The sequence below is a fragment of the Megasphaera sp. UBA4382 genome (assembly GCF_002391155.1).
GTDB classification, from domain to species: domain Bacteria; phylum Bacillota; class Negativicutes; order Veillonellales; family Megasphaeraceae; genus Megasphaera; species Megasphaera hexanoica.
The window spans coordinates 1-57,671 of the sequence record NZ_DGRS01000045.1; the positions used below are offsets into that span (position 1 = coordinate 1).

The window sequence follows — 57,671 nt, forward strand, 5'->3', positions numbered from 1 at the left end:
CAGATGAATCATGATAATATGAATCAAAGCAATATGAATCATAATCAGATGGATCATAGCCAGATGAACCATGAACAAATGCACGACCAGATGAACAATAACAAATAGAAGTCAATGATGTTTCCTAAAAGCTTCCTCGTACAATCGTTGTGTGGGGAGGCTTTTTTGTATACCGATTGACACGACTTGGTATGGAACAGTTCTCCTGCGTAGAATTTTGATGTACAATACATATTGGATATAGATTTTTTGGAGGTGGTATTGTGCTCCCCTACTCTATTCTCATTGCTGATGATGATGAAAAATTACTTACCGTGCTCCGTTCTTATTTTGAACAGGATCAATGTCTGGTGTATACGGCCCAGACAGGCCGGCAGGCGCTGGATATACTCAAACGATATGAGCCTCAGCTCCTGATTCTCGATGTGATGATGCCGGATATGGACGGTTTTGAAGTCTGCCGGCATGTACGCCAGACTAATGATATTCCCATTATTTTCCTGACAGCCAGAGACGATGAAACAGATCGTCTTGTGGGGCTGAACATTGGAGCCGATGACTACGTGACCAAACCGTTTAACGTTAAAGAACTGATGGCCCGTGCCCATGCCATGCTTCGTAGAGCGCGGGGAGAAGTCATACAGCAGTCGTCACAGCTTATACGGGGGGATTTGGTCATTGATAAAGAAAAATTCACCGTCACCCGCAACGGAGAGGCTGTTTCGCTTACTCCGACAGAATTTAATCTGCTGGAAGTGATGGCCTCTTCTCCCGGTCGTGTTTTTAGCCGCATGCAGCTCATGGAGCGGGCACAGGGCGGATACAGTTTTGAAGGGTATGAACGGACTATTGATACGCACATCCGGAATCTGCGGAAAAAACTGGAGCGTGACGCGGCCCATCCTGAATACATACTTACCGTCTACGGGATTGGCTATAAATTTGGAGGGACTGCTCATGACTAACTATCATAGTCTTGTCTTCCGGCTGACAGGCATTATCTTTTTTCTTTTTATTATGACTATCGGCATCCTTCTGTTTTTAGTCAATTATCAGATGGATGCGCACTTCTCTCATTATCTTTATAATCACTCCATGGAAATGGGCATAACTTCCCATGGGATGGCAGAAGAAATATATGTTTCTTCTGTTCACCGGTCTCTTTTATGGGTTGGTGCCGTCATGACTCTTCTCAGTGTATTCATCAGCTGGATTGTCATCCGCTGGTCTATTCAGCCCCTGCAGGATCTGACAGAAGCCGTCCGTCATGTTGAGGCTGGTTCCTTCGGGGAAACCGTGCTCGTTGACCGGCAGGATGAAGTGGGATTACTGGCCCAGTCTTTTAATGCTATGTCAAAAAAGTTACAATACAATGACACGATGCGTCGCCATCTCTTTGCCAGTATAGCCCATGAACTCCGGACACCTCTTGCCATTATCCAGGGAAATCTGGAGGGCATGATCGATAATGTCATTCCGGCAGACAAGAAAACATTTTTGTCTTTGGAAGACGAAGTTCTCCGCGTAAGCCGGCTCGTTCAGGATCTGCGGGATTTGTCCCTGGCAGAAATCAATGAATTACAACTTCATTGCCATCCTTTGCAGATAAATGACCTTCTTCAACAGGCGGCCAGTATGCTGGAACCGCTTTTTGAGGAAAAACAATTACAGGTCCGCCTTTCTACAGATGATGAGGTACCGCTCCTTTCACTGGATAAAGACCGGATGAATCAGGTTATTTATAATCTTTTAAATAATGCTATCCGCTATGTACCTTGCGGAGGGGCTGTTTTCATTCAATCGCGGCTGCGGCGGCTAAAAAACGGCCAGCGCGTCGAAATCTGTATTGCTGATTCCGGACCGGGTATCAGTCATCAGGACGTACCTCATATTTTTGAGTATTTCTATCGGGCAGAGAAATCACGAAACCGTAAGAGTGGAGGTTCCGGTATTGGCCTGGCTCTGGCGCGGCAATATGTCATCAATCAGGGTGGATATATACGCGTCCACAGTAAAGAGGGAAAAGGCACGATCTTTACAATCTGCTTCCCCATTTTATAATGAAAAGGATGCTGTACCATGTTTCACGTGAAACATAGTACAGCATCCTTTTTTTATGATACAATAGGAATGACAGAAATGAGCGGATTGAAAGAAAGGAGTTCGTATATGCTGAATATTAATCTGACCTTTGTGTACTGGTATTTATTTTTACTGAATATCCTTACCTTTGCCCTGTTTGGATTGGAAAAACGATTTCAGGACGGCGGATCTTCCCGTATACCGGAATGGGTCCTGCTCCTGCTGGCTGTACTGGGAGGATCGATGGGAGCTTTCTTTGCTATTTATATTTTTACTTATAAAAAAGACCGGCCAAAATTTAAATACGGAATCCTTGCCCTGTATGCCATACAATTCGCAATCTGTGTCCGGCTGGGCATATTCTGATTTGCCGGTCCTGCATTAGAGGGTAATACACAACGGACCTGCCGTGAAATACCTGGGGTATTTTTTCGGCAGGTCCGTTTGTCTTTTCTATGGGAATTTCCGTACTAGTTCACCCATACACAACAGAATCCGGTGGTGTCTATCAGGCAGTTACCAGTTTATAACCGGCATCGGCAATGACTTTGGCAAATTCTTCTGTAGAGATGTCACGGGTGGCTTCTACGTCGGCTTTGCCGCCATCGAGATCAACCGATACGGCGGTTACGCCATTCATAGCGGATAATGCTTCCTGGACGTGTTTCTGGCAATGCTGGCACATCATGCCTTCAATTTTTAATGTGGTTTTCATAGTGGAATCCTCTTCTTTCTCTGAAAGTAATGTATATCCTGCAGCCGTAATGACTTTTTTAAAGTCATCGGCCGGGATGGCAGATGAACTGGTGACAGTGGCACCTTTGCTGTCCAGATCGACGTGAACCGTTGCAACGCCGGGCATTGCTTCTAGTTCTTTGGTGACCGTGTGGACGCAGTGCTGGCACATCATTCCGTCGATAGTCAGTTTATATTGATGCGCTGCAACAGGTACTGTCTGATCGGTTTCTTCCATGATTTCAGTGGCCGTTGACGGCTGTATTGTAAGTGCATCGGTTGTGGCTGACGAAGCGGTATGGGTGGATTCTGATTGCCATGTTTCACGTGAAACATGGTGAGTCTGGTGATCTGGTTTAAAGAAGCGCAGGCGCAGGGCATTCATGCAGACACTGAAGCTGGAAAGACTCATGGCCGCTGCACCGATCATCGGATTGAGACGGATGCCAAAGGCCGGATATAGGACCCCTGCTGCCAGGGGAATGCAGATGGCATTGTAGAAGAATGCCCAGAACAGATTTTCTTTGATATTGCGTATGACAGCTTTGCTGAGGCGGACGGCGCTTACGGCGTCGAGGAGATCATTGCGCATGAGTACGGCATCGGCGCTTTCAATCGCTACATCCGTGCCAGCCCCTATGGCAATCCCTAAATCTGCTTTGGCCAGTGCCGGAGCATCGTTGATACCATCGCCAATCATAGCGACCTTATGGCCTTGTGCCTGGAGAGCTGCAATATGGCGTTCTTTATCTTGTGGCAGGACGCCGGCGATTACCTGAGGAATATGGAGCCGCTTGCGGATGGCTTCAGCTGTGCGCTGATTATCCCCGGTCAGCATGACCACGTCGATTCCCATTTTGCCAAAGAGCGAAATCGCCTGGGCGCTGCTTTCTTTTTCCATATCGGCGGCAGCGATGATGCCGATGACTTCTGTACTGTCGGCAAAGATGAGCGGTGTCTTCCCAGCGTCTGCCAGTCCATCCAGCCGTTGTCGGATTTCTTCTGTGGCAATACCCTTTTCTTCCATGAGACGGGTATTGCCAGCATAGTAAGTCTGGCCATTCCATATAGCTTCAATACCGCGCCCGAAAAGGGCTTTAAAGTTTGTTACCGCTTCGGGAACGGCATGATGGTCCTGGGCATAATTCATAATAGCTTCTGCCAGGGGATGTTCACTCCCCTGCTCCAGGCTGACTGCCAGCGTAAGCAGTTGGTCTTCTGTTCCCTTGCGGACCCAGATGTCAGTTACGCGGGGGCGGCCTTCCGTAATGGTACCGGTTTTATCCATGACGACTGTATCGATGGTATGGGCCGTTTCCAATGCTTCTCCTGATTTGATGAGGATACCATTTTCGGCTCCTTTACCAGTACCTACCATGATGGCGACCGGTGTTGCCAGTCCCAGTGCGCAGGGGCAGGAAATGACGAGAACAGAAATGGCCGTAGAAAAGGCAAATTCTGCAGTGGCACCGAGCAGGAAGTACCAGACCAGCCCTGTGATAACGGCGATGGTCATGACGACAGGAACGAAAATCCCGGAAATTTTATCAGCCATTTTGGCAATAGGCGCCTTACTGGCACTGGCTTCGTCAACCAGCTTGATAATCTGGCTGATTGTCGTATCCGCTCCGACACGACTGGCCCTGACGTGAATAAAACCTGTTTTATTGATCGTAGCAGAGGTGACGGAATCGCCTTTTTGTTTTTCTACAGGGATACTTTCGCCGGTGATGGCGGCTTCATCGATACTGGTCGATCCTTCAGAAATGATGCCGTCTGCAGGGATGCTTTCTCCCGGGCGGATGACCATTTCATCACCTACGGCGAGTTGTTCTACGGGAATGACCTCTTCTTTGCCATTGCGGAGCACCGTGGCCTGCTTGGGAGCCAGATCCATCAGTTTTTCAATGGCCGTACTGGTTTTTCCCTTGGCGCGGGCTTCCAGGTACTTGCCGATATCGATGAGGGTAACGATCATACCGGCTGATTCAAAATAGAGATTTGTGCTGTACTGGGAAACGAGAGCCCAGTCGCCGTGGCCCATGCCCCAGCTCATACGGAAAATGGCAAAGACACCATATACGGCGGCTGCCATAGAACCCATGCCCACGAGGGTATCCATATTCGGTGCGCCCTGGAACAGGGTCCGGAAGCCGTTGATATAATACTTTCTGTTGAGATACATGATGGGCAGTATAAGCAGAAATTGGGTAAAAGCAAAGGTGATGGCGTTTTCATCGCCATGGAATATTGCCTGGAACGATTCCGGAACGGGGATGCCGAACCATTCCAGCAGCATATGGTGCATGGCGATATACATGACGGGAATCAGGAACAGGATAGACCCGATCAATCGCTTTTTCATGGCTGCCATATCTTTTTTTGCCAAATCAGAAGGACTGGGCTCTGGAGCCGCAGCTGTTTTTTTATTTCCTCCGGAAAGAGTTGCCCCGTATCCGGCATCTATGACGGCCTGGATGATATCCTGGCTGGATAGCGTCCCTTCATCATATTCGACCTGCATACTATTAGTCAGTAAATTGACACTGGCTTTTTTCATGCCTGCCAGTTTGGAAACGGCTTTTTCGACCCGGCTGGAGCAGGCCGAGCAGCTCATACCGGTAATGGCATATTTCTCATGTTTCATCTCATATCACCTACTTCATTAATTTTTGCAGCATACAGACGAGTTCATCGACGACCTCATCCTTTCCTTCACGGATATCGTGAACGACACAGCTTTTAATATGCTGGGCCAGCAATTCTTTATTAAATGAATTGAGAGCCGATTGGATAGCGCTGACCTGCATCAGGATATCGACGCAGTAACGGTCATTTTCTACCATATTGCGGACACCGCGTACCTGGCCTTCAATCCGGTTGAGGCGTGAAATAAGGCATTTATATTCCTTACTGGTTTTATCACGGTATTTATGCTTGGGACCGGTACAGCAGCACGTTTTGGCCGGATGGTCTGTCAATCCTGTCTCTTGTTTTTTCTCTTCCATCGTATTCTCCTCCTATATACCCCTATTGGGTATCTGTGAGTATAATATACCCACAAGGGGTATATGTCAAGAGAAAACAAGAATTTATTTCAAAAAGATGAAATATGGATTAAAAAAATACAACTAAATGATTTAAATATAGAAAAACGCCGTAAACGTCGCTGTAACGGGCAAAACGTGATTTTATGATATATAATATAAAAAGAAAAATAAAAACGCCTTAAAAGGCGTTTTTATCGACCATCCGTGACAAGCTAAAAAGGACCATACATGACGGTTTCCACCGTCGTGTATGGTCCTTTACCCGTATACTAATTATTTGAGGAGTTTAGCAACTTCCTGGGTTTCGTCAGTCGCTTTGTCAGCACCGGCAATGATGGCGCCCTGGGCTACGATGCAGTCCAGGTTCTTATCCTTGCGGACCTGTTCGACTTTATTGACGACATCTTTTTCAATAGGAACGATGAGGCTGTTTTCCAGCTTGCTCAGGTTCTGGGCGAGCTGACGGCCTAATTCCTGTTTTTCCTGATCTGTTTTCAGAGTCGGAGCTTTTTTGGCAAATTCCTGATTGGCGTTTTTGATAGCAGACTGCATCTGGGCGCTTACTTTCGGGAAATCTTTATGAGCCTGGACGAGGGTATCAAAATTGACATAGCCAACGCCGGCAGCAAAAGCGGAAGAAGCAGCGACGACGCTCATCATCCCTACTACGGCGAGGGAAGCCAGTTGTTTTCTTAATTTCATTATATGATCCTCCTGTATATTAAAATAATAGGGTTACTGTCTGTTTAGATATTATATCAGAATAGAACGGAAAGTACAACGGTTGTGACCATACTGTGATTATAATTGACAAAATGTTTAAAGTTTTGCATCGGATTGAACCGGTTCAGCTGCGGCTGTAGTTTCATCTTCATCTTTAATGTAGATGTATTTATCCTTTTTCAGCTTGTCGATAATTTCCGGAGCCATGGTCAGCAGCTTTTCAAAGGCCGATGCCTGATATCCGCCTTTTTTGATAGAAAACATTTCGACCCGGTCACCTTTGATGACCAGGACAGCTGTCGGTTCCATTTTGGCACCGCCGCCACCGCCGCCGCTCTGACGGCCTGTTTCTTCTTTGCCGTTCACGCCTCCTGTACCAAAACCAAAGGTGATGTCTACAAAAGGAACGAGAATCGTATCGCCGATGTGTACAGCCTGGCCGACGACCGTTTCAACTTTAATCATGTTCTGGAAATTTTCAAAGATTGTTTCTAAATTATTTTTTATATAATTTTTATCCATGAGCGAATTCCTTTCTGTGCTGACGTACGGCCCAAAGCAGCCGGCGGACTGGCGGGGAAACGATGAAGGAAAGGGCATACAGCACAATGACACCGGGATAGATGCGTCCTGCTATTTGTATGTGGCAGTCGTATATTTCATTCAGGAAATCGAATTGCAGATCCTGCGCAGCTTGTGGCAGGAGCATGTAGAGGAAACCGGACAGCATACCCGTCTGATGCGGCTGAGATAGGCCTAACGTCCCTGTCGTCTGCACGGTGCGGATGCGGCTGTGATGCAAAAGGCGCAGGAAGAAAGACAGGCATGATGAAAGAAAGTCTTCAGACCATACATAGTCTTTCCACCAGAATGTATCGGACGCGGCACAGACATCATCTGGTTCCGGGGAGTCTGCACCCTGCAGGGCATCCCGGATTGTGTTTTCAGACAGCGGGTCCTCTTCTTCTTTGTCTGGCTCTTCTGGGTCTTTTTTGTCAGGAACAATACCGGGTGGCTGTCCTCTACCGGATAGGGGTTCCTTATGCCAGCCTATATAGCAGAGTTTCGTTGGTTTTTGACCGAAAACGTAATCCCACTCGTAATACAATCCGTGATTCAGAAAGGAAAGGACCGTCCGGATGTGAAATGGGGATTGAATATCTGCACTCAGACTATACGTAAGCGGCAGGAAGAGAAAGAAGGAACACAGCATAGCGATAAAGGCCAGCAGGCTCAACAGTATCAGCATGATATTCTCTCCTCTCCCGGCAGATGCCGCTATTCCTTGTCATACTTAGAATATTCGCCGCAATACGGATATTTCCTTTTTACGTCAGTCTTCTTCCGCTGTATCATGGAAAATACAATCTACATCAGTATCCCCGAAACAGCGGCTGCAGGAAATACAAGTTGCCGGTTCCGTATCACCGCGGCGCCATCTGTTTGGCAGATCCGGCTGGCGGAGGAGCGGGCGGCACATGGATATAAACGATACAGGCGCGGTATTGAGGAATTCTTCCATCTCAGCGGCACTTCTCCAGCCGCCGACGACACCGATATCGGTCTGGCCCTGCAGTTCTTTGGCTGCTTTTTCTGCATACGGGGCAAAGTACATGGGCTCTTTCGTGCGCCGGATTGCGCGGATCGGGCCTTTGCGGGGCAGGGAGGATGTATTGCCGCCACTGATTTCAATGGCCGAAATGCCGTCGTCAGCCAGCCAGTGCATGACCTGCAGGCTTTCTTCTGCGGTCATACCGCCTTCTTTCATGAAATCGGCGCAGTTCAATTTGACCCATACAGGAAAATCGCTGCCAGCGGTCTGTTTGATGGAAGCAATACACTGACGGAGGAAACGGGCACGGCCCATGAGGTCGCCACCGTATTCATCACTGCGCTGATTATAATAAGGAGTCAGGAATTTGCTGGCCAGATAGCCGTGGGCTCCATGGAACTGGACGCCGTCAAATCCGGCTTTGCGGGCACGCAGCGCCGCCTGTCCTACGTCTTCGACGAGACGCTGGATCTGCTCTTTTGTCAGCGCCTGGGATTCCTGCAGTGTCCGGCCGATTTTATCAGGGACACCGCTTGGACTTACGATAATACGGTCTTCTCCTTCGGGAACCATAATGGCCGAACCCATGATGACAATCTGGGCAATGATTTTTCCGCCTTTGGCGTGGACTGCCTGGGTGATGGCTGCCAGGGGGGCGATACAACTATCGTCATCGAGCAGTATCTGGTGATGCTGGTGCGGTTCCAGTCTGGAAGCAGCAATCATGCCGGTAATGATGATTCCCGTTCCCCCTTCTGCCAGTGTTTCATACATGTGGCAGAGCTTATCTGTCGGATGCCCTTCTGCATCAGCCATACCTTCAAACGTTGCAGAACGGACAATACGGCAGGCTGCATGGATGCCGCCTATGGTACACGCATCAAATAACATGAAAATCTCTCCTTATGTATTCTATAATAATCAATTATATGGAACAATTGTTGCCATATAATTATTCATTATAAACTAAAATAAGAAACGTGGCTAGACATATCCTGACCGGCTCTTTTGAAATATGTACGCTTTTTCGGTTAATATGATAGGAATTTTAATTAAATTCGTGTATAATATACACGTACGTTAGAAAACGGGAACTGGTATACCGTATCCTGTTTTCTTAATCTCTAATTCACGAAGGGATGTTGAAGCAATGGCAACAGCAATGGTATTAGGCACCCAGTGGGGTGATGAAGGTAAAGGTAAGATTGTTGATTATCTGGCACAGAAAGCCGATGTAGTTATCCGCTCCCAGGGCGGGAATAACGCCGGCCATACTGTCGTGGTAGATGACAAGGCCTTTGCGCTGCGCCTCCTGCCATCAGGGATCCTGTTCTCTGATAAGACGTGCATCATCGGCAGTGGCGTCGTAGTAAACCCGGAAGTCCTTCTCCAGGAACTGGATGGCATGAAAGAAAAAGGCGTCACAATCAGCAAACTGGAAATTTCCACGCGGGCTCATGTGATTATGCCATATCATATCCGCATCGATGAAGAAGATGAAAAACTCAAAGGGGATGCCAAGATCGGTACGACGAAAAATGGCATCGGTCCCTGTTATGCCGATAAAATCAATCGTGTCGGTATCCGTATTGGCGATTTGATGGATAAGGATATTTTTGCAAAAAAACTGCGGGTCAATCTGAAATTAAAGAACCGCCTGTTTGAAACCTATTATGGCTGCCAGGGTTTTGACTTCGACACGATATATCAGGAATACCTTGGGTATGCCGACCGCATCCGTCCCTATGTAAAAGATACAAACTATTCTGCCAACGTATATATCAACGAAGGCAGAAAGGTACTGTTTGAAGGTGCCCAGGCGACCATGCTCGACATCGATCATGGTACCTATCCGTTCTGCACCAGTTCCAACCCGACAGCCGGCGGTGCCTGCACCGGTTCCGGTGTCGGCCCGCGCCGCATGGAAAACATCGTAGGCGTCGTCAAAGCTTATACGACCCGTGTCGGTGCCGGTCCGTTCCCGGCGGAACAGAATAATGAAATTGGGGAATATCTGCGCAATACGGGCCATGAATTTGGCACTGTTACGGGCCGTCCGCGCCGTTGCGGCTGGCTGGATACGGCTGTCGTCAAATATGCGGCTATGCTGAACAGCCTGGATTATCTGGCTATTACCCGCCTGGATATCCTCGATGACCTTGATACGATAAAGATTTGCACTGGTTACCGGTACAATGGCCAGCTCCTGCCGGAATACCCGGCCAGTCTGGAAGTACTGGAACAGGTCGAACCGGTATATGAAGAAATGCCGGGCTGGAAGACAGATATTTCTGCCTGCAAGACCTATGATGAACTGCCGGAAGCAGCTCGTAAGTATGTAGAACGCATCAGTGAACTCGTCGGCGTACCCCTGGGTATTGTCTCGGTCGGTCCGAACCGCAGCCAGACGATTATCCTTCAGCCGATTTTCTAATGCTATTTTGGGTTTTCACCATAACGATATACGAAAAGCGGGCCCTGTTCACGGGGCCTGCTTTTCGTATATGAGCAAAAAAAAGAGATTGCCATTGAAGACAATCTCTTTCTGAGCTTTCTGTTATTAGTTTTCAGATGTATGATGTACCTAGAATCATTCATGGCAGTTGTGGGAGCAGCTGGCACAACCGGACGGGCTGCAGCCTCCTTCTCCCCCGACGTGGTTCATGCCGACGATAGCCGTGACGGCTTTACGCGGTACGAGCATATTGGTCGGCGTAACGGAAATGCCGATCTGGGCGGCCTGCAGGGCCTGTACCAGCGTGACTTCCTGTTTCTGAGGCGTGTCGCTGTGGCCCGGCGTGATGCGCCAGAGAATCTTGTAGCCTTCCGGTGCGCCGAGGGTGTCGATATAGCCGCATAACTGTCCTACCATCTGTTCTGTTGCGATAGAAATGGCGGAATCCATGAGGATGCCTTTGGTGAAGTCTTTCTGCATGAATAATTCATCACAGGCATCTTCTACTTCTTTCCCGAGAGTGACGGCCATGATGATGGCGACTTCCGTATTTTCCAGATAATTGCGGACCGTTTCCCCTTCGATGACAAATGGATCATTGCATAAAAAGGTGTGTGTATCTTTATCATAAAAGAACTGATAAAATACACTGACCGGCTGGGCTAGGCGGACGACGGTCTGGCAGACTTCTTCTGCCATTTCCGGCGTTGCATCGTCAACGGCGCGCTGTCCTGCCAGGGTGAGTACATTATTGGTATCGATGTGTTTCAGATTTCCTTTATAAACAGGCATAGGGTATCCTCTTTTCCCGGACTATCGGCGATAATCCTGACTTTTTGTTCCATTATAGCAAGTTTTTCTTATAGTGGCTAGTAAAAGTGTGGAAAGGCCGGAACGACCGTTCTGATGAGCATGAAATATTTGCTAAAATAATCGTAGCAAGGTATACTAATATATAGACTTAAATTTGGAAATGAGGTGACTGCGTTGGCTCATATTATTGCCGTGACGAACCAGAAAGGCGGCGTGGGCAAGACGACGACCAGCATTAATCTGAGCGCCTGTCTGGCAGACTGCGGCAAGCGTACATTATTGGTGGATCTGGACCCCCAGGGCAATGCGACGAGCGGTCTGGGTATCGATAAAGAAAGCCTTTCCGGCAATTTATATGACTGCCTGATTGATGGCGTACCGATGGAACAGGTATTGCAGAAGACGGCAGTGAAAAAGTTGTCTGTCATTCCGGCGACGATGGATGTAGCCGGGGCAGCCGTAGAACTGGTCAATATGGATAAACGGGAACAGGTATTGAAGCAGGCGCTGTCAGATTGTCTGGAAGCGGCGAAAAAGCCCTATGACTTTGTTCTCATCGATTGTCCCCCCTCACTGGGGCTTCTGACCATCAATGCTCTGGTGGCATCGGACCAGGTACTGATTCCCGTGCAATGTGAGTTTTATGCACTGGAAGGTCTGGCCCAGCTGATGCAGACCGTCGAGATGGTACGGGATAATATGAACAGCAGCCTGCGCCTGCTGGGACTGCTGCTCACTATGTTTGACGGCCGCACGAACCTGTCTCTGCAGGTTGCCGAAGAAGTAAAAAAATACTTCAGCGGACAGGTGTTCCGCACGATTATCCCGCGCAATGTACGGTTGGGAGAAGCTCCGAGTCATGGGGAGCCTATCACCGTGTACGACCCTCATTCCCGCGGTGCGGAAGTGTATCGAAAATTAGCCAGAGAGGTGATTCGCCGTGTCGGTTAGGAAAAAGGGACTTGGCAGTAATGCCATCCTGGGAAGCCGGCTTCAGGCACTGGGATTAAAAGAAAAAAAAATAGATGAAATAGATAAGGCTGCTTCTGGTGACGGAACGATGCCGGCGGAACTGGATATTTCGGCCATTGTGCCCAATCCTCATCAGGCGCGGCGTGAGTTTGACAGCGTGGCATTGGAAGAATTGTCCTCCTCTATCCGCCAGTATGGGCTGATCCAGCCGCTGGTCGTACAGAAGAAGCCTGATGGCACGTACGAACTGGTGGCGGGAGAACGGCGCCTGCGGGCTGCGAAACTGGCCGGCCTGAAAACGATTCCTGCTCTGGTACGGGAGTATACACCCGATGCGGCTGCCGAAGTGTCACTCATTGAAAACCTGCAGCGGGAAAATCTGAATGTCATGGAAGAAGCAGCGGCATATGACATGCTGATCCATACGTTCGGACTGACGCAGGAAGAGGCAGCACAGAAAGTGGGCAAGAGCCGTCCCCACGTAGCCAATATGATACGCCTTTTGAAACTGCCTGACGAAATATGCCAGTTCCTCCGCGATGGGACACTGTCTATGGGACAGGCCCGCCCCCTGCTTCAGCTTGCCGATGAAGATCAGCAGCTGGCGGCAGCCGGACAGATTATCCGCCAGGGATTATCGGCACGGCAGTGTGAAGCCCTCGTGGCCCGTATGCTGCAGGGTGGCACGGACAAGGGACCGAAAGAACCCGATGCCTATCTGGAAGCCATGCAGGACCGAATTAAAATGCATCTGGGGACTAATGTTTCTATTCATTTCAACCGGAAGAGGCAAAAGGGGAAAATCGAAATCTCCGTAGCGTCGGAAGCCGAATTTGAACGGCTTCTGGCTCTTTTGACAGAAGAAAAGACGGGAGACGGCACGGAAACGCCATCTTCTTTTACAGTTTAGAAAAAAATCCTGGAAAGCGGTTGTTTTTTAGAGTTCTTTTGTGTAATATAAGATACAGACTTTTTTTGTAATACTGCAGGAGGAAAGACATGTTTTATGGATTAGACTGGCAGCTTATTTATCTGGCTGCCGCCGGCGCTGTGGGAGTGCTGTTGCTGCTGCTGATCATCTACATTGGCATACTGACCCACCGCATGGGCAAACTCAAAGAAAAATATGAGTTTTTTATGCAGGATGAAACGGGCAAAAGTGTAGAAGCCAAGCTGCATGAAGATGTTGCCCGGCTGCACGATTTGCAGGATTCACTGGAACTCATCCACAAGACCCAGAAAGATATCATGGCCGTGCAGAACCACTGTTTCCGCAAAATCGGCTTTGTCAAATACAATGCCTTTGACAATATTGGCAACAATCTGAGTTTTGCCTTTACGGTGCTCGACGGCAAGAACGACGGTTTCTGTCTTTCCAGTGTTTACGGTCGTAACGAATCCCGCATTTTCGCCAAGCCGATCGTCGATGGCAAGTGCCTGTATGGCATGAGTGAAGAAGAAAAAGAAAGTCTGGATAACGCCCTGCAGTATACGGGTACGCTGGATACGGTACAAAAGGATTAAAGAGGGGACTATATTTGAATTTTCAGGATTTTCTTGCGCGTTTGAAACAACGTGCTGCTGGTATGGCCGGCCATGCTTCCTGCCTCAGGCGTACAGAGCCGCTGGTCATCACACCGGGACAGTATAAAAAGATACTGGCAGCGGTCATCGCAGGCGTTGTCGTCATTGCTGCCGGACTGTGCATCGGTATATATGAATTTATTTCGCTGCAGCACATGAAGGAACAGAACGCGCTTCACGAACAACAGCTGGAACTGATGCGGGAAAAAACGGCATCGCTCCAGGAAAAAATGGATAAGATGGATGCCCTCGACCAGGAGCTGCGGCAGATGGTCAAGGGGGCAGGTACGGGTGACAGCCCAAAAGGTGAAGGTGGCGTAGCAGGACAGCAGAAGAAATCACCGGACGTTTCTCATGCTGACTACAACGACCTGCTCCATGCCACCTCCCGGCTGGAAACCAAAACAAATGCCCGCATCATCAGTTTCATTACGCTTAAGACCGTGCTCAGTGATACGGCCGGTCAGCAGGTCCGGGAGATGCAGCAGATTTCCAAGAAATACCAGGCTTCGAATTATCCGTCTATCTGGCCGGTCAACGGTACGATTACGTCGAACTTCGGCTACCGGGGCAATCCCATTGGTGGTGGTACCGGCTATCATGAAGGACTGGATATTGCCGTCGATTACGGGACACCTGTACGGGCTACGGCTTCGGGAAAAGTCACCATGGCCGGATGGGTCGATGGCTATGGCAATCTCGTAGAAATCGACCACGGCGGCGGATTCGTTACCCGCTACGGCCACAATTCGATGCTTCTGGTCGTCGTAGGCCAGGAAGTCAGGACGGGCGATATCGTCGCTCTGGCAGGCAGTACGGGACGCAGTACGGGGCCGCATTGCCACTATGAAGTACGAGTCAACGGCACTCCGACGGATCCGTTGCTGTTTTTACCATAATTCATCATAGGAAGATAAAACAGGGGGGAACGGATGGACGGGACCGCCCTGTTTTTTTATGAAAAGGAGACACATGCTATGAAACGTATCAGCACCCTGCTGGCGGCAGGCCTATGCCTGCTGTCCCTGGCTTTCCTGGCCTCAGGATGCAGCAAACAGGCACCACAGGCCGTTCAGCGCCAAGAAGTGCTGATTGGCACCAATCTCTCCCTCACCGGCCCTGGCGAAGCATACTGCCGTTCAACAGAACAGGGGGTAGAGCTGGCCAGGGATATACTGAATGAGCAGGGCGGACTTCTGGGTAAGGAGGTCAATCTGGTCACGGTCGATAATCATGGCAAGGCTGATGATGCAGCTATGGCGGTGCAGCAGTTATCGACACGCCACGTCAGTGCCATTATCGGTCCCAACATGACAGCCTGTGCGGCGGCAGTCATGCAGCCAGCGGAAGCGCTGCGCATTCCCGTAGTCAGTCCGGCCTGTACTGATCCGGATATTACCGTCGATGCCAAATCGCGGCAGGTATACCAGTATATGTTCCGGGCCACGTTCATCGATCCTTATCAGGCCCGGGCTATGGGCGAATATGCCATGGAAAATCTTCACGTGACCCGGTCGGCTGTCCTATACAACGGAGAGAGCTCTTATTCTAAAGGGCTGGCTGAGTTTTACCGCAGTACCATAGAAGCCCGTGGCGGTACCGTTACGGCATTTGTCGATCTGGCTAATCATGACGGCAATCTGGCGGCGGCACTCGACGCCGTGCGGCAGGATCCGGGCCAGGCCGTGTATGTACCGCTCTATGATAAAAAGGCGCGGGAAGTGATTGTCCTCGCCCGTTCATCCGGTATGACGACTCCCCTTTTGGGGGCTGATGGCTGGAACGGTCCGGCTCTTGCCAAAAACGTGGATCCGGCATACCTGACAAATCTGGTATATACCGACCATTATGCCAATGATGTCCACGAAAAAACGGCAGAAACCTTTGCTGAACGGTATTATGAAAAATACGGAGAATGGCCGGACAGCTATGCGGCGCTGGGCTACGATTCTCTCATGATGATCGCCGAAGCCATCCGCCGCGGTAATTCCGACAAACCGCAGCAGATAGCCCAGGAACTGGCTAAAACGATTGATTTTACGGGAGCGACGGGACACATCATCCTTGACTCCAATCACGATGCCATCAAAGCCGTATTCATCCTCACCTTCTGGGAAGGGGAACCGGCCCTTCTGGAAAAGCAGCCGGCGGTCAATATACAATAGCTGAAAGGCATAGGGCTCATGTAAAATTGCCATACAGATATTCTCAAAAAATATTTACAAATGAGAATTAGGATGATACTATATGCGTAAAGAACAGACTGCACAAGCGGTCGGGCGCAAGCAGCAGGCAGGACCTGCGGGACTACATATAAGTAAGGATATGCGGTTCCGCAGGTCCTGTCTGATTATTTTCATAGACAAAGGAAGTTTTAATTATGACGACAGATGAAATAACACTCAAACGCCGTACGGCTTGTCTTTCCGTACTCAGCAATACTCTTCTGGTAATAGGTAAATTATCCATTGGAATCCTGACTGGCACAGTCAGTCTGATATCCGAAGCCATCCACTCCGGTGTCGATCTCCTCGCGGCTGCCATTGCCTGCCTGGCCGTGCGCAAATCCTGCCTGCCGCCAGATCAGGATCACGACTATGGCCACGGTAAAGTGGAAAATGTCTCAGCCGCCTTTGAATCCCTGCTGATTATCGTGGCGGCTCTGAGTATCCTCTACGAAGCGGTGGGCAAATTTTTCCATCCCCAGGTGCCGGAATCACTGAATCTGGCTATTGTCATCATGCTGGCATCCAGCCTGATCAATGCCATCGTGTCTGCCCGGTTGTATTATGTCGGGGAAAAGACCGGCTCGGAAGCACTGAAGGCCGATGGCATGCATCTGCGGGCTGATGTTTGGACGTCAGCTGCCGTAATGGCCGGTATCTTTCTCATGAAAGTCACGGGCTGGGCTATCCTGGATCCGCTCATCGCCTGCCTCGTCGCTTTGGGGATTCTCCGCGTCGGATACAAGATGTGCCGCCGCAGTTATGACGATTTGACAGACGCGTCGCTCAGTGATGACGAAGAATCGAAAATCGGCCATATCATCATGGAAACTCCGGGAGTCAAAGGATATCATCATCTGCGTACCCGCATTTCCGGATCGGAAACCATTATGGATTTTCATCTGGAACTGGACCGCACACTTCCCCTGTCCCAGGCTCATGCTATTTCCGATAAGGTAGAATCGGCATTGCAAAAAAAATACGGGCCCTGTGATCCTATGATTCACCTGGACCCGAGATAACCGGATATATTCAGATGTTGCAGTACGGAGCGTATCGTACCAGTTCCTGCCGCCAGACTTTCCAGTCGGGCATGAAGCGGTTCATCCAGCCATAAAAACGGGATGAATGATTGCATTCCAGGAAGTGGCATAATTCATGAAGGACGACCTGGTCGATACAGCCATCGGGCATGACCGCCAGATAGGTGTTAAGACTGATCCGCTTTCTGGCCGGCGTACAGGAACCCCAGCGGGAGCGCATCCGCCGAAGGGTGACCGTGGGAAGGGGAACTCCGTATGGCTGGAGCCGGGGATAGATACGGGCTATACTGGCAGCAAATAAAGTACCTGCCTGCTGACGCAGGTATTGGTGATAGAGATGGGCCCGTTGGCTCTCTTCATCGCCATGAGACGTTTCCATGTACAGGATGTCTCCTTTTTCATATACCTTTCCAGCAGGGCCGGGGACGACGCGGAGTGTCAGCGGACGGCCATGAATATACAGGACATCGCCGGTATTCAGTCTGAATACCGGCTTTTTTTCTATCTGGGAAAGCGTTTTTACGATGAACGGTGTTTCTCGGAGCAGAAAGGCATCAATCCGGTCTTTGGAGACAAATGAAGGGGCCGATACATGGATGGATCCATCGCGGCGGATGCGGAGATTGATGTTTTTGACAGCTTTCCGGGTCAGTTCATAAGAAAAAGAAAGAGTGCCGTTTTGGAAATGGCATTGGGCAGAACGTGGCATAATGACTCCTTTTGGCAGGTCCGGTATAGAGATGATGTCCGCCCTGCGCTTTTCATACTTCCTCTACTTTATACTGAAATACTCGGTTTGTCCATAGGAGGATAGGTTGCTTTTAACCGTCAGGTGTGGTATGTTGAACGTGATGCCGCGTTATGCGGCTGCTTCTTCTGTAGAAAGGTATGTACATTATGTTAGACTTTACGGCAATTGATTTTGAAACAGCCAATAAATATGCCAATAGTGCCTGCTCACTGGCGGCGGTTACCATGCATGACGGACAGTGCGTCCGCGAAGGATACACGCTCATTCGTCCGCCCTTTATGGTATTTTCCCCTGATAATGTTCGCATCCACGGCATTACTCCCGACCAGGTGGCACACAAACCTCAGTTTGACCGGCTTTGGCCGTCCGTGCGGCTTCATCTGGAAGGACGCATCCTGGTCGCACACTACGCCGTCTTTGATACGCGGGTCCTGCGCAGTCTTCTCAAAACGTATCACCTGGAAAAGCCACAGGCCTCCTATGCCTGCACCGTCGAAATTTCACGCCGCGTCTGGCCGGATCTGCCCAACCACAAGCTGGATACGGTAGCGAACTTCCTGGGATATACCTTCCACCATCATCAGGCGCTGGATGATGCCCGGGCCTGTGCCCTCATCGTCGTCAAGGCAGCCGAAGCCGTTGGAGCTTCGTCTATGGAAGAACTGCTCGATGCGACGCACCTCAAATTGAAAATACTATAGTGGTGAAACGAAGAGTAATTAATTGGTACGATACCCATCGGTTGTATTAAAAGCTTTAGAATAAATATATTGACTAGTCAATTAAAAAGCGCTATGATATACAATGCTGATTAAATTGACTAGTCAATATAGAGGAGAGGTTGAATTGATGAAAGAAACATTATGGACTCGTGATTTTGTTGCCTTGGTTCTGGCCAACGGCTTTTTATTTGCTGGTTTTCATTTTCTCTTGCCGACGATTACTCTGTATGCAGCCAGTTTAGGGGCGACGGGTGGGGAAATCGGTCTCATTGGTGGCATCTTTGGCTATTCGGCCATCTGCATACGCTTGTTTACCGATGCGGGCGTCCACCATTTAGGAAAAAAGAAATGTCTTTACCTGGGGCTGGCTCTTTCTATTTTAGCGACGGTGTCGTATTATATGTTTAGCAGTATCCACGCCATCGTTGCGGCACGCATCCTTCACGGATTCGGCTTTGGCATGAGCACGACTTTTGCTGCTGCTATCGTCGCCGATATCATCCCGGCCAGCCGCCGCGGCGAAGGAATTGGCTATTTTGGATTGGGAAGTACGGTCATGATGGCACTGGCACCGGCGGTCGGTTTATTTTTACTCAGCGAAATCGGCCCGTCGGCACTGTTTTTTTCGTCTGCTGCCGTTTCTTTTCTGGCTGTTCTGACTGCTGGGTTCTGCCATGCAGGCAGGAAGATACGTCGTGTAGAAGTGATAGAAAAGACATCGTTACGTGATTGCATTTGTGAAACGGGTACGGGCCTTCCTTCTGTTTTGACGATTTTATTTGGAGCCGCCTATGGCAGTGTCAATACGTATATTGCTATGATGGCTGCTGAAGCACATATTGGAAATGCTGGCCTGTTCTTCATTGTGGGGACGCTGTTTGTCTTTATTTCCCGTCCTTTTGGCGGTCGCCTCCTCGACTCCAAGGGAGCCTTCGCCGTCATCGTGCCGGGATCTGTCTCATATTTGATTGGCTTATTGCTCATCATGGCAGCTCACTCGCTGACGGTCTTATTGGCTGCATCTGTCTTTTATGGCTTAGGTGCCGGCCTGCTGCTTCCGGCCCTGCTGACGTGGATTTTGAATATGGTCCGCCCGGAACGGCGCAGTTCCGCCAGTGCGACTTTTTATAATATGCTGGATATTGGTACCAGTACAGGCATCCTCGTCCTGGGTGTCGTTGCCGGGATGGTGGGCTATCGCAACATGTACTGGAGCGTAACGGCTCTCATGATCTGCTTTTCCGTCTTGTTCATGTTCTGCCATTACCGTTATGGTAATGATTGCATAGCCAGTCCCAAAGCGGTGAAAAGACCTGTTGTCGATATCCATAAAGATTGAGAGGTATCATGATGGATGTACGAGACCGGCAAGATGACGAACTGGTACGGCAATTATTCTGCACGACCCGGATTTTTTCCCGGACCTTAAATGGCTGTGTAGCTCCTCTGGGGCTGCATAGTTCGGAATGGATGGTCCTGAACCTTGTCCACTTGAACGGAGGTATTGCCCAAGCCGATTTAATCCGCTATTTTAAGGTGGAAGCGGCAGCGATTACGCGCACGTTGAGCCGCTTGGGAAAGAAAGGACTGATATGCCGGCACCCCCGGGAAAAGGGACGGGGTAAGTATATCGAATTGACAGACGCAGGCAGGGATTTGTTCGTCCAGGCGGAACCCTTTGTGATAGCGCACCGGAGACAGGCGTTGCAAGGACTGTCTCCAGAGGAACGAAAACTATTATTGACTTTGTGTGTAAAAGTACAAGCGGCTTTAGACGAAGTATAGTATATATTTTTAGCATATAGGTAGTACATCTATACTGATTTTCCATAGATAGCTTACAAATTGCCCGACGCATGCTTATAATAAAATCAGATATTGCCTATGATGAAAGGGGATTTTTATGATGAAGATTGTCTTATTGGAATCGTTAGGTATCAGTCAGGAATTACTTGATTCGTATGTAAAACCTCTGAAAGAAAAAGGCTATGAATTCGCCGCGTATGAACGCAATGATGACCCGGCCGTCCAGATCGAAGAAGCAAAGGATGCCGATATCCTCATCATCGCCAATATGCCTTTGAAGGCAGAAGTCATCAACGCCTGTCCGAAATTGAAATATATTGACGTGGCCTTTACGGGTGTCGATCATGTTGCTCTCGATGCTGCCAAAGCCAAGGGCATTAAGGTCAGCAATGCATCCGGCTATTCGACTGTTGCCGTAGCCGAATTGACCATTGCTATGATGCTCGATCTGCTCCGCCGCGTACCTCAGGTCGATGCAGCCTGCCGTGCTGGCGGTACGAAAGCCGGTCTCGTCGGCAATGAATTGGAAGGTAAGACAGTCGCTCTTGTCGGTACTGGTCATATCGGTCATCGCGTCGCCGAACTGGTCCATGCTTTTGGTGCCAAAGTTATCGCCTATAACGGATTTTCCCATAAAGCCGATACGGACCTGATTACCTACCTGCCCATGAAAGAAATGATGGAACAGGCCGATATCGTCAGCCTCCATTGTCCGGTTACAGACCAATCGAAGGGCCTGATCAATAAAGAAACTCTCTCTTACATGAAACCGACGGCATTCCTCATCAATGAAGCCCGTGGCCCTGTCGTCGTATCCCAGGACCTGGCAGATGCACTGAACAGCGGTAAAATCGCCGGCGCCGGCATCGACGTCTTTGAAAAGGAACCACCACTGGATACGAATCACCCGCTGCTCCACTCCAAGAACACTATTGTCACGCCGCACGTCGCCTTTGCAACGGCAGAATCCATGGCCAAACGGGCCGTCATCGTCTTTGATAATATCGATGCGTACTTGGCCGGGAATCAGAAGAATATTATTCTCTAAAGAGATACGTTTAGGCAGACGGATGCAGAAATAGCATCCGTCTGTTTTTTTCTTTCTTTTCTATTGTCACAGCCTTTCTAGTATGGTAGCATTTAACAAAGATAAGAAATAATAAACAGTATATACTGTTTCTGTAGTTTTTGAGGAGGCTATTCATATGAGAATGACATTTCGCTGGTATGGCGAAAAAGATGATAATATTACACTGCAGCAGATTGACCAGATTCCCGGGATGGACGGCATCGTCGGGGCGTTATTTGATATCCCCGTCGGCGACGTATGGCCTGTCGAACCGCTGCTTCATATCAAAGAAGAAGCGGCAAAACACAATCTCGTATTCAAAGACCTGGAAAGCATCAATGTCCATGAAGATATCAAACTGGGCCTGCCCAGCCGTGACAAGTATATTGAAAATTACATCCAGTCGCTGAAAAATGCAGCCAAAGCAGGGATTGAAGTCGTCTGCTACAATTTCATGCCGATTTTTGACTGGACACGGACGGACCTGGCCAAACCTCTCTATGACGGTTCGACCTGCCTGGCTTATGACTATCATCTCGTCGCTGGCAAGACGCCCCAGGATATGGCCCGGGAAATCCTGGATAACAGCAATGGCTTTGTCCTGCCTGGCTGGGAACCGGAACGGCTCCAGGAATTATCGCATCTTTTTGAACAGTATGAAGGCATGGATGAAGATGGCCTGCGCAAGAATCTGGCCTATTTCCTGAAAGCCGTCGTGCCCGTAGCCGAAGAATGTGGCATCAAGATGGGCATTCATCCCGATGATCCGCCTATTTCCGTTTTTGGACTGCCCCGCATCGTCAAAAATGAAGCAGACCTTGACAAAATCGCGGCTATGGTAGATAGTGAAAGCAATGGTTTTACTATCTGCACCGGTTCTCTCGGTTCGAACCGCCAGAATGACATCCCCCATATTATCCGCAAATTCGGCCGTCAGCACCGCGTCCAGTTCGTCCATCTGCGCAACGTCCAGGTGCATGAACCGTGGGTATTCAACGAAGTTGCCCACAAATCGGCCATTGGCTCTCTCGATATGTTTGAAATTGCCAAAGCGCTTTATGATATCCACTTTGATGGGCCTATCCGTCCCGACCATGGCCGTATGATCTGGGGTGAAGAAGGACGGCCTGGTTACGGCCTCTATGACCGCGCGCTCGGTGCGAATTATATATGTGGCCTCTGGGATGCCATCAACCGCCTGTGCGGGCAGTTTTAAGGATTTACCTATGAAATTTATTACGTGGAGGGATTGTGTATGTTGCATCTGAACCGGCAGGAAATTGCTGAAAATCGTTCTCTTTGGGAAGAAAAAGGATTTACTCTCTATTCGTTTAATGACAAAGTTGTCATAGAGGAAACAAAAAAAGCGCCGCAATGGCTCCATATCGGCAGCGGCAATCTGTTCCGCGCGTATATCGCTGTCCTCCAGCAGCGCCTTCTCGACCAGGGCCTGGCCCATACAGGCATCATTGCCGCCACGACTCATAATGCGGCCGTCGTCGACGATGTGTTCCGGCCTTATGACAACCTCCATGTCAACGTGACCATGGAAGCAGATGGGCAGTTCGGCAAAGAAGTCATCGGCAGCGTCTGTGAATCGGCAGCCGTCAAAGAAAGCCGACCGGCCGACTGGCAGCGCCTGCTCGATATTTTTACGGCTCCGTCGCTGCAGATGGTCAGCTTTACCATTACGGAAAAAGGGTATAATCTTAAGGACTATGATGGCAACTACTATGACGATGTAGCGTCTGATCTGCAGGAAGGCCCGGCCCACCCGCAGAGTGCCATGGGCAGTCTGACGGCCCTTACCTATGCCCGGTATAAAGCAGGTGTCAGCCCCATTGCCTTTGTCAGCATGGATAACTGCTCTCACAACGGTGAACGGATCCGCCAGGCATTCCTGACTTTTGCCAGAGCGTGGGAAGAAAAGGGATATACCGATGCAGGTTTTACGGCATACATTGAAGAAAAAACGGCTTTTCCCTACAGCATGATCGATAAAATCGTACCGGGCCCGTCGCCGAAAGTACAGTCGTATCTCAAAGAATGCGGCTTTGCTGATACGGAATATATCAAAGCCGGCCGCAGCACCTATGCCCTCTTTGTCAACGCAGCTCCGCAGGAATATCTGGTCATTGAGGACACCTTCCCCAACGGTCGTCCGCCCCTGGAAAAAGCCGGCGTCATCTTTACAGACCGGGAAACGGTCAACCAGTGCGAACGCATGAAAGTAGGAACCTGCCTCAATCCGCTCCATACGGCCCTGGCCGTGTACGGCTGCCTTCTGGGTTATGTGAAGATTTCCGATGAAATCGGCGATCCCCAGCTCAAAGGGCTCATTGAAAAAATCGGTTATGATGAAGGGCTGCCCGTCGTCGTTAATCCCGGCGTCCTCAATCCGAAGGCATTCATCAATGAACTGCTGGAAGAACGGCTGCCCAACCCCAATGTCCCCGATACGCCTCAGCGCATTGCTACGGACACGTCGCAGAAAGTAGGCGTCCGCTATGGTATTACTATCAAAGCCTATGGCGATAAGGCCAAAGACCTGAAATATATCCCTCTGGCCATTGCCGGCTGGTGCCGCTACCTTCTCGGTATAGACGATAAGGGAAATGCGTTTACGCCCAGCCCGGATCCTCTTTTGGAAGATTTGCAGAAGACCCTTGCCGGCGTCTGTTTCGGTCATCCGGAAACGGCCTCAGGGGCGCTGCATCCCATCCTGTCCAACCGCGATATTTTTGGCGGTATGGACCTTTCAGAAGTGGGCCTTGAACCAGTCATCGAAGGCTATTTCAAAGAACTCATTGCCGGTCCTGGCGCTGTCCGTGCCGTCCTGAAGAAATATGTAGGCTGAGTCCTGTCATATATATGTGCTCATACGAAGGAGGAAATGTCATGAAAGCAGTTGTAGTTGAAAAACCGGGTAGTATTGCCGTTGTCGAACGGGATATACCGGAAATTACGGAAACCCAGGTATTGGTAAAAGTGAAAGCTGCCGGTATCTGTGGCTCTGATGTCCATATCTTCCATGGGAAAAATGCCTTTGCAACCTATCCCCGCGTCGTCGGCCATGAATTTGTCGGTGAAGTCGTCAAAGTGGGAAGCCAGACGGAACATATCGCTGTCGGCGACCGGGTAGCCGTCGATCCTGTCGTTTCCTGCGGTCATTGCTATGCCTGTCAGCACGACCGGCATAATGTCTGCTCCAGCCTTCAGGTCATGGGTGTCCATCGCGATGGCGGTTTCCAGGAATACGTCGCTGCCGACTACCGCCAGGCTTATAAGCTGCCTGACAATATTCCCTGGGAAATCGCGGCAACAGTAGAACCGTACTCCATCGGGGCCCAGGTCGCTCATCGCGGCCGCCTCACCGGGGATGACACGGTACTCATCTGCGGTGCCGGCCCGATCGGCCTGATCATTCTCCAGGTTGCCAAGATGAAGGGGGCCAGAGTCGCCATCCTCGACATCGTCGAAAGCCGTCTGGAAAAAGCGAAAGAAATGGGTGCCGATATGGTCGTCAATGGAAAGACGACGGATATAGTCGATGCCATGAAGGAATTCACGAATGGCGAAGGGTTCAACCTCATTTATGAAGCGACGGCTAATACGAAAATCCTGGCTACGTGTATCCGCGACCTGCCCAGCCAGGCCGGCCGCATCGTCGTCCTCGGCTTTACGACACAGGAACTTCCTATCCGCCAGGTAGACATCATGGGACGGGAACTGGAAATCATCGGCACGCGGCTCAATAACCACCGCTTCCCCGAAGTCATCGGCTGGTTCAAAGATGGGAAAGTACAGCCAAAAGAAATCATTACCCATACCTTCCCCTTTGCAAAAGCTGGCGAAGCCTTTGCCTTTAACGACGAACATCCTGATAAAGTGCTGAAAATCATCCTTACCTTTGATTAATTATGCCCGATATGAGATGGAGTCATCACATTACGTTTTTTGCGTAATGTGATGACTCCATCTTTTTTTTAACGTTACACGCGACACAGGGACTGGCCTTGTCTTTTTGTGGCAGTTACCGTTTATTTTTTATTTATAAAAAAAAGTTATATTACAAATAGGCAATGTTATAGATAAAGCGATGAGAAATATGTATGCAAAAATGTGTTGTATTTGTTGATTATTCATCATACAGGTGCTAGAATGTTAGCATATCAATGAGGTGCGGATATAAAAGAATATATGTATATACGAACGATAAATCGCAATGTGTCCCGGCATCGTTCAGGTAATGAGGAAAGGAGGAAGAACCGTACGTCTTTGATGAACGGAAAATGAAGCTTACTGTTATTTTATTATGTATCATGAAGGAAAAAAGAAAAGGGAGTGTATCTGTATGAAAATGCCTAAGGCCCATCCTATATCATGGATCCTTTTGCTGGTTACGACCCTGGCCATTCTGGCTACGTCCGTATCCCGTATCATTCTGCCGACCGTTCTGCCGGCTATTATGGAAGAATTTCATTGGAGTGCTACTGAAGTCGGCTTCCTGAATTCGGCTATGTTCATCGGCGCCTTCATCGGTGCTACGTTCTTTGGCATCCTTTCTGACTCTGTCGGTTCCGGCTATAAACGGGGCTGGACCTGGATCTGCTGCATGGTCGTCGCGGCTATCGGAGGCATTCTGACTGCTATGTGTACGACCGTCAATGCCATGCGTGCGGCACTGGCTGTCCTCGGCATGGGGACTGGTGGTGCTGAACCGGTAAACGTAGCGATTATCGGTGAATGGTGGCCGAAAGAACATCGTGGTTTCGCCATCGGCGTCCATCACACGGGCTTCCCCTTCGGTCAGTTCCTGGGACCTGTCGTCATCAGTTTTATCCTGGCCGTCGGTACCTGGCATGACGCCTTTACCTTTGTTCCTCTCCTGGCTATCCCCATCATCATCCTGCAGCTGATTTTTGGTACGGAAAAGAATCAGAAAAAAGTTTATAAATGGATTGAAGACCATCAGATGACCAAACCGCTCGATGAAGTCGAAGCCGAAGGCAAGAAACCGTCTCTTAAAGAAATGGTCAAAAACGTCGGCGTCTGCCTCCAGAACCGCAACTGTGTCATGGCTATCATCACGATCTTTATTTTCCTCTGGTCTGAAGCGGCTATCACCACATTTATGACCCTGCAGCTGACGACGGTTGCCGGCATCTCTCTGGCTGCTGCTGCTGTCGTTTCAGGTGCTTCCGGCCTGACTGGCTGGATTGGCCAGATTGGCTGGGGTACGGTATCGGATTCTACGGGCCGTAAGTTTGCCCTGCGCATCATCACTGCCGGCTGGATTGTTGCGACCTTGGCCTGCATGTTCATCAATACGGAAATGTCAGCCTGGATGATCCTCATTTTCTGGGGCCTCTTCCGTAATTCGCCATTCCCGGTCATGTATGCCCTGCTCATCGATTCCCTGCCCAAATCGGCCGGCTCCTCTATGGGTCTGATGATTGGTATTGCCCTCGGTCTTTCCGGGTTCTTCGCTGCCCCGACGGCAGGCTGGATTATTGAAACCTATGGGTTTACGGCCCACTACGTCGTACTGGCTATCATGCTGGCTCTGTCCTATATCCCGCTGACTATCATCAAGGAAACGGTACACAAAGATGGAGAACAGGCAGAAGCATAAGGTTGTCTTCACTATAGATAAGTACGTGAACGTAAGAAAGGGAGATGTTTTCACATGAACACGAAAGAATTAGCTGCTGTATTAGAAGGAATGGATGTCGTCGATCTGACGCTGACCATGGAAGAAGGCATGCCGGTCTGGCCGACACATCAGCATTTCTATCACAATATTGTAGAATCGACAGAAATGGGAGATCCGGCCACTCATTATGCCGTTACGATGGGCGAACATTGTGGTACTCATCTCGATGCACCGCGCCATTTCATAACTGGTGCAACTCCCGTCGATGAAGTGCCGCTCAAACAGTTCTTCGGTCATGCTGTCAAAATCGAAGCGACTCAGGTCGGTGCATTGGGATTGTTCCATAAGGATGATATCATCGCCTGGGAAAAAGACCATGTAGAAATCCAGGAAGGAGACGTCGTACTGCTCCATTTCGGATGGGACAAACGGTATGCCCTGAAACCGGATTATGATGAATTCCTGTCTGACTGGCCGGGCCTGGCTGAAGATGGTGCCCAGTATCTGGCAGAAAAGAAAGTGAAAATCGTCGGCTGTGATGCCCTGGCTCTCGATGTATTCGGCGGAACGGACCCAACCCATAAGACACTTCTCCCCAAAGGCATCCTGATTATTGAAAATCTGTATAATCTGGGAACTCTTCCCGATGAAGTACTGTTTGCCACGCTGCCTCTCAAGATTAAAGATGGTTCCGGCTCTCCTATCCGTGCCGTCGCTTTTGTAGAAAAGAAATAAGTGAGTTACCTGTTATAGAAAAGGAGTGAGTCTCTATGTACGTATATCTTTCTTATCCCATTGCAGAAGGACAGATTGCCTGGCCGGATGCCCCCGTATATACTTCCGGCCGCCATGATATCATCGGTATCGATGGCAGTTACTGCAATACATCGGTCATGACGATTCCCAATCATTACGGCACCCACTATGACGCACCGCGTCATTTCAATGCCAAGGGGCCTAAAATCACAGAACTGCCGATGGATTACTTCTGCTTCAAGGGCGATGAAATCCTTATCCTCGACATCCCAAAAACGTTTAAGGAAGTCATTACGGCGGAAGATGTCATGCCCTACAAGGATCAGATTGCCAAAGCGAAACTGCTCTTGTTCCGTACGGGCTTTGAAAAACAGAAGGAACTGAATCCCCAGGGATACAAATACGAAAATCCGAGTGCTCATCCCGGCCTGTGCAAATATCTCGTAGAAAATTTCCCCAATCTCTGCACTATCGGCCTCGATTCCCTGTCCCTTGGATCGGTATGCAATGACTATGCGACGGAAGCCCATCACTGGCTGCTGGGTTATTATACAGATAAATTCGTGACCGTCATTGAAGATATGATGCTGTCGCCTCTCGAAGGAAAAACCGTAAAGAGTATCATCGTAGCACCTATCCGGGCACTGGACGTGGATAGCGCACCGGTTACCATCATTGCTGAAGTTGAATAAGGAATGACTCATAAGCCTGTCGCATGAAGAATTCTGCTATCATGCGGCAGGCATTTTCTTAAATTTTGCCATATCAGATATGGCAAAAGGAAATATCTGTCGTGACGGTTAAACTCATCTGCAGAAAAACAATTTGTCTGGCAGTCCTTTTTTACCTGTTGCGGACGTATATTAGAACTGGCTTATGTATTGACGGTATGCTATAATATCATTATAAGAATATCGATATTATAAAGAAGGCAAGCTATCTTTTGCTGCGCGAGGTTACAGTATGATTGAACTTACCATTACACCTATGGAACCACGGGAAAATGTCAGGGCCTATGTATACCGGCTGTTATACCATAATATCATGGCAGTCCGCCTGACGCCGGGAACGGCTGTTTCCGAACAGGAAGTATCTTCCTACCTGGATATCAGCCGGACGCCTGTACGGGAAGCATTTATCCATTTATCTCAGGATGGGCTCGTGGAAATCCTGCCCCAGCGGGGGACCTTTGTTTCTAAAATCGACACGGCACTCATCGAAGAAAACCGTTTTATGCGCCTGACTCTCGAACGGGCCGTCATACGGCTGGCCTGTCAGGAGCTGCCGGACATGTACCTGAAACAGCTCGACCAATCTCTGAACGATCAGAAAGAAGCCATGGATGCTGGCGACAGTGCCCGCTTCATGACCCTTGATAATGAAATGCACGGCATCATTTTTGCCGGCTGCGGCAAGCCCCACGTCTGGCAGACACTGATGCAGGCTAATCTGGATTATCTGCGGTCCCGCGCGCTTTCCGTACTGAATACAGAAGAAATGGATATTGTCTATGCCAAGCACCAGTCGCTCGTGACTCATATACGGCAGCATGAAACGGACCAGGCGGAACGGGACATCAATGAACACATCGACCGTATCATCATAGACCTGGCGGCACTGCGGGCGGCCCATCCTGATTTTTTCAAATGATGAGAGATCCGTCCGCTATTCTACATGAATCAGGTGATAACGATGATTGATTTGGAAATTACGCCACCTCTCCAGCGGGAGACGGTGCGTTCTTACGTATACCGCATGTTATATGATAATATTATGTCACTCCATCTGCCGCCGGGATCGGCCATGTCTGAACAGGAAGTGGCAGACCTTCTGAAGACGAGCCGTACGCCTGTACGGGAAGCTTTCATCCATCTCGGGCAGGATCACCTGCTGGATATTTTTCCCCAGCGCGGTACGTTTGTGGCCAGGCTGCATACCCAGATGATACGGGAAGCCCGGTTTATGCGCGTTGTCATGGAAGAAGCTGTCATGGCAGAAGCCTGTCAGGGCCTCCCTGAATCTTGCCTCCGGCAGCTGTATGAAATCCTGGAGCGCCAGCAGAAAGCGGCAGATGCCGGTGATAAACGGGCTTTTTTTGAAGCGGACAATGCCTTCCATGAAACGGTTTTTTCTGGCTGCGGCCGGCCTCATATCTGGCAGACCCTGATGCGGGCCAGCCTCGATTATTCCCGTGCCCGCGTGCTCAATGCCTTTCTGGAACCGAAAGAAATTCCCCTTTCTGTCCATGAAGATATGCTGAAAGCGATAGAATCGCATGAGGGCGATAAGGCGGCCCGGCTGGTCCGCCAGCATATGGCCAATCAGGAAACGGGTATCCGTAAATTGATGCAGCTCTACCCCGATTATTTTATATAAAAAGCGGCTTCTGGCGTCATGAACCAGGCTGAAACAGGTGATGGGTATGGAAATTCTGGCAAAAAAAGAAGATGAGTCGTCGCGGCAGTATGTACGGCGCTGTTTGCTTTATAATATTGTCAATGTAGAAATCAAACCGGGTGAACGGATTATCGAGAAGGAATATTGCGATTTGTTTCAGGTAAGCCGCACGCCTATCAGGGAGGCCATTCTGGACCTGCACAAGAATCATCTCATCGACGTCATGCCCAAGCGAGGCACCTTTGTCTCATACATTGACGAAGACCGGGTGGAAGAAGTGCGCCAGCTGCGGGCCGTCCTGGAAGCGGAAATCGCCCGGGAAGCCTGCCGGAAACTGACGGCAGATGATCTGGACCGGCTGCGGGAAAACGTCATTGTCTGGAAATATTACATTGGCCGCAAGCAGGTGCGCAAAATTTTTGAATTGGATAAGAAATTTCATGGACTCCTCTATACGCTGTGCGGAAAGCCCTACTGGAGTGAAATCGTCGAAGCGGCGGCACCGCATTTCGACCGGGCGATTGTCCTGAGTTTCCAGTGCATGCCTGCCTCCCAGGTCCTGGCCGATCATATGCAGCTCATCGATGCCATAGAAGCCCGCGATGAGGATAAGGCCTATGAACTGGCCCGGACACATCTGAACCGGTATAATGAAGAAAAGGAAATGATTAAACAATCTTTTCCCGGCTATTTTCAGTAAGGCCTGCATCGAATAAGGGCAGAAAAAAGGAAGCCGCAACAAAATGACCACTCAAGGCTGTTTTGTTGCGGCTTCCTTTTAGTTTATCATGGATGAGAATATGCCAGATTCCCCCTTTTGGTTCTGCCGTTAGAAATCTGTAGACAGATCAGATCCAGTGGACCATGATGCTGGCCAGGAGGCCGGAGACGACTGATACGGATACAATGCCGGCGATGACCAGTTTAGGCATGATGTAATGCAGAATGGCTTCTTTTTCTTCATCCGTCCTGCCACAGGCGCGGGATACTTCCAGGGAGATGAGGTATGTACCGGGGAAGCCGAAAAAGGCTGTGACGGCCATGGCGATGGAAAGCCTCCAGTCGAAACGGACAATCCGGCCGACGATGACGGCAATGACCGAGCAGCTGACCGTACCGACGGCCAGGACGACCAGGAGAGGCGCAATCATGCCCAGGAGCATGTCTGGCGTCGTGTTGGTCAGGCCGACGAAAATCAGGGCGACGGCACCGGCCATGACGAAGGTCAGGGCATTGGCCTTTGTCAGGCAGTTTTCTTCCAGAAGGCCCAGTTCATGAAGGATGATGCCGAAAATGAGGCCGAAGATGAGGATGCTGATGCCCGTAGCCTGGGCCAGGAGCATGGAAACATAGGAAATGAAACAGAGTTTGCAGAGGATGATATTGGGCGTACTGTATTTTTCCGGTATGTGGAACAGACGGAGATTCAAATTCTTTCCCGATTCTCCGTTAGAGAGGGTGCCGTTGTTGAATTCCGTGCGGACCCGGTCCCCTTCTTTTTTGCAGAAGAAGCTGGCAATGGGGATGCCGACGAAATTCTGGAACACCAGGACCAGCACGGCAAAGACTTTGATATCGGGGCGTCCCAGGACATCGCCTATAGGAGACATGACCAGATAGGCAACGACCCCGCCGGCCAGGACCGGGGCGCCTACCAGGGCGTAATAGGCGTCGATGAATAATTTTCCGATGAAGAAGACGCCGCCGGCTACGGAAAGGGTAGCAAAGAAGGTGACGAAGACGGTCTTCCATTCCTTGACGAAATCATTGATCTTGATGGCCGTACCGATATGGATGAGGAACATGCAGAGGGTAATCTTGGCAAAGGCGATGAGACCGGAATCGGCAAAAATCGTCTTGGGCAGGCCCAGCCAGAAGCCGGCTGTAAAGATGACGGCACAGGCCAGAAGCATAGAGACGAAAGCCTTTGTCTTGTCGGCGATGAAATCGCCGATGGAATAAATGAGAAAGATCAGGCCGAGGGCAACCAGGGCATTCATAGTAACAACTCCTTTTTATAGTGTATTGGCTGCTTTCAGGTATACGGAAAGCATATATTCCAAGGCCAGGGGCAGGCCTTTTTCGTCATACAGGTAGAATTTGGGGTTGTGATGCGGTGTCAGTTCGTGGGTACCGGTCGGATCGCCCATGCCGAACCAGGCGACGGCTGCCGGTTTCTGTTCGCTGAAATAGCCGAAGTCTTCAGCACCCAGGCTGGGCGGGCAGTCGATAACCGTGATGCCCATAGCGCCAGCCGTGTCCTGCATGATAGAGACACAGGAGGCATCGTTTTTGCAGGCCGGATAGCCATATACCATGGTGGTCTTGACTTCACACTGATGGGCGGCGCAGATGCTGTTGCCCAGCCGTTCGATTTCTTCCATGACTGACTGGCGCAGATCCGTATCGAGGACGCGTACGCAGCCGCCCATGCTGACCGTTTCGGGGATGACGTTGGCTACGCCTTCGACGCCGCAGTGGAGATAGCTGACCGAGACGGTGCAATTGGCCAGAGGGTCACATTTCAGGGCCGGAATGAGGGCGATATCGTTTACCAGTTCCGACGCTGCAAAGATAGGGTTGTTGGCCTTGTGGGGGAATCCGCCGTGGCCGCCTTTGCCGCGGATCTTGAAGTCGTATGTACCGACAGCGGCAAAACGGACGCCGTCGTGGATATCGATCTGGCCGAGCGGGGCCGATGCGTTGACATGGATGGCGAACATGTAATCAATGTGGTCCATGATACCGTCTTTGACCAGCTGCTGGGCACCGCCGGGAAGGAATTCTTCACCCTGTTCGAAGACAAAATAGACTGTGCCGCGGACGAGTTCGCGGTGACGGGCCAATGTTTCGGCAACGGCCATGAGGATAGAGGCGTGGGCATCGTGGCCGCAGGCGTGCATGACGCCGGGATTGGTGCTCTTGTAGGGAAGATCATTCGTTTCCGTGAGGCCCAGGGCATCGAAATCAGCGCGCAGTCCGATAGACGGGCCGGGCTGGCTGCCTTTGAGGAAGCCGACCGTACTGTTGCCCGTAATGCCCGGCATCAGTTCGATACCGGCCTTTGTCAGATGGTCCCGGATCCAGGCTGCCGTATTCGTTTCCTGGAAGGACAGTTCCGGGTGGGCATGGAGATAGCGGCGGTTCTTTATAATCTGGTCACCATATTCTTCTACAAGTTTTTTTACGTCTGTCATAGGAATCACTCTCTTTCTGTAATATAACAATAGCATGATGATGGTAACAAAAAAGGGCGGTACGTGAGGGACGAAATATATCCGCGGTACCACCCTGTTAATCTAAAATATTTAGATCAGCTCTTGCGCTCTGTAACGGGAGCTTGCCGGCCAGGCCTACTCACGGTTCAGCCAGGCAGTTCAGGAATGTACTTCATATGACCGTCCCTGCTGTCTTGCACCAGGCGGCAGCTCTCTGGAAAGTCCAGTCATACTACTCTTTCCTTCATTACTTTTTGCAATCACCTTAAATTTTTAAAATGTGATATATCTAAATTATACTGAAAAAATCTTTTCTGTCAAGATACATGTCTATCCTGACATTACATCAGCTCCTGCAGAGCCGTTTCGTAGACTGTGAGCATATATTCCAGTGCCAGGGGAAGCCCCTTTTCGTCATCGATATAGAAACAGGGATTGTGATGGGACGTGGGAGCGATGGCGCCGGTCGGATCAGCCATGCCGAGTTTGGCGATGCCCGCCGGTTTCTTCTGGGCATAATAGGCAAAGTCTTCGGCACCGAGAACGGGCGGGTTGTTGAGGACCGTAAGGCCCATGGACGCGGCGGCTTTGCGGAATATGTCATTGCATGTGGCATCGATTGTATTCGCCGGATAACCATAGACCAGGCTTACATCGCACTGGCACTGGTGAGCGGCACAGATGGCTTTGGCCAGGCGTTCGATTTCTTTCATGACGAAGTCGCGCAGATCCGTATTGAGGACGCGGGCATTGCCACCCATGCTGACCCGTTCGGGAATGACGTTGGCTACGCCGTCTATACCGCACTGGAAATAGCTCACAGAGACAGTGCAGTTTTCCAGGGGATCGCATTTCAGGGCTGGAATCAGATTGATGGCGCTGACCAGTTCGGCTGCGGGAATGACCGGGTTGTTGGCCTTGTGAGGGAAGCCGCCGTGGCCGCCTTTACCGGTGATTTTGATGTCGTAGGTACCGACGGCGGCTTCGCGGACGCCGGCGGCGACATCGACAGTGCCTACCTTTTCGAGGGCTGCGGCATGCCAGGCAAACATATAGTCAATGCGGTCCATGATGCCGTCTTTGACCAGCTGCTGGGCGCCGCCGGGGAGAAATTCTTCCCCCTGCTGGAATACGAAATAGATAGTGCCGTGGACGAGTTCCCGGTGAGAGGCAAAGATTTCGGCCATGGCCATGAGGACTGCCGTATGGGCATCGTGGCCGCAGGCGTGCATGGTGCCGGGATGGGTGCTCTTGTAGGGCAGGTCATTCATTTCCGTAAGACCTAAAGCATCGATATCGGCGCGGAATCCGATGGACGGACCGGGCTGTGTTCCTTTGAGGACGCCGACCGTGCTGTTGCCCGTAATACCAGACAGGGTGGGAATGCCAATGGCTGCCAGATGGTCCCGGATCCATTGGGCTGTATTCGTTTCATGGAAGGATAATTCCGGATGGGCGTGGAGATACCGCCGGTTTTTGATGACTTCTGCTGCATAGGCTGCAGCTAATTTTTTCATTGTTCCAGACATGACAAACTGCCTCCTTTTTTACCGTAAGTATACTACGAATAGATATATTTTACGATTCTTTTTTTAGTTTATTGTATAAAGCCTGACGGCTGATGCCGAGGATGCGCGCCGCCTGGGTATGGCTGCACCCTTGTTCGATGAGCCCGTGGATGAGCGACTGCTGCAATGTATCCTGCAGCCCTTTGAGGTCGATATGCAGCGTATCGGCATCGCGACGGGTCCAGCCGTGGCCGGCCTGGTCAAAAAGGTAGCCGTATGACGGGTCTCCCTGTTCACCGTAGAGATGATACCGCAGGGCAACGCTGTATAGTTCCCGTATATTGCCCCACCAGCGATGTTTTTCCAGGACCGGGCGCAGGGCATCGGGAATCTCGACGGCATGGCCGGTCAACCGTTCCAGGAATATGGAGAATAAGTAAAAAATATCCGATGGCCGTTCGTTGAGAGACGGCAGGTCGAGCGTCAGAGGATTGAGGCGGAAATAGAGATCGCGGCGGAAGCGCCCCGATTCGATCTGGGGGATGATATCGGCATTGCTGGCGGAGATGATGCGGATATCGAGGGGAATGACATAATCCGACCCGATGCGCATGACCTGCCGCGTTTCCAGGACGCGCAGCAGCTTGGACTGGATATTGGCGGACATACTATTGATTTCGTCGAGGAAAATCGTGCCGGTGTGGGCCAGCTCGAAGAGGCCGGCTTTCCCTTCTTTGCGGGCTCCCGTAAAAGATCCGCCTTCGTAGCCGAAAAGTTCGCTCTCCAGCAGTTCAGGCGGCAGGGCAGCGCAGTTCACGGCGACGAAAGGGCCGCTGCGCCGCGGGCTGGCATTGTGGATGCTCTGGGCAAAGAGTTCTTTGCCGGTGCCGCTTTCTCCCTGGATGAGGACCGGCGCATTGTAAGCCGCCATGATTTTTGCCGTGGCGATGCAGCGTTTCATGGCCTTATCCCTGGTCAGGATATCGCTGAAGGTGTGGCGGGCCGTGAGCCCTGTCCGGGACAGTTTATAGCGGACATTTTTTTCCAGGCGCTGCAGTTCCGTGACGTCGCGGATATTGAGGATGAAATACGGCTTGTCGTTGAGCGTGAACGGCCGCGTCGTGGCTACCAGCGTGTATGGCGGACAGTGCAGGATGCGGTTCTGGAAAAAGGGCGGTTTTTTGAAGGCTTCATCCAGATCGGGAAACATATGCTGGATCGTATCGGGTGTCCTGGGGAATTTCAGGAAATGGTGTGCCTTGGGATTAAAATGAGTGATATTCCCCTTTTTATCATAGATGATGATGCCTTCGTCTACGTTGTTCAGTACGGAAGACAGAAGGGAAATCTGATTCTGTTCTCGCCGGTTCAAAAGTACCAGGTCATGGGCGTACTGGTAGGCCGACAAGATGGCCGATTCACCGGGCGTAATGGGAAAGACTGGCAGCCGTGTGTGCGTAAGAAGCGGCATGACCAGACAGCTGACGATAGCCGTACCTGGTGATTCCGGAATGGCATCGGCCAGGGCTCCCAGCGTCTCAGGGGAGATATCGGCACTATAGGGATGAATGACCATCTTACTGCGGATTTCCGGCCAGCACATAGCCTCGTTGAAAATGACATGCTGGCTGAGAAACAGGTGGATTTTTTCATAATTCTCTACCTGATGGAGCGTATAGAGAATATCACTGGTCGAATAATGCAGGCACAGTACGGGGATATCCCGGATGGCCTGGGACAATTCGTAGTATGGTCCGGTGTGGGTAATGATGACCTGGGCTCCCTGCTCTACGAGGTGACGGCCCTGTTCGAAGCGGTTGGGGAAATCGAGGACAGCTACCTTCGTGGGGATGTAATTTTTTTGTTCTGCCACAGAAGCCTGACGGAGGACTGCCTCTATTTCTTCCTTCAGAGTTTCGTTGGCTGCGAGAAAATAAATAGATTCCATAACATACCTCCTGATTTCTTCTATCATAGGAAAATTGTAAAGGTGTGTCAATAAATGTATACAAATTAATTTGGAAAAACGAAAGAAATACAAAGAAATGGGGATATATCACCATTATTTAAGTTGGCATATATCTTTCACATATATTGCCGACAGATGTATAGTATCCCATAACTGAAAAAGACATGTATGAGGAGGTATCATGATGAAAAAATTAATATCAGGTGATGAAGCCCTGGCACGGGGCCTGTATGAAGCCGGTGTCACCTTTGCTTCGGCCTATCCGGGCACGCCGAGCACGGAAATCCTGGAGAATGCAGCTAAATATGAAGAAATCGATGCCGAATGGGCACCGAATGAAAAGACAGCTATGGAAGCGGCTATCGGAGCTTCTGTTTCCGGTGTACGGTCCTTTGCGGCTATGAAAATGGTCGGTCTCAACGTAGCGGCCGATCCACTTTTTACCTACGCTTATCTCCATGTCAATGGCGGCTTTGTCTTTGTATCGGCCGATGACCCGGGCATGCATTCGTCCCAGAACGAACAGGATAACCGCAATTATGCCAAATTCGCCAAAATATGCATGTTTGAACCGTCCAATTCCCAGGAAGCCAAGGACATGACTAAAGAAGCCTATGCCGTCAGCGAACGGTTCCATACGCCGGTCATGATCCGCATGACGACCCGTGTCTGCCATTCCAAGAGTCTCGTAGAAGAAGGGGCCCGTGTAGAAGTGCCGGCTGTACCCTATGTAAAACAGCCGGAAAAAATGGATCCCGTACCGGCTATTTCCCGCGTACGCCGCGTCGTCATCGAACAGAGGGAGAAAGATCTGGCAGCGTATTCCGAAACCTGTCCCTGGAATGTAGAAGAAGCAGGTCATACAAATATGGGCATCATCACATCCGGTGCCGCCTACAACTATGTAAAAGAAGTATTTGGCGACAGCGTATCGGTCCTGAAAATCGGCTTTTCTTATCCCCTTCCCATGAATAAAATCCGTGCCTTTGCGGAAAAAGTAGATACCCTGTATGTCGTGGAAGAACTGGACTCTTTTATGGAAGATCAGATCAAGGCTGCGGGTATTCCATGCCATGGACATGATATCATCCCCAATATAGGCGAACTCAACCCGGATATCGTACAGAAAGCACTGACGGGTACAGGAAATGATGGAGTATCTGTTCCAGAAGAATTCATCGTCCCCCGTCCGCCTGTCCTTTGCGCCGGCTGCCCTCACCGGGGCTTTGCCTTTGAACTGGCCAAACGCAAGAATACAGTCATGCTCGGCGATATCGGCTGCTATGGCCTGTGCGGTGCTCCCCCGCTGAATGCCAAGGATATGGGCCTCAATATGGGTGCTGTCTTTTCCATGGGACATGGCATGGTACACGGCTTTGCCCGGAGTGGTCAGCAAAAGCGCGTCGTCGGCTATATGGGCGACTCTACCTTCTTCCACAGCGGTATCAATGCTCTCATGGAAGTCTCCTATAATAAATCCAATACGATCTGTGTCATCCTCGACAACCGCACGACGGGCATGACGGGCCATCAGGAAAATCCCGGCACGGGCTATAATCTGAAAGAAGAAATCACGACCATGCTAGACATTGAAACCATCGTCCGGGCCCTGGGCATCCGGAACGTCCGTACAGTCAATCCCCAGAATCTGACGGCTATGAAAGAAACGCTGGACTGGGCCTTTGCCATTACGGATGAACCGGTAGTCATCATCACAAAATGGCCATGTGCCCTGAAGAAACTTACGCCTTTTGATAAGAAAGAATTCACTATAGAAAAAGCCGTATACGGAGTGGTGGAAGATGCGTGTATCGGCTGCCGCAAATGCCTTACGACAGGATGCCCGGCCCTGCGCTTTGACAAGGAAACGAAAAAATCCAGTATCTCTCCGGCAGACTGCAACGGCTGTTCTGTCTGTGCCCAGGTCTGCCCGGTACAGGCTATCGTAAAGAAAGGGGAATAATCATGAACGATGTAAAAAGCATACTCCTCGTCGGTGTCGGCGGGCAGGGGACGATTCTGGCCAGCAAGATTCTCACCCAGGGTCTCATAGAAAATGGATACGATGTCAAAATGAGCGAAGTCCACGGCATGAGCCAGCGCAGCGGTAGTGTCAGCACCCAGGTACGGTTCGGTGCGAAAGTCTACTCCCCTATCATCGGGGAAGGGACGGCGGATATCCTCGTTTCCTTTGAAGAAATGGAAGCTGCCCGGTACGCTCATTTTCTGAAAAAAGATGGCAAGGCTGTCGTCAATACGTACCGTATCCCGTCCATGCCAATCCTGACCGGTAATCAGGACTATCCCGATGATATCATCGGCATGCTCCGCCAGCGCGTGTCGACGATGGCTCTCGATGCGACGGGGATTGCAGAAAAAGTGGGAAATCCCAAGAGTGCCAATGTCGTTTTGCTGGGAGCCCTGGTCAAAGCCATGGGGCTGACTGATATCGATTGGGACCCGATCATTGCCAAGACAGTTAAACCGGTTTTCATTGACGTAAACCGCAAAGCCTTCGCCGCCGGTATGGCAGCGGTAGGATGACGGCGCTTATCATACAGCAGAAACAGAGACGCTGGGCCTACCTGGTTCTCAGCGTCTTTCTCCTGCTGTTCCTCGGACTCATTTATGCTTGGTCTGTATTCCGCATACCGTTGGAACAGGAATTTGGCTGGTCTAAGAGCGGGACATCGCTCACCTTTTCCATCTCTATGGTCATGTTCTGCCTGGGCGGTCTCATATCAGGCGTCCTGACAGCCCGCAAGGGCATGAGGATAACTCTCGTCCTGGCGGCGCTCCTCCTCGTCTCCGGGTTCGGGCTGGCCTCGCAGATTACATCCCTCATGGGCATATACCTGACGTACGGCGGCATGGCCGGTCTCGGTGTGGGTCTCGGTTATAATGCGGCCATCAGCACCATCATGCGCTGGTTTCCGGACAAACAGGGCCTCGTCTCAGGCATTGCTCTCATGGGATTTGGATTTGGTGCTATGATACTCGGCACGGCTGGAGCCTCACTGATTAGCCTTGCCGGCTGGCGTATGACCTTTCTCCTCATCGCCGCGTCTTATGCCGTCGTCATCGCCCTGGCCGTTGTTATCCTTCGGCCGCCTGATGCAGACTTTACGGCAGCTCTGTCGGGCGCTCTCCTCAAAGGAAAAGAGGCACGGGAAGAAATCGGCTGGCAGGATATGCTCCGCCGCCAATCGTTCTGGTTGTTTTTTCTCTGGGCCATCCTCCTGAGTGCGGCCGGCCTTTCCATCATCAATATTTCTGCCGGGTATGCCGGGACTTTCGTAGGTGGAAATCTCACACAGGCAGCAGCTATTGCCGGTGTCATTTCTATCGCCAATGGCGCGGGCCGCGTACTGGCGGGGCAGCTCTTTGACAGCAAGGGCTGCAAAGTCACTATGTATACCGTCTCTGTGGTCTATCTGGCAGCGGCTGCTGCCCTTGCCGGTGCCGATGTGAGCCACAGCCAGCCTGTCCTTCTGACAGCCTTTGTCCTTACGGGCTTGGCCTATGGCGCCTGTCCGCCGACGGGGTCTGCCTTTGCTGCCTCATTCTATGGCTCCCGGAATTATGGCATGAATTTCAGTATCGTCAATCTCAATCTTATCGGCGCTTCGACCCTCGGCCCCATGTTTGCCAATGGTACGCCCATGATGGCTTTTATCATCATCGCCATACTGGCCGTTATCGGAGTTGTCATTACGACGGCAATCCGCCGCTAACCAGTGACAGGCAGCAGATGGATGAATCGGAAGGCTCCAGCTGTACTCCCTTCTCTCACCGTTCCGGCCTTTGCCGGGATGATGCTTTCCGGTTTGTCTGTGTGCTGCCTGTTGAAACAAATGCACTGCAGGGGTAACCTGTGGTACAATATAGGTATTCATCATAAAGGAGTGATTTTCTATGGCAAATAAAGAAATGTATGCACTGGGTTCCCAGGGTTCGGCTATCCGCGAACTGTTTGCGTACGGACAGGCCCAGGCCACCAAGGTAGGCAAAGAAAATGTATTTGATTTCAGTATCGGCAATCCGACTGTACCGGCCCCTTCGTGCATCCGGGAATCGATTGAACATATCCTGGCTACACGGGAATCAGCCGCTATCCACGGCTATACGGCCGCTGCCGGGGATCTGGCCGTTCGCAAAGGACTGGCAGACTATATGAATCAGACCTATGATGCCGGCGTTGGGGCCGATAATTTCTACATGACCTGCGGGGCTGCAGCATCACTGACCATTTCTCTTAAAGCTATCGTCGAAGATCCTGATGATGAAATCATCGTCGTCGCACCTTTCTTCCCGGAATATACAGTCTTTATTGCCAATGCTGGCGCCAAAAAAGTCATGCTGCCTCCTGATACGGATCACTTCCAGATTAAACTGGACGAACTGGAAGCTGCTATCACCCCCCATACGCGGGCTCTCATCGTCAACTCGCCGAATAACCCGGCAGGTACGGTCTATTCGCGGGAAACGATGGAAAAAGTGGCAGCCATCCTGACTAAGAAGAGTGCCGAAATCGGCCATACCATCTACCTTATTTCCGATGAACCGTACCGGGAAATCACCTACGACGGTCTGGAAATCCTCTATATGCCGGCTATTTATCCCGATACGCTCGTATGCTATTCGTACAGCAAATCCCTGAGCCTTCCCGGCGAACGTATCGGCTACATCCTCGTACCGGATTCTGTATCGGACAAAGACGTGTATCCTGCCGTCTGTGGAGCCGGCCGGTCCATGGGCTTCGTCTGCGCGCCTCATCTCTTCCAGGATGTCGTCCTCCAGTGCCTGGGCAAGACCAGCGATATGAGCATCTACGATGACAATCGCAAGCTCCTGTACAATGGCCTGAAAGATATGGGTTATGATTGCGTCTATCCCCAGGGGGCCTTCTATCTCTTCGTCAAATCACCGGAACCGGATGCCAAGGCATTTTCCGACAAGGCCAAGGCCCTGAACCTGCTCATCGTACCGGCAGACAGCTTCGGTTGCCCGGGTTACGTCCGCGTCTCTTACTGCGTCGAAGCTGATATGATCCACCGCAGCTTTGCCGCCTTCCAGAAGCTCATCGACCAGTATAAATAATGGTGGCGCCGATGGGCCGGGAATTTTGAAATTTTCTTAAAGGAGTCTTACTCTTGAATCCATTCGAAATATATCAGGAAAAACTGCACACTCCCGAAGAGGCAGTGCATCTCGTCCAGTCCGGCGACTGGGTCGATTATAGCCAGACCTGTTCCTTTCCGGCGGCTCTCGATGCGGCTCTGGCGGCACGGCGGGATGAGCTCACTGACGTGAAGGTGCGCCACGCCATATCGATGCGCCCTGTCCAGATAGTAGAACAGGACCCGCAGCGGCAGGCCTTTACATACAACCTCTGGCACTGCTCGGGACTGGATCGTAAGTATATCGATACGGGACGGGCTTTCTTCTCGCCTATGATGTTCCGCTTCTGCGGCTCCTATTACAGCCGCGGCCAGGCGCCGGTCAACGTGGCCATGGTGACCGTATCGCCTATGGACCGCTATGGCAATTTCAGCTATGGCCTGACTAACTGCTGTATGCAGGAAATGCTCGATGCGGCTGACCGGATTATCCTGGAAGTCAATCCCCATATGCCTTTTATATACGGTATGGCCGATGATCACATCAATATCCGCGACGTCGATGCTGTCGTTGAAAATGATCAGCCTCTGAGCGAAGCCCCAAGCCGGGGAGCCAGTGAACTGGATAAGCAGATTGCCGCCCAGATTTTTCCCTTCATCCACGATGGAGACACGCTGCAGCTCGGCATCGGCGGTATGCCCAATGCCCTGGGGTCGCTCATTGCCGGGTCAGACCTCAGGGACCTGGGCATGCATACAGAACTCATGAGCGATGGCTACCTCGACCTGTATAAGGCCGGCAAGATCACCAATAAGCGTAAGACCCTGCAGAAGGGAAAGGGCGTATTTTCCATCTGCAGCGGATCGAAGGAACTCTATGAGTTCCTCGACCACAATATTGACATTCTGTCGGCGCCCATGCATTATGTCAACGACCCGGAAACGATTCGTCAGCTGGACCATTTCGTTTCCATCAATGGCTGCATTGCCTGCGACCTCTACGGCCAGGTCAGCTCCGAATCGGCGGGGACGCGGCAGATCAGTGGGACCGGCGGCCAGCTTGATTTCGTCACCGGTGCCTATACGGCAGAACACGGCCGGACCTTCCTGGCCATGGCGTCGAGCCGGGTGGACAAGAAAGGCGTCCGCCATTCCAATATCGTACCATGCTTTACCGGCGGTGACATCATCACGACGCCGCGGGCACAGACCATGTACATCGTCACCGAATACGGGGCGGTCAATCTGGCCGGACTTACGACGTGGCAACGGGCAGAAAAACTGATCGGTATCGCTCATCCCGATTTCCGGGACGAACTCATCAAAGCCGCAGAACAACAGAAAATCTGGAGGAACAGTAACAAGAAATGAAATTTATCGTAGAAGACCGCATTTTTGAAAACGTACCTGATTTATATATCGGTGTCGTCGCCGTTAAAGGCGTAGATAACAGCAAATCCTATCCGCAGATTGAAGCCATGCTGGACGAATCCATCGCTGCAGCACAGCAGAAATTCGACGGTGTCAAAGTCAAGACATCGCCGGACATCGTGCCCTATCGCGAAGCGTTCCGCACGCTGGGCCTCAACCCAAACCGCTTCCCCTGCTCTGTCGAAGCCATGTTCAACCGCATCAGCAAAGGCAAGGGGATGCCCCATATCAATCCGCTGGTGGACCTGAACAATGCCCTGTCATTGAAGTATACCATCCCCATGGGGACCCATGACCTGGGCCGGTCGCCGGAAGATATGGAAATGCGTTACGCCCGGGAAGGCGACCATTTCCTGCCTTTCGGGGAAACGGAAGAAGAAGCGCCCGGTGAAGACGAAGTCGTCTACGCCGTCGGCCATGAAGTCCGCACGCGCCGCTGGACCTGGCGCCAGAGCGAACACGGAAAAATCACGGCTGATACGAGCTATGTGTTCTTCCCTATCGACGGATTCGTCGATTTCAATAAAGACCGGGTTGATGCGGTCATCGCCGAACTGTCGGACATCCTGAAAAACGTCTTCGGATGCCCTGTCGTAAGCGGCGTCGTCACCAAAGACCATCCGTCTGTTGATGTGACCTTATAATTTGTCCATTTAGATAGGACGGCCAGCAGAATGCCTGTCAGAGGCCTGCTGGCCACTTTTTTTGTCAAAGAGAGCAAAGAAATTTTACATATTATGGTATGGAGCGGCGGGAATACAAACCAGAAAGAGGATACTACTCCCGATTGTGTCGGTTTTATATTTTGGCATAACTGTTTCATATACTTGAAATGTACATAGCATTACCTGATATACGATTGCGCCGCCTGCTTCCTGTGTGCGCAAGTCTGCCCGGTCAGAGCTATCGTTACAAAAGAATGGTAAACCCATAGAAAAATGACTCCTGTCATGGTACTCTTATAGGCAGGAGTTATTTTTTTACTGGGAGGTAAGGCTGTATGGATAATGAACAACGGAAACGAATCTGGCAGCGGTTCATGGAAGACGGGACCCTGGACCCGCGCCTGCCGCCTCTTGTCGCCCGGTCATGGCAGGAATGCCGGTGCCGCGGTGTCGATCCCTGGCGGCGCAGCAGTACGACCGCCGATCCGGGGAAATGGCAGCAGATCCTGCAGCGCAGCCGTCTCCTTCTGCAGACGGCTGGTCCCATCATGCAGTCCGTCCATGAAATTATCCGCGATTCCCATTTCCTGCTGGCACTGACCGATGAAGAAGGCTATGTCCTGTCTACCATCGGTGATGATGCCATCCTGGCCCGTTCAGAAAATATCCTCTTCCGCCGGGGCTCGGTGTGGCGCAACGATCAGGTAGGGACTAATGCGCCGGGCATCGCCCTGGAATATAATCAGCCCGTCCAGCTCATCGGTGCCGAACATTACTGTGCCGACCAGCACGGCTGGACCTGCTCGGCTGCCCCTATCCACGGCGTAGACGGAGCGGTCATCGGCAGCCTCGACTTATCGGGCAGTGCCGGAGCCGCCCATCCTCATACGCTGGCACTGGTCGTAGCCTGCGCGTTCAGTATCGAACGGACGCTCATCAGCTACCATCAGAGTCATTTCATGCGGGCTGCTGCTAACGGTATCCGCGAATCGATTCTGCTGCTGAATGACAAACTGGAACTGCGCTGGGCCAATGCCACGGCCCAGCGGGAACTGGGCTTGTCCCAGGCCCGTCTGGCCGGACTCGACTTCCATCAGGTTATGCCCCAGGTCGATTGGGACATGACCGATGATGCCCACCGCCATGCCCCGCTGTATATTGATGACCTGCGCGTCGTCCTGCCCGGAAATGTACGCCGGTTCAGTGCGACCATCTCCAAGACTGCCGACGCGACAGGCCGGACCTATACGGTTATCCTGCGACGGCAGGAACACCTCTTCCGTTCAGTCAACCGCGTGTCGGGCAATCAGGCCGCCTATACCTTTGGCGATATCTATGCGGCCGATCCCCTGATGAAACAGGTCATCGACCGGGCGCGCCAGTATGCCCGCTATGATGGCAGCGTCCTCATCGAAGGCGAAAGCGGTACGGGCAAAGAACTGTTTGCCCAGGCCATCCACTCGGGCAGCAGCCGGGCTGACGGCCCCTTTGTCGCCGTCAACTGTGCTTCCCTGCCGCGGGATCTCATGGAAAGCGAACTGTTCGGTTATGAAAAAGGCGCCTTTACCGGAGCTCTCCGGGAGGGAAATCCGGGAAAATTCGAGCTGGCCGACCATGGCACCCTGTTTCTCGACGAAATCGGGGAAATGCCTATCGAATTCCAGGCCAAACTGCTGCGTGCCGTAGAGACATTGCGCATCCGCCGTATCGGCGGTAAAGAAGAGAAAAAACTGGATGTACGGGTCATCGCCGCGACAAACCGCCATCTCGAACAGGAAGTAGGACGGGGAGCCTTCCGGGGCGATCTCTACTACCGGCTCAACGTCCTGCGTCTCGACATCCCGCCCCTGCGCCAGCGGCCCGGCGATATCGCCTGTTGTACAGACCGGTTCCTGGCCCGGTTTAACAAACGATATCCCAGCCGGCAGCGCCACCTGGCTCCCGATGCCATGCCGGCGCTTTTGGCCTATGACTGGCCTGGTAACGTGCGGGAATTGCAGAATGCCCTGGAACGAGCCTTTTATACCAGCAGTGGCCCGGCTATTACGGCATCAGACTTTCATCTGCCTTCATCACAGCATGATGCCCTATCGCCATCGTCTCCCCTTTCTCCGGAATCTCCGGCGGAAGCTGCTTCGTATGAACGAGCCGAATGCCTGCACTATCTCGAAGAAGCCCGGGGCTGCGTCGAACAGGCGGCGTCTGCCATGGGCGTCAGCCGGGCCACCTTTTACCGCCTGTGCCGTCACTATGGCATCGTGCCGAAACAGATTCGCCGGCAATTTCACTAAGTATCAAAAATCTCATTTATATCAAAATATATCACTGGTTTCTTGAGAAAAATAAGAATAATGAGACAAAATAACCTCGCAGGGTTCGCGTATTCACCTGACGAGGTTTTTTTGCAGACTCTTCAACGCCGCCAATAGGGCATCCTTCCGGGATATGGCAGACAGATGGCTCCTGATTTCTTTATTTGGCATAGAGATTCCATATAAATAAGCAAAATCTGGTATTACCTATGTTAAAAGGAGGAACAACTTATTATGGCAAATAAGATTACATTGAATGAAACATCGTATTTTGGCAAAGGTGCCATTAACGAAATCGTAACAGAAGTCAAAAACCGCGGCTGCCAGCATGTCGTCGTCATCACCGACAAGGACCTCATGAAATTTAAAGTAGCGACGAAAATCACAGACCTGTTCGATGGGGCCGGCATTGCCTATACCGTTTACGATCATATCAAACCGAACCCGACCATCCAGAATGTACAGGAAGGCGTCGAATTCTGCAAGCAGGCTAAAGCCGATATTATCGTAGCCGTCGGCGGCGGTGCTGCCATGGATACATCCAAGGCCATTGCCATCATCCTCACCAATCCGGAATTTGCCGACGTACGCAGCCTCGAAGGGGCATCGCCGACGAAAAACAAATGTCTGCCCATCATTGCCGTTTCTACGACCAGCGGCACGGCAGCCGAAGTAACCATCAACTACGTCATTACTGACCCGGAAAAACACCGTAAATTCGTCTGCTGTGACCCCCACGATATCCCTATCGTAGCCGTCATCGACCCTGATATGGTCGCATCGATGCCGAAGAAACTCTGTGCCGCTACTGGCATGGACGCTCTCGTACACGCTATCGAAGGCTATATTACAAAGAACGCCTGGGAAATGACCGATATGATGCATCTCAAAGCCATTGAAATCATCAGCAAATGGCTTCGTAAATCCGTCGAAGGCGACATGAAAGCCCGTGAAGAAATGGCCCTCGGCCAGTATATCGCCGGCATGGGATTCTCCAACGTCGGCCTCGGCATCGATCACTCCATGGCCCATCCCCTCAGTGCCTTCTATGACATTCCTCACGGTGTAGCCTGCGCTATCCTCCTGGCACCGGTCCTCACCTTCAATGCTGAAGCAACGGGCGAACGCTACCGTGAAGTAGCCCGTGCCATGGGCGTCGCCGGTGTCGATGACATGAGCCAGGAAGAATACCGCAAGGCTGCTATCGATGCCTGCCAGAAACTGGCCGATGATGTCGGAATTCCCCGTAAATTATCTGACCTGGGCGTACAGGAAAAAGACATCGACTTCCTTGCCGACTCTGCCATGGCCGATGCTTGCACACCGGGCAATCCTCGTGATGTAGAAAAATCCCAGATCGTCGCTCTCTACAAATCCATTCTTTAATGAATCAGCTAAAAAAACCGCCCTGCATGTATCGCGTGCAGGGCGGTTTTTGACTGTCATTTCTTCATCTTGTTGAATACGGTCTGGCGGGAGACGTTCAGGAGTCTGGCTATGTCTGTCTGGGTATAGCCTTTGTCGGATAATTCCTGTATGAGGATTTGTTCGATGGCCGTTTCCAGGTTTTTCATATTGAGGGACAGGGAACCCGTATCAAGGAGCTGCGGTGTCTGTTCTTCCTCTGTCGTGTCGAACAGGTATTGGTAGGACGAATCACCGGTATCGCCATAGATATGGTATCGCAGGGCTACGCTGTACAGTTCCCGGATATTTCCCCACCAGTGATGATGGGTGAGTATTTTTTTCAGTGCTTGTGGGACTGGGACTGAGGTACCGGAAATGGTGTTGAGGAAATAGGAAAACAGGTACGGAATATCCGATGGCCTGTCGTTGAGGGATGGCAGGGTCAGGCGCAGGGTGTTGATGCGGAAGAAGAGGTCGCGCCGGAATGTTCCCTTGCGGACCGACTGGATGATATCGGCATTGCTGGCTGAGATGATGCGGATGTCGAGGGGAATGACGTAGTCTGACCCCAGGCGCATGACCTGTTTGGTTTCCAGGACGCGCAGCAGTTTGGACTGGATGTCCTGAGGCATGCTGTTGATTTCATCGAGGAAAATCGTGCCATTGTGGGCGATTTCAAAGAGGCCGGCCTTGCCTTCTTTGCGAGCTCCCGTAAAGGTACCTCCTACGTATCCGAACAGTTCACTTTCGAGGATATCCGGTGGCAGGGCGGCACAGTTGATGGCGACGAAGGGGCCGTTGCGCCGGGGACTGGCGTTGTGGATGCTCTGGGCAAAGAGTTCTTTGCCGGTGCCGCTTTCCCCTTGTATGAGGATAGGTGCATTGTAAGAGGCCATGGTGGCAGCACGACGGATCAGCGTCTGCAGGGCCGGGTCGGTCGTCTTGATATCGGAGAAATGATGGCTGGCCGTGAGGCCTGTCCGGGAGAGTTTGTAACGGATATTTTTTTCCATCCGCTGCAGTTCGGTCACGTCACGCAGAGTGAGGATATACTGTTTTTCCTTATCCATGAGGAATACGTCCGAATTGGCTACCAGGGTATAAGGCGGCCGCTGGATGATTTTTTCTTTGAACGATGGCTGGCTCCCCTCCTGCCAGTCCGGGAAAATATCGCGTATGTTCCGCGTATTGGGCGGCAGGGACAGGAAAGCCCGGGCCTGACGGTTGATATGAGAAATGACGCCTCCTGTGGAATACAGGATGATGCCGTCGGTCACGTGGGACAGGATGGAGGCCAGGAGAGAAAGCTGGCGGCGGTCTTTCTTATTGAAGGCAATGAGTTCCAGGGCATACTGGTATACGGACAGGATGGTCGATTCGCTGGGCCGGATGGGATAAATCGGCATGGGGCTGTTCCGGGCAATCTGGGGCAGCAGAGTGCAGCCGACGATGGCCGTATCGGGCGTCACCGGCAGGCTTTGCACCATTTTCAGCAGTTTGTGGTAAGTCGGTTCGATCCCGTAGGGAGGATGGACGATGAGGCGCTGGCGTACATCCGGCGGGCAGGCGTTGATATTGAAGATGAAATGTTTATTCAGGAACAAATGGATTTTCTGGCAGTGGATATCCCGGAGAGTATACAGGACATCATTTGTCGAGCTGTACAGGCAGAGAATGGGGACTTCGTCGATGGCATTGGACAATATCTGATAGGACCCGCTGTTGGTGATGATGACCCGGGCTCCTTTGCGGATCATAGCGCGGGCCTGGTCCGGCAGACGGGGGAAATCGATGATTTCAATCCTGATGGCGACGTGATGCGTATTGAAGCTCTCCTGATAGGACCACAAGGTCTGTTCTATCATGCGTTCCTGCACGGTATCGGCGATTAAAAAATAGATGGTATCCATAGTCGCCCTCCTTTTCTTTGTACCAGTGTATACCGGAATGGGATGTCTGTAAATGCCAGATGTAAAAGACGACAAAAATATTTAACATTCCGTACAAATACCAGATTGGCCGGATGGTGACAAAGCGCATTTGCAGGGCATTTTGCCAGCTATAGTATCTGGCACGGTTATTCCATGTACAGTAGTGTAATGCAGTCATTTAGTTTACGTTCTAAAAAGGACGGGAGGTCTATACATGAAAAAATTACTTTCTGGTAATGAAGCGATTGCCCGCGGGCTCTATGAAGCAGGCGTCAGCTTTGCATCAGCTTACCCGGGTACGCCGAGTACAGAAATCCTGGAAAACGTAGCCAGGTACGATGAAATCTACTCCGAATGGGCACCGAATGAAAAGGTTGCCGTCGAAGCGGCTATCGGGGCATCCATGGGCGGTGTCCGGTCATTTGCAGCGATGAAGATGGTCGGCCTCAACGTAGCGGCTGATCCGATGTTTACTTTTGCCTATCAGGGAATCAACGGCGGCATGGCCTTCGTCAATGCCGATGACCCGGGCATGCATTCCTCACAGAACGAACAGGATAACCGCCGCTATGCCAAGGCCATGAAAATTTGTATGCTCGAACCGGCTGATTCACAGGAATGTCTCGATATGACCCGGGCAGCTTATGAAATCAGCGAAAAATACGGATCGCCGGTCATGATCCGCCTGACGACCCGGGTGGACCATTCCAAGAGCCTGGTCGAACTGGGTGAACGGAAGGAAGTCCCGGCTGTTCCCTATGTCAAACAACGGGACCGCCTCGATGATGTGCCGGCCGTTTCCAAGCAGCGCCGCTATGTCATTGAAGAACGGGAAAAACAGCTGAAGGAATATTCGGAAAATTCTCCTTTCAACTATGAAGAAATGCACGATACGAAAATCGGGATCGTCGCATCCGGCGTGGCTTATATGTATGCCAAAGAAGTGCTGGGAGACAAGGCGTCGTACCTGAAAATCGGCTTTTCCTATCCTCTGCCGATTGAAAAAATCCGTGCTTTTTCCAAAAAAGTAGATACATTGTATGTCGTCGAAGAACTGGATCCGGTCATGGAAGAACAGATAAAAGCGGCCGGCATCGACTGTCACGGCAAGGATGTCATCCCAAATATTGATGAACTCAATCCCAATATCGTGGCTACGGGCATCCTGGGTAAGGGTTTCCCCAGCAAGACTGTTCCCGATGGCCTGTTTGTCCCCCGTCCGCCTGCTCTTTGTGCTGGCTGTCCTCACCGGGGATTCTTCTATGAACTGGGCAAGCGCAAAGATACGGTCATGGTCGGCGATATCGGCTGTTATGCCCTGGGCGGGTCGGAACCGCTCAATGCCAAGGATCTAGGTGGCTGCATGGGCAGTGCCTTCTCTATCGGCCACGGCATGAGCCACGCCTTCTCCAAGAGCGGCCAGCAGAAACGGGTCGTCGCCTGCATGGGCGATTCTACCTTTTTCCATACGGGCATCAATTCTCTCACGGAAGTATCGTACAATAAATCCAATACAATCTGCGTCATTCTAGATAACCGGATTACCGGCATGACCGGGCACCAGGACAACCCCGGTTCGGGCTACAATATCAAAGGCGAACCGACGACGCTCATCGATGTGGAACGGGTCGTCCACGCCTTGGGACTGAAGAACGTCCGCACGGTCAATCCCAACAACCTGGCCGATATGAAAGCAACCCTCGATTGGGCCTATTCTCTGGAAAATGAACCGGTAGTCATCATCACCAGATGGCCGTGTGTACTCAAGAAATTCTCCCAGGAAGATGCGGAAGAATTCAATCTGGATCATACGCCATGCGTCGTCGATGAAGAAAAATGCATCGGCTGCAAGAAGTGCATGACCACAGGCTGTCCGGCACTGCGCTTCAATCTGAAAGATAAGAAATCGGAAATCGTCGAAAGCGACTGCGTTGGCTGCCGCGTATGCGCACAGGTCTGCCCGGTCAAGGCTATCAGCAGAAAGGGGTATAAATAATGAGTGATGTAACGAATGTACTGCTCGTCGGTGTCGGCGGACAAGGAACTATTCTGGCCAGTAAAATCCTGACCATGGGTCTCATAGAAAACGGATATGATGTAAAAATGTCGGAAGTACATGGCATGAGCCAGCGTGGCGGCAGCGTCAGCACCCAGGTCCGCTTCGGGAAAAAGGTCTACTCTCCGATTATCGGGGAAGGCATGGCAGATATCCTCGTCGCCTTTGAAGAAATGGAAGCGGCCCGCTATGCCAAATTCCTGAAACCCGATGGCAAGATGGTCATCAACCGGCTCTGCATCCCGTCCCTGCCGGTCCTCTCCGGTCAGGTTGCCTATCCGGAACACATTATTGAATCATTGAAAAAAGATTTCCCTGTACTCGACCTCGATGCTACCCGCATTGCTACGGAAATCGGCAATCCCAAGAGTGCCAACGTCGTACTCCTGGGGGCTCTCGTCCAGGCACTGGGCCTGACCAATCTGGACTGGTCGGACTTCATTTCCCGTACGGTCAAACCGAAATTCGTCGATATCAATCTCAAGGCCTTCCAGAAAGGCCGCGAAGCCGTCGCAGGCGGGGAAAGATAGTGACCAGTAATTAGTTTGCAGGGAAAATAATCCGGCAGTGTCAGATCAGAGACAGGGGCTGTACCCCAATGGCTGAAAAGCTCATTAGGGTACAGCCCCGTTTTACGCGCAGAAACGGCAAAGCCCTACTGACCACCAGCCGTTAGCTGCTGACTGCTAACGGCTGGCCTTCCCCGGCCAGCGGTCTTTCCTCTGCAAACTCGGGACTGCAAACTATCTTTTTCCGGACCTTGTGCTATGATATAGGGGAACATGGTATAAAGGAGTGATATATAATGGAAGATATACGGAAACAGATTGCTGTCTATATAGATGGGCACCGCGACGCCATGATAGATTTCTGGCGGCAGCTGGTACAGATAGAAAGCGGTTCAGCCAATAAGGCCGGTGTCGATGCCGTGGCGCACCGGGTACAGGAAGAACTGGATACGATTGGGGCCCATACGGAAATCCACGAAATGAAACGGGCCGGCAATATGCTCGTGTCGGTCCTGAATGAAGACGTACCGGAAGCCCCGGTTCTCCTCTTGGGACACATGGATACGGTATTCCCTGATGGTACCGTAGCAGCCCGGCCGTTTACCCTGCGGGATGGCAAGGCCTATGGTCCCGGTGTCCTCGATATGAAAGGCGGCGTAACCATTGCCGTATTTGCCATGAAAGCATTGAAAGAAGCGGGCTGGGCCAAACGACCGGTCCGCCTCGTCCTGGCCGGTGATGAAGAGGTAGGCCACTGCGATTCTGACTGCGACCAGCAGATCATGGAACAAGCCCGGGGAGCCGTAGCTGCCTTTAACTGCGAAAGCGGCCGCCTGGGAAATGAAGTCGTCGTCCAGCGTAAAGGGGCACTGACCTATCGCATGGATGTCACCGGTATTGCGGCTCATGCAGGAAATGAACCGGAAAAAGGCCGCAGTGCTATCCTGGAAGTGGCTCACAAGGTCATTGCTATCCAGAATCTGACGGATTGGCAGCAGGGAACGACCTATAATGTAGGTGTCATTTCCGGCGGTACCGTAGCCAATGCCGTCCCGGATACGGCATCTATCCTCATCGATGTCCGCTATCTCAAAAAAGAGTATGTCCCCGATATTGAAGCGAAATTGCAGGATGTAGCACATACGAACTATGTTGATGGGACAAAGACATCTCTGACGCGGCTTTCGTGCTGCATTCCCATGGAACGAATGGCCGGGACTGATGGTCTGCTGGCCAAAGTCCAGGAGGCTTATGCGTCTTTCGGTATGCCCCGCCCCAGCGGTATCATCGTCGGTGGCGGATCTGACTCGGCCTATACCGTAGCTGCCGGCGTACCGACTATCTGTGCCATGGGGGTTGAAGGCAGTCGTCATCACAGTCCGGAAGAATACGCCTGCGTAGAATCCCTGTATGCCCGCGCCAAAGCCCTGGCATACGTCGTGACCATGGTATGATGATGTAGTGTACATAAGGGAAAAAACGACATTTCAACACACACCTTAATACACCCTAACGCACGTGTGCGTTAAACGTCTGTTAAGGTGCATCAGGTAAAAGCGATGGGTTCCTGATTATTCATGGAATAGCCGTCGTTATGTGGATCATCCAGTTCGGAAAGGGTGATGTCTTCTTTTGTTTTCAGTGGTTTGATGAGGCCCGGCGGATTGTGGAGGGACAAGGTCTTACCTTTGCCGGACAGAATCCAGAATACTTTATAGCCTCCCGGTTTGACTTCCAGACGCTCTTCTCCCTGTCCGTCGGTAAAATAGATGAGCAGATCGATTTTATGTTTATTGGCATAGGCAAAGACCGGGGAAAAGGCCGTTCCACCCCGATAGGGATAGCGTTCCTGCAAGTCGCGGACAGAACGGACGTGATAGACTTTTTTTATCTGATCATCGCATTCGATGACCGTGATTTCTACGCGCTGGGTCTGGACGATATGCAATACTTCTTCCATGGCCTGATGGAACTCGGCATCACTGATGCTGCCGCTCACGTCGAGGGCGACGAGGATGCGCGCCTTATAATGATGGAGTTCTCCCCGCAGGTCGAGGCGGTACGGCTGGCGGCGGCTGAGCCGGGCCGTCGTGTGTTTGGTGCCGCACGACAACGTGCCGGCCATGCGGCGCAGGTACCAGTCCCAGGGCAGGGCCGGGTTTTCGCTTTTGATAGCGGCGATGGCACTGCTGAGATGAGATGGCAGATTGCCCTTATCGGCTTCGTCGAGATACTTTTCCGTAAATTTGACCATGGTCTGCGGATCGGAGGCGTCTGCCGTTTCCCACAAATCGTGGGCGTGGGCCGGGTCGAACTGGGGCTTGTCCGAATCGGTGACCTGGTCGGTCGTAGTCGTCTGGCTCTTTTTCTTCCATTCGAGGCCATGCTGGATTTGTTCGGCGTAATTTTCCAGTGTATCGTATGGCGTCAGATAGAGCTGATATTGGCCGTTGATGCGTTCAATTGTCACGCCGTCAGCCGGGACCGGGTCGAGGTACGTGTTGACGATGGCATCCATGGCCAGGTTGAGGGCTAGTTTGCTGTACGAACTGCGAAGGTCCCGGGCGCGCAGGAGATGGCGGAATACGATGTGCAGGATTTCGTGACGGATGGAACTGAGCATCTGGTCCGGTGTCTGTTCCAGAAACAGGAAGGGCTGGAAAAAAAGAATGTATTTCGTACCCCGGAAAGTGACGCCCGTCGGAGCCCGCAAGGTCAGGTCAATTTCTTTCCCCATCTGGAAAAAGAAATAGCCGAAGAAATTGTCTTCATCTTCCATGAGAGCCAGACTGAGGCGGCTGATAAACGAAAAAAAGGCATCTTTTAATGGCGCCGTAAGTTCCGTAGCCCGGTCTTTGGGGTCAGGTAGAAAATAATAATCGTTGGCCCAGATTTCCAGACGTCTGCGCAGGGTGAATGCCTGGTCTGCCAGTGTTGTATCCATTACGATTCCTCCCGGTTCTGTTTAAAACGAAGCCGTTCATCGACGGCAATCTGTTTAGCCCGGCGGCTGCCATGGTGGTAGATGAGACGAAGTACGCCGGCTGGTGTCCAGTGATAGAGCTGCTTCAGGCAGTGGCAGCCGATGAGGTTGCGGACGTATTTTTCCGGTACATCAGTCCGGGCGAGGACCTGGCTGAGTACAGACCGGCATTCGTCTTCGCTGATGTGGATGGACGGTGGCAGCGTGGCCAGTACAGACACGTTGATGCCCAGGAAATGCAAGGCCTGGTCGTGGGTCAGATGCATGACAAAGCGCAGTGTCCGTGCATCGCTGCCAATGGCCTGATCGGCAGCTTCTACCGTGGGAGACTCCATGTAGCGCAACGCTTCCGGATTCTGTCGTACGGCAGCCAGCTGCACAGCTGGCGTGGGGTCCTTGATATACTGCAGTGCTTCCCAGTTTTTTTCGATAGCGGCCAGTTGCAGTTCTTCGCTGGGATTTTTTGCGTAGCGGATAGCCCAGGCCGACTGTTTCAGTGCCAGACGGACCAGCGATTCTGGCGGATTCTTGATATAACTCAGATTATACCAGTTGGCTTTGATGGCCTTTTCGGCCAGTCCCGGAATGGGCTGGCGGATATAGCGGATAGCTTCAGGCTTATTGGCGATGGCGGCCTCTTGGATGGAGGCATCGGGCTGATCTATATACTGTATCATGAGGCCGTTTCCTTCTACAGCGGCCATCTGCAGGCGCTGCGACGGATGGTCGATGTGCCGGATCGTCAGCGGATTGATTTTGATGAGTTCTAAATATTTTTCTTCGTCCATAATGTACCTGTCTGTAAAATAAAGATTTCATGCAGTACTATTATTGTACGAGGATTCTCCCTGTATTTCAAATACTTGGACCATCTTTTTGAAGTTCTGTTGTGCATAGTGGTTATGGCATATGGATATATACGAAACGTCAAATATATGTAAAAAAATATATACATCATAAGCCACTATTTTGTCCGGAACGGCCGGAAACCGCTGTATACAGCCTTTTTTATTTTGGCATTATAATTTCATATACAATACCAAATACAAAAACGCATATTTCATATCTCATATAATCAAGAGGGGGGGATAGCAAACAGGAAGGGAAAAAGGGCATAATGGAATCAATCAGTGATTGTATTATGCCCGGATTGGTGAACGTACGGAAATACCGGATTAGTGAATACGAGGAGGATCCTGATATGGGAGCAGATATTATTTCTATTATATTTTTTATTGTAGCTATCGTGCTGGCTTTTATCCGTAAGATAAATATCGGTATTGTGGCATTGGCACTGGCAGTCCCCTGCACAATGCTGATCGGGCTGCCGGGCAAAGAAATCATTGCCGGTGTCAATGGGAATTTATTCATTACCCTGGTCGGCATTACTCTTTTGTTTTCTATCGTCAATGATACGGGGGCTCTCGGTCTGCTGGCATACAAAATAGTCGCCGTTGCCGGACGGCGGTTATGGCTCATCCCGATTCTATTATTTGTCGCCGGAGGCATTATTACCGGTGCCGGCCCGGGCGGCATTCCTGTGTTGGCCATTATGATTCCCATGGGCATTGCCGTCGGTATACGGGTCGGCTATAATCCGGTCATGTTGTCTCTCATCGGCATCTGCGGTATGACCGGCGGCCGGTTCTCCCCGATTACGCCGGAAACGGCCATTATTTTCAGTGCCTTGGAAAATACGGGAATCAGCAGTGCCAGTGCCGTGCCGGCTATTATTGTCAATGTGACGCTGTTCAATGCTGTAGTGGCCATTCTGCTATTCATCGCCTTTAAAGGATACAAAGTAAAAGCGCCGGAACAGATGGAAAGTGACGAAGAAGGAACAAAAAGCTTTACGACAAAGCAGTGGATTTCTTTCGGCGGCATTATCGCTATGCTGGCCCTGATCATTTTTGCAAAGGTCAACGTCGGGCTGGCGGCACTGATTGTATCGGCTGTCCTCCTGTTATGTCATATTGCCGATGATGGCAAGTGTATCAAATCCGTTCCTTGGGGGACTATCCTCATGGTCCTCGGTGTAGGCGCGCTGCTCCATATCGTGGCCAAAACGGGTGGCATTGCCCTCCTAACGCAGATCTTGGCCGGCATGATGTCGCCATCGACGGCGTCTACCTTCATGGCTTTGTCGGCTGGCCTGCTGAGTTTCGTCAGTT

General features: G+C 51.2%; 50 protein-coding genes and 1 other annotated feature (1 of these 51 running past the window's edge). Of the genes, 35 read left to right on the plus strand and 15 right to left on the minus strand.

The annotated features are described in order from the left end of the window. The first annotated feature begins 263 nt into the window (after window positions 1-263). The 3 genes from B4H10_RS04885 to B4H10_RS04895 all read left to right on the plus strand — a co-directional run bounded on the left by B4H10_RS04885 (window position 264) and on the right by B4H10_RS04895 (window position 2,448). Window positions 264-965 (plus strand): response regulator transcription factor, encoded by a 702-nt coding sequence (locus B4H10_RS04885; RefSeq protein WP_292018310.1) that lies wholly within the window; start codon window positions 264-266, stop codon window positions 963-965. Beyond that, window positions 958-2,061, plus strand: coding sequence for a sensor histidine kinase (locus B4H10_RS04890; RefSeq protein ID WP_150824395.1), 1,104 nt, complete (start codon window positions 958-960; stop codon window positions 2,059-2,061). Before B4H10_RS04885 ends, B4H10_RS04890 begins: the two co-directional genes overlap by 8 nt. Window positions 2,062-2,169: 108 nt before the next feature. Next, window positions 2,170-2,448, plus strand: a complete 279-nt coding sequence (locus tag B4H10_RS04895; RefSeq protein WP_070807738.1) for a DUF1294 domain-containing protein — start codon at window positions 2,170-2,172, stop codon at window positions 2,446-2,448. A gap of 142 nt (window positions 2,449-2,590) precedes the next feature. Here B4H10_RS04895 and B4H10_RS04900 read toward each other — a convergent pair whose 3' ends face one another. The 6 genes from B4H10_RS04900 to B4H10_RS04925 form a co-directional block, all read right to left on the minus strand. Further along, window positions 2,591-5,464: a heavy metal translocating P-type ATPase gene (locus B4H10_RS04900; RefSeq protein ID WP_292018311.1), complete on the minus strand. Its 2,874-nt coding sequence runs from the start codon at window positions 5,462-5,464 to the stop codon at window positions 2,591-2,593. A gap of 10 nt (window positions 5,465-5,474) precedes the next feature. Further along, the gene (locus tag B4H10_RS04905; protein WP_059076250.1) at window positions 5,475-5,825 is read right to left on the minus strand and encodes a metal-sensing transcriptional repressor; all 351 of its coding nucleotides are present in this window, start codon (window positions 5,823-5,825) and stop codon (window positions 5,475-5,477) included. Window positions 5,826-6,140: 315 nt separating this feature from the next. Further along, entirely contained in the window at window positions 6,141-6,569 is a 429-nt protein-coding gene (locus B4H10_RS04910) for an OmpH family outer membrane protein (RefSeq protein WP_059076251.1), read from the minus strand. Between the two features lie 117 nt (window positions 6,570-6,686). Continuing rightward, complete coding sequence (locus B4H10_RS04915) at window positions 6,687-7,112, minus strand: GerW family sporulation protein (RefSeq protein ID WP_059076252.1); 426 nt, start codon at window positions 7,110-7,112, stop codon at window positions 6,687-6,689. After that, window positions 7,105-7,839, minus strand: a complete 735-nt coding sequence (locus B4H10_RS04920) for a hypothetical protein (RefSeq protein WP_113855170.1) — start codon at window positions 7,837-7,839, stop codon at window positions 7,105-7,107. Before B4H10_RS04920 ends, B4H10_RS04915 begins: the two co-directional genes overlap by 8 nt. 84 nt (window positions 7,840-7,923) lie before the next feature. Continuing rightward, window positions 7,924-9,033, minus strand: coding sequence for an NADH:flavin oxidoreductase (locus B4H10_RS04925; protein WP_113855171.1), 1,110 nt, complete (start codon window positions 9,031-9,033; stop codon window positions 7,924-7,926). A 259-nt stretch (window positions 9,034-9,292) separates the two neighbouring features. Between B4H10_RS04925 and B4H10_RS04930 the strand changes: the two genes are divergently transcribed. Further along, entirely contained in the window at window positions 9,293-10,576 is a 1,284-nt protein-coding gene (locus B4H10_RS04930; protein ID WP_059076255.1) for an adenylosuccinate synthase, read from the plus strand. Between the two features lie 156 nt (window positions 10,577-10,732). On the opposite strand, the gene B4H10_RS04935 is transcribed toward B4H10_RS04930, so the two are convergent. Then, window positions 10,733-11,389 carry a hypothetical protein gene (locus B4H10_RS04935; protein WP_059076256.1) on the minus strand — a complete coding sequence of 219 codons (657 nt, stop codon included), beginning with the start codon at window positions 11,387-11,389 and terminating at the stop codon, window positions 10,733-10,735. 195 nt (window positions 11,390-11,584) lie between these two features. Here B4H10_RS04935 and B4H10_RS04940 point away from each other — a divergent pair, with 195 nt between their 5' ends. From B4H10_RS04940 to B4H10_RS04965, 6 genes are all read left to right on the plus strand, one after another. Next, a complete protein-coding gene (locus B4H10_RS04940) occupies window positions 11,585-12,361 on the plus strand; it encodes a ParA family protein (RefSeq protein WP_059076257.1) in 777 nt (258 codons plus the stop codon). Beyond that, window positions 12,351-13,292 (plus strand): ParB/RepB/Spo0J family partition protein, encoded by a 942-nt coding sequence (locus tag B4H10_RS04945; RefSeq protein ID WP_234995368.1) that lies wholly within the window; start codon window positions 12,351-12,353, stop codon window positions 13,290-13,292. The genes B4H10_RS04940 and B4H10_RS04945 overlap by 11 nt, the downstream gene beginning before the upstream one ends. Before the next feature lie 89 nt (window positions 13,293-13,381). Next, the gene (locus B4H10_RS04950; RefSeq protein WP_059076258.1) at window positions 13,382-13,906 is read left to right on the plus strand and encodes a DUF4446 family protein; all 525 of its coding nucleotides are present in this window, start codon (window positions 13,382-13,384) and stop codon (window positions 13,904-13,906) included. Between the two features lie 41 nt (window positions 13,907-13,947). Continuing rightward, entirely contained in the window at window positions 13,948-14,865 is a 918-nt protein-coding gene (locus B4H10_RS04955) for a peptidoglycan DD-metalloendopeptidase family protein (protein WP_234995367.1), read from the plus strand. Window positions 14,866-14,943: 78 nt separating this feature from the next. Next, entirely contained in the window at window positions 14,944-16,131 is a 1,188-nt protein-coding gene (locus tag B4H10_RS04960; protein WP_292018312.1) for an ABC transporter substrate-binding protein, read from the plus strand. Window positions 16,132-16,346: 215 nt separating this feature from the next. After that, a complete protein-coding gene (locus B4H10_RS04965) occupies window positions 16,347-17,213 on the plus strand; it encodes a cation diffusion facilitator family transporter (RefSeq protein WP_059076259.1) in 867 nt (288 codons plus the stop codon). 10 nt (window positions 17,214-17,223) lie between these two features. On the opposite strand, the gene B4H10_RS04970 is transcribed toward B4H10_RS04965, so the two are convergent. Beyond that, window positions 17,224-17,943: a M48 family metallopeptidase gene (locus B4H10_RS04970; RefSeq protein ID WP_150824383.1), complete on the minus strand. Its 720-nt coding sequence runs from the start codon at window positions 17,941-17,943 to the stop codon at window positions 17,224-17,226. Window positions 17,944-18,131: 188 nt separating this feature from the next. On the opposite strand from B4H10_RS04970, the gene B4H10_RS04975 reads away from it, so the two are divergent. The 13 genes from B4H10_RS04975 to B4H10_RS05035 all read left to right on the plus strand — a co-directional run bounded on the left by B4H10_RS04975 (window position 18,132) and on the right by B4H10_RS05035 (window position 31,091). Further along, window positions 18,132-18,686 (plus strand): 3'-5' exonuclease, encoded by a 555-nt coding sequence (locus B4H10_RS04975; protein WP_059076261.1) that lies wholly within the window; start codon window positions 18,132-18,134, stop codon window positions 18,684-18,686. A gap of 148 nt (window positions 18,687-18,834) precedes the next feature. Further along, window positions 18,835-20,046, plus strand: coding sequence for an MFS transporter (locus B4H10_RS04980; protein ID WP_292018313.1), 1,212 nt, complete (start codon window positions 18,835-18,837; stop codon window positions 20,044-20,046). Between the two features lie 8 nt (window positions 20,047-20,054). Further along, a complete protein-coding gene (locus B4H10_RS04985; protein ID WP_292018314.1) occupies window positions 20,055-20,492 on the plus strand; it encodes a MarR family winged helix-turn-helix transcriptional regulator in 438 nt (145 codons plus the stop codon). A gap of 121 nt (window positions 20,493-20,613) precedes the next feature. Beyond that, window positions 20,614-21,561: a 2-hydroxyacid dehydrogenase gene (locus B4H10_RS04990; protein ID WP_059076264.1), complete on the plus strand. Its 948-nt coding sequence runs from the start codon at window positions 20,614-20,616 to the stop codon at window positions 21,559-21,561. A gap of 157 nt (window positions 21,562-21,718) precedes the next feature. Continuing rightward, window positions 21,719-22,798 (plus strand): mannonate dehydratase, encoded by a 1,080-nt coding sequence (gene uxuA, locus B4H10_RS04995; RefSeq protein ID WP_059076265.1) that lies wholly within the window; start codon window positions 21,719-21,721, stop codon window positions 22,796-22,798. Window positions 22,799-22,837: 39 nt separating this feature from the next. Beyond that, window positions 22,838-24,439, plus strand: coding sequence for a mannitol dehydrogenase family protein (locus tag B4H10_RS05000; protein WP_075581727.1), 1,602 nt, complete (start codon window positions 22,838-22,840; stop codon window positions 24,437-24,439). 41 nt (window positions 24,440-24,480) lie between these two features. Next, a complete protein-coding gene (locus tag B4H10_RS05005; RefSeq protein ID WP_059076267.1) occupies window positions 24,481-25,500 on the plus strand; it encodes a zinc-binding alcohol dehydrogenase family protein in 1,020 nt (339 codons plus the stop codon). A gap of 436 nt (window positions 25,501-25,936) precedes the next feature. Beyond that, window positions 25,937-27,217, plus strand: coding sequence for an MFS transporter (locus tag B4H10_RS05010; protein ID WP_059076268.1), 1,281 nt, complete (start codon window positions 25,937-25,939; stop codon window positions 27,215-27,217). A gap of 54 nt (window positions 27,218-27,271) precedes the next feature. After that, window positions 27,272-27,973 carry a cyclase family protein gene (locus tag B4H10_RS05015; RefSeq protein ID WP_059076269.1) on the plus strand — a complete coding sequence of 234 codons (702 nt, stop codon included), beginning with the start codon at window positions 27,272-27,274 and terminating at the stop codon, window positions 27,971-27,973. 35 nt (window positions 27,974-28,008) lie between these two features. Beyond that, on the plus strand, window positions 28,009-28,686 hold the full coding sequence (locus B4H10_RS05020; RefSeq protein WP_059076270.1) for a cyclase family protein: 678 nt from the start codon (window positions 28,009-28,011) through the stop codon (window positions 28,684-28,686). A gap of 271 nt (window positions 28,687-28,957) precedes the next feature. Continuing rightward, entirely contained in the window at window positions 28,958-29,644 is a 687-nt protein-coding gene (locus tag B4H10_RS05025) for a GntR family transcriptional regulator (protein WP_113855221.1), read from the plus strand. 42 nt (window positions 29,645-29,686) lie between these two features. Continuing rightward, window positions 29,687-30,370, plus strand: a complete 684-nt coding sequence (locus B4H10_RS05030) for a GntR family transcriptional regulator (protein ID WP_059076272.1) — start codon at window positions 29,687-29,689, stop codon at window positions 30,368-30,370. Between the two features lie 46 nt (window positions 30,371-30,416). Further along, window positions 30,417-31,091, plus strand: a complete 675-nt coding sequence (locus tag B4H10_RS05035; protein ID WP_059076273.1) for a GntR family transcriptional regulator — start codon at window positions 30,417-30,419, stop codon at window positions 31,089-31,091. Window positions 31,092-31,239: 148 nt separating this feature from the next. On the opposite strand, the gene B4H10_RS05040 is transcribed toward B4H10_RS05035, so the two are convergent. The 4 genes from B4H10_RS05040 to B4H10_RS05055 all read right to left on the minus strand — a co-directional run bounded on the left by B4H10_RS05040 (window position 31,240) and on the right by B4H10_RS05055 (window position 37,065). Further along, a complete protein-coding gene (locus B4H10_RS05040) occupies window positions 31,240-32,391 on the minus strand; it encodes a hypothetical protein (RefSeq protein ID WP_059076274.1) in 1,152 nt (383 codons plus the stop codon). Between the two features lie 15 nt (window positions 32,392-32,406). Next, the gene (locus B4H10_RS05045; RefSeq protein ID WP_240937109.1) at window positions 32,407-33,588 is read right to left on the minus strand and encodes a M20 metallopeptidase family protein; all 1,182 of its coding nucleotides are present in this window, start codon (window positions 33,586-33,588) and stop codon (window positions 32,407-32,409) included. 63 nt (window positions 33,589-33,651) lie between these two features. After that, window positions 33,652-33,866: a binding site (T-box leader), on the minus strand. 84 nt (window positions 33,867-33,950) lie between these two features. Next, the gene (locus B4H10_RS05050) at window positions 33,951-35,138 is read right to left on the minus strand and encodes a M20 metallopeptidase family protein (protein WP_292018315.1); all 1,188 of its coding nucleotides are present in this window, start codon (window positions 35,136-35,138) and stop codon (window positions 33,951-33,953) included. Window positions 35,139-35,187: 49 nt separating this feature from the next. After that, a complete protein-coding gene (locus tag B4H10_RS05055; RefSeq protein WP_059076276.1) occupies window positions 35,188-37,065 on the minus strand; it encodes a sigma-54 interaction domain-containing protein in 1,878 nt (625 codons plus the stop codon). Window positions 37,066-37,267: 202 nt separating this feature from the next. On the opposite strand from B4H10_RS05055, the gene iorA (B4H10_RS05060) reads away from it, so the two are divergent. The 8 genes from iorA (B4H10_RS05060) (at window position 37,268) to fucO (ending at window position 48,000) form a co-directional block, all read left to right on the plus strand. After that, window positions 37,268-39,049 (plus strand): indolepyruvate ferredoxin oxidoreductase subunit alpha, encoded by a 1,782-nt coding sequence (gene iorA, locus B4H10_RS05060; RefSeq protein ID WP_257536612.1) that lies wholly within the window; start codon window positions 37,268-37,270, stop codon window positions 39,047-39,049. 2 nt (window positions 39,050-39,051) lie between these two features. Beyond that, window positions 39,052-39,630, plus strand: a complete 579-nt coding sequence (locus tag B4H10_RS05065) for an indolepyruvate oxidoreductase subunit beta (RefSeq protein ID WP_292018316.1) — start codon at window positions 39,052-39,054, stop codon at window positions 39,628-39,630. Next, window positions 39,627-40,820 (plus strand): MFS transporter, encoded by a 1,194-nt coding sequence (locus B4H10_RS05070; RefSeq protein ID WP_292018317.1) that lies wholly within the window; start codon window positions 39,627-39,629, stop codon window positions 40,818-40,820. The genes B4H10_RS05065 and B4H10_RS05070 overlap by 4 nt, the downstream gene beginning before the upstream one ends. Before the next feature lie 181 nt (window positions 40,821-41,001). After that, a complete protein-coding gene (locus B4H10_RS05075) occupies window positions 41,002-42,186 on the plus strand; it encodes a pyridoxal phosphate-dependent aminotransferase (protein WP_292018318.1) in 1,185 nt (394 codons plus the stop codon). Between the two features lie 53 nt (window positions 42,187-42,239). Then, window positions 42,240-43,577 carry an acetyl-CoA hydrolase/transferase family protein gene (locus tag B4H10_RS05080; RefSeq protein WP_075581736.1) on the plus strand — a complete coding sequence of 446 codons (1,338 nt, stop codon included), beginning with the start codon at window positions 42,240-42,242 and terminating at the stop codon, window positions 43,575-43,577. Further along, complete coding sequence (locus tag B4H10_RS05085; RefSeq protein WP_059076282.1) at window positions 43,574-44,281, plus strand: B3/B4 domain-containing protein; 708 nt, start codon at window positions 43,574-43,576, stop codon at window positions 44,279-44,281. Before B4H10_RS05080 ends, B4H10_RS05085 begins: the two co-directional genes overlap by 4 nt. A gap of 356 nt (window positions 44,282-44,637) precedes the next feature. Beyond that, on the plus strand, window positions 44,638-46,593 hold the full coding sequence (locus B4H10_RS05090; protein WP_059076284.1) for a sigma-54-dependent Fis family transcriptional regulator: 1,956 nt from the start codon (window positions 44,638-44,640) through the stop codon (window positions 46,591-46,593). Between the two features lie 255 nt (window positions 46,594-46,848). Further along, window positions 46,849-48,000 carry a lactaldehyde reductase gene (gene fucO, locus B4H10_RS05095; protein ID WP_059076285.1) on the plus strand — a complete coding sequence of 384 codons (1,152 nt, stop codon included), beginning with the start codon at window positions 46,849-46,851 and terminating at the stop codon, window positions 47,998-48,000. 56 nt (window positions 48,001-48,056) lie between these two features. Here fucO and B4H10_RS05100 read toward each other — a convergent pair whose 3' ends face one another. Continuing rightward, complete coding sequence (locus B4H10_RS05100) at window positions 48,057-49,931, minus strand: sigma-54 interaction domain-containing protein (protein ID WP_292018319.1); 1,875 nt, start codon at window positions 49,929-49,931, stop codon at window positions 48,057-48,059. A 235-nt stretch (window positions 49,932-50,166) separates the two neighbouring features. Here B4H10_RS05100 and iorA (B4H10_RS05105) point away from each other — a divergent pair, with 235 nt between their 5' ends. The 3 genes from iorA (B4H10_RS05105) (at window position 50,167) to B4H10_RS05115 (ending at window position 53,971) form a co-directional block, all read left to right on the plus strand. Continuing rightward, on the plus strand, window positions 50,167-51,948 hold the full coding sequence (gene iorA, locus B4H10_RS05105; protein ID WP_113855230.1) for an indolepyruvate ferredoxin oxidoreductase subunit alpha: 1,782 nt from the start codon (window positions 50,167-50,169) through the stop codon (window positions 51,946-51,948). Then, a complete protein-coding gene (locus B4H10_RS05110; protein WP_292018320.1) occupies window positions 51,948-52,538 on the plus strand; it encodes an indolepyruvate oxidoreductase subunit beta in 591 nt (196 codons plus the stop codon). The genes iorA (B4H10_RS05105) and B4H10_RS05110 overlap by 1 nt, the downstream gene beginning before the upstream one ends. A 275-nt stretch (window positions 52,539-52,813) precedes the next feature. Then, entirely contained in the window at window positions 52,814-53,971 is a 1,158-nt protein-coding gene (locus B4H10_RS05115) for a M20 family metallopeptidase (protein WP_206084914.1), read from the plus strand. 92 nt (window positions 53,972-54,063) lie between these two features. Here B4H10_RS05115 and B4H10_RS05120 read toward each other — a convergent pair whose 3' ends face one another. Together B4H10_RS05120 and B4H10_RS05125 are read right to left on the minus strand one after the other, a co-directional pair. Then, complete coding sequence (locus tag B4H10_RS05120) at window positions 54,064-55,461, minus strand: VWA-like domain-containing protein (RefSeq protein ID WP_170087318.1); 1,398 nt, start codon at window positions 55,459-55,461, stop codon at window positions 54,064-54,066. After that, window positions 55,461-56,288, minus strand: coding sequence for a hypothetical protein (locus B4H10_RS05125; protein WP_170087317.1), 828 nt, complete (start codon window positions 56,286-56,288; stop codon window positions 55,461-55,463). The genes B4H10_RS05120 and B4H10_RS05125 overlap by 1 nt, the downstream gene beginning before the upstream one ends. A 413-nt stretch (window positions 56,289-56,701) precedes the next feature. Between B4H10_RS05125 and B4H10_RS05130 the strand changes: the two genes are divergently transcribed. Further along, window positions 56,702-57,671: the 5' portion of an SLC13 family permease gene (locus B4H10_RS05130; protein ID WP_113855234.1), read on the plus strand. It continues 317 nt past the right edge of the window; 970 of the gene's 1,287 nt are visible here — the first part of the coding sequence; the start codon lies at window positions 56,702-56,704; the stop codon falls past the right edge of the window.

Bases quoted from the DNA above. Each gene is read 5' to 3' on its own strand.
- B4H10_RS04890 (WP_150824395.1), top strand. From the start codon at position 958: ATGACTAACTATCATAGTCTTGTCTTCCGGCTGACAGGCATTATCTTT.
- B4H10_RS04895 (WP_070807738.1), top strand. From the start codon at position 2,170: ATGCTGAATATTAATCTGACCTTTGTGTACTGGTATTTATTTTTACTG.
- B4H10_RS04900 (WP_292018311.1), bottom strand. From the start codon at position 5,464: ATGAAACATGAGAAATATGCCATTACCGGTATGAGCTGCTCGGCCTGC.
- B4H10_RS04905 (WP_059076250.1), bottom strand. From the start codon at position 5,825: ATGGAAGAGAAAAAACAAGAGACAGGATTGACAGACCATCCGGCCAAA.
- B4H10_RS04910 (WP_059076251.1), bottom strand. From the start codon at position 6,569: ATGAAATTAAGAAAACAACTGGCTTCCCTCGCCGTAGTAGGGATGATG.
- B4H10_RS04915 (WP_059076252.1), bottom strand. From the start codon at position 7,112: ATGGATAAAAATTATATAAAAAATAATTTAGAAACAATCTTTGAAAAT.
- B4H10_RS04920 (WP_113855170.1), bottom strand. From the start codon at position 7,839: ATGCTGATACTGTTGAGCCTGCTGGCCTTTATCGCTATGCTGTGTTCC.
- B4H10_RS04925 (WP_113855171.1), bottom strand. From the start codon at position 9,033: ATGTTATTTGATGCGTGTACCATAGGCGGCATCCATGCAGCCTGCCGT.
- B4H10_RS04930 (WP_059076255.1), top strand. From the start codon at position 9,293: ATGGCAACAGCAATGGTATTAGGCACCCAGTGGGGTGATGAAGGTAAA.
- B4H10_RS04935 (WP_059076256.1), bottom strand. From the start codon at position 11,389: ATGCCTGTTTATAAAGGAAATCTGAAACACATCGATACCAATAATGTA.
- B4H10_RS04950 (WP_059076258.1), top strand. From the start codon at position 13,382: ATGTTTTATGGATTAGACTGGCAGCTTATTTATCTGGCTGCCGCCGGC.
- B4H10_RS04960 (WP_292018312.1), top strand. From the start codon at position 14,944: ATGAAACGTATCAGCACCCTGCTGGCGGCAGGCCTATGCCTGCTGTCC.
- B4H10_RS04965 (WP_059076259.1), top strand. From the start codon at position 16,347: ATGACGACAGATGAAATAACACTCAAACGCCGTACGGCTTGTCTTTCC.
- B4H10_RS04970 (WP_150824383.1), bottom strand. From the start codon at position 17,943: ATGCCACGTTCTGCCCAATGCCATTTCCAAAACGGCACTCTTTCTTTT.
- B4H10_RS04975 (WP_059076261.1), top strand. From the start codon at position 18,132: ATGTTAGACTTTACGGCAATTGATTTTGAAACAGCCAATAAATATGCC.
- B4H10_RS04980 (WP_292018313.1), top strand. From the start codon at position 18,835: ATGAAAGAAACATTATGGACTCGTGATTTTGTTGCCTTGGTTCTGGCC.
- B4H10_RS04985 (WP_292018314.1), top strand. From the start codon at position 20,055: ATGATGGATGTACGAGACCGGCAAGATGACGAACTGGTACGGCAATTA.
- B4H10_RS04990 (WP_059076264.1), top strand. From the start codon at position 20,614: ATGAAGATTGTCTTATTGGAATCGTTAGGTATCAGTCAGGAATTACTT.
- uxuA (WP_059076265.1), top strand. From the start codon at position 21,719: ATGAGAATGACATTTCGCTGGTATGGCGAAAAAGATGATAATATTACA.
- B4H10_RS05000 (WP_075581727.1), top strand. From the start codon at position 22,838: ATGTTGCATCTGAACCGGCAGGAAATTGCTGAAAATCGTTCTCTTTGG.
- B4H10_RS05005 (WP_059076267.1), top strand. From the start codon at position 24,481: ATGAAAGCAGTTGTAGTTGAAAAACCGGGTAGTATTGCCGTTGTCGAA.
- B4H10_RS05010 (WP_059076268.1), top strand. From the start codon at position 25,937: ATGAAAATGCCTAAGGCCCATCCTATATCATGGATCCTTTTGCTGGTT.
- B4H10_RS05015 (WP_059076269.1), top strand. From the start codon at position 27,272: ATGAACACGAAAGAATTAGCTGCTGTATTAGAAGGAATGGATGTCGTC.
- B4H10_RS05020 (WP_059076270.1), top strand. From the start codon at position 28,009: ATGTACGTATATCTTTCTTATCCCATTGCAGAAGGACAGATTGCCTGG.
- B4H10_RS05025 (WP_113855221.1), top strand. From the start codon at position 28,958: ATGATTGAACTTACCATTACACCTATGGAACCACGGGAAAATGTCAGG.
- B4H10_RS05030 (WP_059076272.1), top strand. From the start codon at position 29,687: ATGATTGATTTGGAAATTACGCCACCTCTCCAGCGGGAGACGGTGCGT.
- B4H10_RS05035 (WP_059076273.1), top strand. From the start codon at position 30,417: ATGGAAATTCTGGCAAAAAAAGAAGATGAGTCGTCGCGGCAGTATGTA.
- B4H10_RS05040 (WP_059076274.1), bottom strand. From the start codon at position 32,391: ATGAATGCCCTGGTTGCCCTCGGCCTGATCTTTCTCATTTATTCCATC.
- B4H10_RS05045 (WP_240937109.1), bottom strand. From the start codon at position 33,588: ATGACAGACGTAAAAAAACTTGTAGAAGAATATGGTGACCAGATTATA.
- B4H10_RS05050 (WP_292018315.1), bottom strand. From the start codon at position 35,138: ATGTCTGGAACAATGAAAAAATTAGCTGCAGCCTATGCAGCAGAAGTC.
- B4H10_RS05055 (WP_059076276.1), bottom strand. From the start codon at position 37,065: ATGGAATCTATTTATTTTCTCGCAGCCAACGAAACTCTGAAGGAAGAA.
- iorA (WP_257536612.1), top strand. From the start codon at position 37,268: ATGATGAAAAAATTAATATCAGGTGATGAAGCCCTGGCACGGGGCCTG.
- B4H10_RS05065 (WP_292018316.1), top strand. From the start codon at position 39,052: ATGAACGATGTAAAAAGCATACTCCTCGTCGGTGTCGGCGGGCAGGGG.
- B4H10_RS05070 (WP_292018317.1), top strand. From the start codon at position 39,627: ATGACGGCGCTTATCATACAGCAGAAACAGAGACGCTGGGCCTACCTG.
- B4H10_RS05075 (WP_292018318.1), top strand. From the start codon at position 41,002: ATGGCAAATAAAGAAATGTATGCACTGGGTTCCCAGGGTTCGGCTATC.
- B4H10_RS05085 (WP_059076282.1), top strand. From the start codon at position 43,574: ATGAAATTTATCGTAGAAGACCGCATTTTTGAAAACGTACCTGATTTA.
- B4H10_RS05090 (WP_059076284.1), top strand. From the start codon at position 44,638: ATGGATAATGAACAACGGAAACGAATCTGGCAGCGGTTCATGGAAGAC.
- fucO (WP_059076285.1), top strand. From the start codon at position 46,849: ATGGCAAATAAGATTACATTGAATGAAACATCGTATTTTGGCAAAGGT.
- B4H10_RS05100 (WP_292018319.1), bottom strand. From the start codon at position 49,931: ATGGATACCATCTATTTTTTAATCGCCGATACCGTGCAGGAACGCATG.
- iorA (WP_113855230.1), top strand. From the start codon at position 50,167: ATGAAAAAATTACTTTCTGGTAATGAAGCGATTGCCCGCGGGCTCTAT.
- B4H10_RS05110 (WP_292018320.1), top strand. From the start codon at position 51,948: ATGAGTGATGTAACGAATGTACTGCTCGTCGGTGTCGGCGGACAAGGA.
- B4H10_RS05115 (WP_206084914.1), top strand. From the start codon at position 52,814: ATGGAAGATATACGGAAACAGATTGCTGTCTATATAGATGGGCACCGC.
- B4H10_RS05120 (WP_170087318.1), bottom strand. From the start codon at position 55,461: ATGGATACAACACTGGCAGACCAGGCATTCACCCTGCGCAGACGTCTG.
- B4H10_RS05125 (WP_170087317.1), bottom strand. From the start codon at position 56,288: ATGGACGAAGAAAAATATTTAGAACTCATCAAAATCAATCCGCTGACG.